This is a genomic window from Pseudomonas sp. FP1742 (genome assembly GCF_030687145.1).
Taxonomy (GTDB): Bacteria; Pseudomonadota; Gammaproteobacteria; order Pseudomonadales; family Pseudomonadaceae; genus Aquipseudomonas; species Aquipseudomonas frederiksbergensis_D.
In genome coordinates this window covers 1896541-1953083 of record NZ_CP117460.1, presented here as the reverse complement: position 1 = coordinate 1953083, position 56543 = coordinate 1896541, and the positions used below count along the sequence as shown (strand labels likewise).

Here is a 56543-nt window from a genome sequence, read left to right as displayed (position 1 = left end):
ACATAACGCGAAGGAATGCCCAGGCTGCGGGCGCAGGCGAGAAACGCATGGGTATGGTCCTGGCAGACGCCGGAGCGCCCGGCGAAAGCTTGCGCTGCGCTGGTGTCCACTTCAGTGGAACCCGGGGTGTAAGTCATGTGCTGGTTCAGGCCATGCATCAAATCGATCAGCGCCGTGCGATCCCGCCGTTGCTTGCACGCCTTCTCGGCAAACGCGCGCAGGGCTTCATCGGCTTCAGTCAGCCGGGTGAAACGCAGGAACGGCAGCGCCGACTGGCTTTCATGCTCGGCTTCGCGCAGCTCGTCGATGTCGACCTGGCCACGGGCGCCGATGATGATCGCTTCATGCGGCTCATCCAGGGTCAACACATGCAGGATGTTGCCGAACGGATCGAGTTGCGCGCGCACCGGGCGCGGCAGGTCGAGTTGCCAGCTCAGCACGTGCTGGCGCTCGCTGTCGTGGGGTGTCAGTCGCAGGTACTGGATGCTCGCCCGCACCTGATCTTCGTAGTGATAGGCGGTCTCGTGGCTAATGGAAAGTCTCATGCAGCCTCCAGATAGGAACTGTGTATGGCGTTGCCCAACTGGCGCACCAGCGGGATGAACTCGGTCAGCCAGGCGTGCAGGCCTTCGTCGAGGATTTCGTTGATACCGGTGTAGCGCAGGCGCGCGTCCATTTCTGCCGCCAGACGCTGGGCAGGACGACCGTTGGCCCCCGACAATTGGGCGAGGATCTGGTCGATTTCTTCGGTGCAGGCGCGCAGGGATCGCGGCACGTCGGCGCGCAACAGCAATAGTTCAGCCACATGCCGGGCGCCGGGGGCGTCGCGATAGATTTCGGTGTAAGCCTCGAACGACGACAAGGCCCGCAGCAAAGCGCTCCACTGGTAATAGGCGTGGGCCGTGCCGTCGCTGATCGCTTCGGCCTGATCGCCAGCCATTTCGTAACGGGCGTCGAGCAGGCGCAAGGTGTTGTCGGCCCTTTCGATAAAGGTGCCCAGACGAATGAAGCGGAACGCGTCGTTACGCATGATCGTGCCGTAGCAAGCGCCGCGGAACAGATGGGAACGTTCCTTGATCCACTCGCAGAAACGGCTCATGCCGTAGCGACTCAAGCCCTGCTCGGCGATCCCGCGAATTTCCAGCCAGGTGGCGTTGATGTTTTCCCACATGTCAGCGGTGATTCGCCCACGCACCGCATGGGCGCTGGCTCGTGCGGCACCGAGGCAGCTGTAGATGCTCGCCGGGTTGGCCGCGTCCAGGGCGAAAAAATGCAGCAGCCGTTCGGCATGCAGATCGCCGTGGCGCGCCAGGTAATCGTCCAGGGTGCCGGTGATCAGCAACGGCATGGCCAGTTCGTGCAAGCCGTCGCCACGACCGTCCTGGGGCATCAGCGACAGCGAATAACTGATGTCGAGCATCCGCGCGAGGTTTTCCGCCCGCTCCAGGTAACGCGACATCCAATACAGATCCGAGGCAGTTCTACTTAACATGGCAAGCTTCCTTCAATCCTCGACCACCCAGGTGTCCTTGGTGCCGCCGCCCTGGGACGAGTTCACCACCAGGGAACCTTCACGCAAGGCGACACGGGTCAAACCGCCGGGCACAACCCGGGTTTCGCGGCCAGACAATACAAACGGACGCAGGTCGATGTGGCGCGGAGCAATGCCGTTTTCGACAAAGGTCGGACAGGTCGACAGCGACAATGTCGGTTGCGCGATATACGCATGGGGCTTGGCTTTGATCCGCTCGCGGAAAGACTCGATCTCCGCCGCCGTCGCCGCCGGCCCCACCAGCATTCCGTAACCGCCGGAGCCTTGGGTTTCCTTGACCACCAGCTCCGGAAGGTTGGCCAGCACGTGGGACAGTTCCGAGGGGTTACGACACTGCCACGTCGGCACGTTCTTCAGGATCGGTTCTTCATCCAGATAGAAACGAATCATGTCCGTGACGAAGGGGTACACCGACTTGTCGTCCGCAACCCCGGTGCCGATGGCATTCGCCAGCACCACGTTGCCGGAGCGGTAGGACGACAGCAGCCCTGGAACACCGAGCATCGAATCCGGGTTGAACGCCAGCGGATCGAGGAAGGCATCGTCGAGGCGACGGTAGATCACGTCGACCGCTTTCGGCCCGTCCGTGGTGCGCATGAACACCTTGTCATCACGCACGAACAGGTCCGCGCCTTCCACCAGTTCAACACCCATTTCCCGCGCCAGAAACGCATGCTCGAAAAACGCGCTGTTGAAACGCCCCGGCGTCAGCACCACCACGCTCGGGTTGTCGAGCGGGCTGGAGCTTTTCAGGGTGTCGAGCAACAGGTTCGGATAGTGGTCGATCGGTGCGATGCGCTGGGCCGCGAACAACTCGGGGAACAGGCGCATCATCATTTTGCGGTCTTCGAGCATGTAGCTCACGCCGCTGGGGGTACGCAGGTTGTCTTCGAGCACGTAATACGTGCCGTCGCCATCGCGCACCAGGTCGACGCCGGAAATGTGCGAATAGATATCGCGGTGCAGATCCAGCCCTTGCATCGCCAACTGGTATTGCTCGTTGGCCAGCACTTGTTCGGCCGGGATGATGCCGGCCTTGATGATGCGCTGCTCGTGATAGAGGTCGGCCAGGAACATGTTCAATGCCTTGACCCGCTGAATACAGCCGCGCTCGACGACCCGCCATTCACTGGCGGGAATGCTGCGGGGAATGGTGTCGAAGGGAATCAGGCGCTCTGTCCCCTGCTCATCACCATAGAGCGTGAAGGTAATCCCGGCGCGATGAAATAACAGATCGGCCTCGCGTCGCCGTTGTGCCAGAAGCTCGTCAGGCGTTTCGGCCAGCCAACGGGCAAACTCCCGATAATGCGGACGGACCTGGCCGCCGGCATCGTACATCTCATCAAAATAGGTGCGGATCATGCCGTACTCCTTGTCACCCGGACGTCCAGACCTTCGCAAGGCCCGTGCCATCGGCATAAACGCTTTGATATCAATCAGTTGGATAATGCTGCCGCACGCACCGCACCAATCCTGTGCGATAAATGCCCCAACCTGAACGCCCCCGCTTCATGGCGAGGCCATGTTGTCGCCTATCAGCAGCATAGTCAGAGTTGATTTCACTGCTCGGGAGGGAGAGGCGGATAATTCGCGCATTCGTTGCAAAACTTGTCGCTCTTCCCTTTTAGCCGCCTGTTCAGGCGGCTTTTTTTGCATTTTTGAAACGTTATGAATCGAAAACACAATCTTCGGCCTTTTCAAACCACGAAAACGAAAACGGCCAACCCGAAGGTCAGCCGTTGCTGAGTGTTGTCGCTGTTCATAAGGTTATGCGAGTAGCCCTCGTACCTCCTGCTTGACGCCCCATCCCTCGATAATGCCGCCCAGAGGCTCGACCACCGCCTCGAAGTCCTGCTCGAAGTCGCCGATCCCGTCGTAGGTGGCGTACATCACTTTGCTCAGTTCCAGAGACCATGCGCCGTCATCACGCACGCTGATCTGGGCATTCAAGGATTCACCACAAAAATGACCTGCCGCCCTGCGTGCCCGCTCCTCGTCCGGGAAAATGGCGTAGAACTCGATGGGATGGAATCGTGAAAAGTCGAAACCGCCTTCTTTCATGCGGCGCAGCACGCTGCTGCTGATGTCTTCTTGATAGGCTGTGCTCATGAAACGTCCCCCTCAGACTGATGGATAGACTTTCCGTATTCCCTGCACTTTCAACCGATTGGTGAGAGCGATACGGCAACAGAGGTTGCCGCCGGGAAACAAGCATGTAGCTGACAAGACCAGACCTTAGCGAGTCATTCGCTGATCTCGCTTGCAGAGTAGCCCTTAGATAGAGCTGCTGCCAAGGTCTGGTAGTGAATGTGACAAGAGGTGTATCAAATCGGGGTAATGCCGAGGATTTCAATGCTGTACTGGGATTTCAGGCTTTTGACGGTCGGATCATCGGTGCGACCCTCCAGATCATTGAGATCAAGTTCAGCAGCGACCGGCAGGCGCCGGGCGCGAATGAGTTTGGCGGCCTGCTCGCTATTCGGGCATTCCTCGCACTCGAAGAGTTCGTCGACTGTTTCACCGTGATCATCCACGAAAGTGATTTTCCACTTTTGCATCGGTGCCTCCTCGATAAAACCCTTGGATGGGCTTACATCTATCTGGACTTTTGCCTTGAGTGATCGTTCAAACGGATTACACCGCGCCAGCCTGTAAAAAACAAAACCTGTGGGAGCGGGCTTGCTCGCGAAAGCGGTGTGTCAGTCGACATCTCTATCGACTGAAAGACTGCCTTCGCGAGCAAGCCCGCTCCCACAAGGGGTGTGGATAACTTTAGTCGTTGCTGGGTTTGTTCACCGCTTGCAGCACGTACTGCGGCAAGGCGAAGGCGCCGATGTGGATTTCCGGATTGTAGTAGCGGGTGATGATGCCGCTGCCGGCGAAGCGCTGTTGCAGGGTTTCGCGGGACAATTTGCGATAGGCGGTATCGGTCGCGCCCCAGGCGAAGGTCATCGCGCCGCCGATGTAGGTCGGCACCGCCGCTTGATAGAAGTGCCAGTCCGGGAACAGGCTGCGCAGGCGGCCGGCGGTGGTTTTGACTTCTTCGATTTGCATGAACGGGGTGCCGTTCTGGGTCACCAGAATGCCACCTTCGTTCAGGCAGCGATGGCATGCCTGGTAGAAGTTTTCGGAAAACAGCACTTCGCCCGGACCGATCGGGTCGGTAGAGTCGGAAATGATCACGTCGAACTTTTCGGTGGTGGTGGCGACGAAACGCATACCGTCGTCGATCACCAGGTTCAGGCGTGGATCATCGAACGCACCCTTGGAGTGGTTCGGCAGGAATTCCTTGCACATGTCGACCACGGTGCCGTCGATTTCGACCATGGTGATGTGCTCGACACTGCGGTGCTTGGCCACTTCACGCAGCATGCCGCCGTCGCCACCGCCGATGATCAGCACGCGCTTGGCGGTGCCATGGGCGAGGATCGGCACATGGGTGAGCATCTCGTGGTAGATGAATTCGTCGGCTTCGGTGGTCTGGATTACACCGTCCAGCGCCATCACCCGGCCCATGCGCGGGTTTTCGAAGATCACCAGGTGCTGGTGTTCGGTGCGCACTTCGTGCAGCAGTTTTTCCATGCGAAAACGCTGGCCATAGCCTTCGTAGAGGGTTTCCAGGTAGTCGCTGGTTGGGGTATTGCTCATGGGAAGTGCTCCGATGAATGCGGGTGGCAACGGACGGTTACCCGCCCATGATGGCCAATCGATCACCTCGATTGACCGGGAAAGGCGCGCATTCTACGTCGCGGAACATGACAGGTCGAACCTTCGTCAGACAGAAGACATTTTGAACGCTCAGGAGGTCCCCTTGTGGGAGCGGGCTTGCTCGCGAAGGCGGCTGATCATTCAACATTGATGTCGACTGAAAGTCCGTTTTCGCGAGCAAGCCCGCTCCCACAGGGAAAATGTGTTGGCCTGGGAGCGGCATCAGATCCGCACATCGCCTCTTGGCCCGGCGATGGCCCAGATGATCAGGCCCAGGACCGGCAGCAGCAGGATCAACAGCACCCAAAGGACTTTCATCCCGGTTTCGGCGCCACTTTTAAGCACGTTGATGATGGCCCAGATGTCCAGGGCAAAAATAATCAGGCCGATCAGGGTGTTGAACGTGGAACCCATGGTGTCGCTCCAAAAAAATGGTAGGCACTCTTAGGATAGTCGGGTCTTGCAAGGGTTCCGTTTTATTACCGTTGTAGACGGCTTCAGACGTGGATGGCCACTTTCAGGGCTTCCAGGGAGGGCGCGGCGGCGATGCCGACTTCGGCGCACAATTCCAGCACCCGTGGCACGTCGTTGCCGTAGACCAGTACCACTTGCAGTTCATCGTCGAGCAACTGGCTGAAGTTCATCAAGGTGTAGCCACCGTTTTCCTTGTTCAGGCTGCTCATCTGCACCTGAATGCGGTTGAGTGCCGTGAGGGCTTCGGTTTTGGCCAGTTGCTTGGGTTTGATGTTGAACGCAACGCCGGGGCCGAACGAGGCGACGATCTGCGCGAACAGGTCCATGTAGGTGTCGGCCTGGAACAGCACGGTTTCCGGCAGACTGCCGACGACAACCCACTCGCCCAACGGGATCGGAAAGGTGTCGTCGTAGTTGATGTCTGGATTGGCCGCCAGAAAAGCCTCGGGATCGGCGTAGGCCTGAGCCGCTTCGTCAGCGATTTTCAGGATTTCGTCCTCGCCCATGCACCCGGAGCTGATTTTGCTGATGAGTTCGACGAGTGCGGCTTTCATGAAGTGGATCCTGTAGCGAGGGAATTTTGAGGGCGCGAAGGATAACGCATTCGGAAACGGATTGCGGGACCTGGCAGGAACCTGTGGCGAGGGGGCTTGCCCCCGTTCGGCTGCGAAGCAGTCGTAAAACCAGAGAACTGGGTTTGACTGAGATACCAAAGGGGACCGCTTCGCGGTCCAACGGGGGCAAGCCCCCTCGCCACAGAGCTCCCTCGCCACAAAAGCCCCGCGACACTACAGAGGTCAGGCCAGGAGTTTTTGCAGCTGCGCCGTAGTATCCGCCGCCCCCATGGTCTTGGCCGCGTCCAGCGCGGACACCCCATTGGCATCCTTGGCTGCCGGATCGGCGCCCTTGCTGATCAGGTAGTCGATGATTTCGACGCGGTTGAACATCGCCGCCATCATCAGCGCAGTGCGACCGTCGAAGGACGAACCTTCCACTTCAGCGCCACCTTCAACCAATGCCTTGACCACTGCCAGATCCCCCTTGAACGCCGCGCCGGCAATCGGGCTCTGGCCGTTGTCGTTGCGAATCTCGGGATCGGCCTTGTGTTCGAGCAGGACTTTTACCGTGTCGACATGGCCGTGGTACGCGGCGAGCATCAGCAAGGTGTCGCCCTTGTGGTTGCGCAGGTTCGGCGGCAGGCCCTTGGTCAGCAGCGCAGCCATCATGGCCGCATCACCCTCGCGCGCTTTGTTGAACACCTGTTCGGCAAATTCGGCAGCCTCTTCGGGGGTCATCTGGCGGCTTTTGTCTGACATTGGGGACTCCACATTCGGTCAATCGGAAAGCCGATAGTTTCCCGAGCAGCCCGGAACCTGTCACTTGTTTTTTCTCATGGACGGTCATAGCCAGATTCAATAGCGATACCTGCCACCGCGAATATCCGCCGACACCTGCTCGGTGACTTGCACATAAGTCTCGGTGCCCGGCAGCCAGGCGTAGACCGGGTCCTCGCCAGACTTGTTCGGGTCGAAGGCTTCGTCCTTGAGCCGGGCCTTCTGGTATTTGAAGGTTCCGGTGGTCTCCATTTTCACCTTCACCCGCAGAAACAATGGCACCGCATAGGCCGGCATTTGTTGCCGGGCGAAAGCCAGCAATTCGCTGAAATCCAGAGTCGCCAGGGATTCGGCTGGGGTAATCGCGGCCATCCCCGCTCGCCCGTTGGTGTTGTGGATTTCCACGCCATAGGCCACGGCTTCGGCAATATGCGGATGTTGCAACAGGATGTTTTCGACCTCGGTGGTGGAGACGTTTTCGCCCTTCCAGCGGTAGGTGTCGCCCAGGCGATCGACAAATTGCGCATGACCAAAACCGATGTTGCGCAGCAGATCACCGGTATTGAAGTAACGGTCGCCCTTCACGAACACGTCGTGGAGCACCACTTTTGCGGTCTTCTGCGGATCGGTGTAGCCGTCCAGCGGCGCCTTGTCGTCAATTCTCGCCAGCAATAAACCCTGCTCGCCCTTGGCCACTTTGCGCATGAAGCCGTTGGCATCCCGCGTGGGGGCGCCGCTGTCGTGGTCGTACGCCACCAGCTCCCAGGCCATCAGGGAAAAGCCAATGGTGTTGTCGAAGTTGAGGATATTGGTGAAACCGATATTGCCGTCGCTGGCGGCGTATAGCTCGCAGATATGGTCGACGGCAAACCGCGTCTTGAACTCGCGCCACGCTCCAGGGCGCAGACCATTGCCAATCATCTTCGTCACGCCGTGCCGACTGTCGTCGACGCTGCGCGGTTGATCCACCAGATAGCGGCACAATTCGCCGACATAACCGAGGGTGGTCGCCCGGTACTTGCGCACGTCGCTCCAGAACTGGCTGGCGCTGAACTTGCGGCGGATGGCAAACCCCGACGCCCCGCTGATCGCCGAGCCCCAGCACACGCAAAGCCCGGTGGCGTGGTACAGCGGCAAGGTGCAATAAACGACGTCCTGCGGCTGCATGTCCAGGGCGATCAGCCCGAAACTGGCACAGCTGCGCATCCAGCGGCCATGCTTGAATACCCCGGCCTTGGGCAACCCGGTGGTGCCCGAGGTGTAGATATAGAAGCAAGGGTCGTCGAAAAAAACCCGTCGGCTGCTGGCGGGATTGTCGCTGGACGCCTCGCAGCTGGCCGTCATCAGATTGGTGAAGCCATCGGGCGAATTGCCCGGGTCGCTGAAGGTGTCTTGATCGGCGACAAACCAGGTACGCGCCACATCGATGGCCACCCGCTCGCGCACCGCATTAAAGGCCGGAACCAGCTCTTCTCCGACCACGATCGCTACGGGCATCACCAGGTTCAGGCTGTGAGCCAGGGTGTCGCGGGTCTGGGAAGTATTGAGTAAGGCACTGATCGCGCCGACCTTGGCCACCGCCAATATCGTCACCAGCAACTCCACACGATTCTCGATGAAGATCGCCACCACATCGCCCTTGCCAATGCCTTGAGCGATCAGATGATGGGCGATGCGATTGGCCCACTGATTGATCTGTGCATAAGTGAGCGTCACGTCGCCCTGCATCAATGCCGGGCCATCGGGGTTGCGCAGCGTCGCCTGTTCGAAACTCCAGCCCAGACCACACGGTTGGGTCGGATCCTTGACGTTGGCCACTTTCATGCCCTTGACCACGCGGGGGATGGCTTTGGCAATGGAAGGCAGTTTGCGGAGCATCATGCCCCAGGTAATCGTGTCGTTCTGCGTGCGGCTCATGGTTGCTCCCGTTCGATCTTTTTATTGTCGGGTGGCGTTGATTGAGGCCGAAAATACGTCAGGGCTTCTTGGGCTGTACACGCGGTTTTTGCAATGTTTTGTATCCACGGCCGCCGCATTCGAAAAGCGCAACCCCGGCGATTGCGATTGGTTCCATCCAATTGTCGCCAACCTCGCAAAATGCAGGATGCACGATGGCCATTCATGCAAATTGCACGATACCCTGAAAATCATGAATATATAACTTGTTGATTTATATGAAATTTTAAAAATAACGACACTGGCACAATCACTGCAACTACCTCTCCATGTTGCCCTTCAAGCACAAAATGGAGCTGATAGACATGAGCCTGATCCAGGAAAAATTTTCGTCGCTGTTCTCCAACTTCGAAGTCATCACCCAGCCACGGCCTGACGGCGGCATTCTGCTGACCCTGCGCAGTCAGGAAGGCAAAGTCTTCAAACGTTCGATTTCCTACCAGCAGTTACACGCCGGCGATCAACTGTCATGGGTGATCAGCGCGATTCGCCGTGACATCGCCGAACAGGCCAGCGAACTGCCACAGATCTCCATGCTGCAAAGCCAGCAACGGTTCGCCCTGCCGACTTATCACTCGGTTTAAACCTGCGGTTGTATAAATAAACGCGCTACAAACAAACAGGCCGTGAGAGCTTTCGCTTCACGGCCTGAGTTGTTTCTACGGCTGATGTTTAAAAGGTAGAAGGAGTGATCCCGGCAAAACTGTCCACCGTCGCATGCCCCGCCAACTCCCCGCCTTCACGTGCCAGGCCACAGGTGGCCATGCCGGCCGTGCGCGCCGCGTCCAGTTCCTGAACGATATCGGACAGAAACAGAATCTGCGAAGCCTCGACGCCAATCGCCCGGGTGATGCGCTCGTACGACTGCGCTTCGCGCTTGGGGCCCGAAGTGGTGTCGAAATAGCCGCTGAACAACGGCGACAAATCCCCCGCCTCCGAGCAACCGAAAATCAGCTTTTGTGCCTGAATCGAACCCGAGGAATAAACAAACAGTTGATAGCCTTCCTGATGCCAGCGCTTCAGCGCGTCAACGGCGTCCGGATAAACGTGGCCTTTCAACTGCCCGGCCTTATACCCCTGCTCCCAGACCATGCCCTGCAACGCCTTGAGCGGCGTGGCCTTGCGGTCTTCGGCGATCCAGCCCAGAAGGATGTCGATGACCCGCTCGACGTCGGCTTGCGGTTCACCGCTGTCACGCCGAACAGCGGCGAGCTGTTCGGCGACGTCAGCGCGTTCGGCATTTTGCCGAACGAAGTCCGGCAGGTGTTTGGCCGCGTAGGGAAACAATACGTCGAACACAAAACTCACCGCGCTGGTGGTGCCTTCGATGTCGGTGAGAATCGCTTTGATCGGCATCGGCTCAGTCCTCAAGACGCGGGAAATGGCTGGCAATGTCATCACCGGTGAAGTTGGCCACCCAACCTTCGGGGTTGTTGAACAGGCGGATCGCGACGAAGTGCGGGTTTTCGCCCATGTCGAACCAGTGCGGCGTACCCGCCGGTACCGAGATCAGGTCGTTTTTCTCGCAGAGCACGGCGTACACGTAATCATCGATGTGCAGGGTGAACAGGCCACGGCCGGCGACGAAAAATCGCACTTCGTCTTCGCCATGGCGGTGTTCATCGAGGAACTTGGCGCGCAGCTCGGCTTTTTGCGGGTGATCGCTGTTCAGGCTGACCACGTCGACGGTGATGTAACCGCGCTCGGTCATCAGCTTGTCGATTTGCTCCTGGTACGCGGCGATCACTTCTTCCTGGCTGGCGCCGGGCTGGATTTTCGCCGCGGCTTGCCAACGGTCGAAGCGTACGCCCTGCTCGGCCAGGGTCGAGGCGATGTCTTCAAAGTGGGTCAGCACCTTGTTCGGAATGTCAGGGCTGGAGACGTGATAAACGGACAGGCTGCTCATGGGCAACTCCTTAACGGTTCATGCATTACGGTTAAAGAGCGAGCGCGCCTTCAGCTCGCACTCGAACAAAAATTCAAAGGCTTCGATCTGCCGCAGTGCGTCGCTCATGCGCGCGCCCCACGTATAGAGACCATGGCCGCGAATCAGGTAGCCGACGCAATCAGGGTGGGCGTCGAGCCAAGGCTGCACCTTGGCGGCCAGCCGCGCAATGTCCTGATCGTTGTCGAAAATCGGCACGCGCACCCGGGACTCGTGGGTCGAAACGCCGCTGAAGGCTTTTTGCAGTTCGTAGTCTTCGAACTCGATGAAGTCTTCCGGCGTCAGGCGCGACAGCACCGTGGCATTCACCGAATGGGTGTGCAGCACCGCACCGATCTCCGGGCGCCAGCTATAGAGCTGGGTGTGCAACAGGGTTTCGGCGGACGGCTTCTTGCCTGGCTCCAGGCTGTTGCCCGACAGGTCGGTGGCCAACACATCATCAAGCCCCAGCTGACCTTTGTGCTTGCCGGACACGGTCAGCAAGGCTTCGGTCGGCGACAGGCGGGTCGAGTAATTGCTGCTGGTGGCCGGCGACCAGCCGCGGCCATACAGAAAGCGCCCGGCGTCGATGATTTCCTGGGCGAGGTGTTCACGGGTAAGGCTCATGGCCTGTCCTCTTGCATACGTGTGGCAATGATAACGGCAGCGGCGAAGGCTGCGAGACTGGCGATACTAAAGGTCAATGTGGCGCCCAAGGCATTCCAGCTGTAGCCGGAATACAACGCCCCCAGTGCGCCGCCGGTGCCGGCCAGCGCGGCATACAACGCCTGGCCCTGGCCTTGCTGGCGCGCGCCGAAGCTACGTTGCACGAACTGGATGGCAGCGGCGTGAAAGCTGCCGAAGGTGGCGGCGTGCAGCACCTGGGCGAACAACAGCACCCAGAGGAATTCGGCAAACGAACCGAGCAATAACCAACGCAAAGCCGCCAACAGGAAGCTCGCCAGCAGCACCCGACGCACCGAGAAGCGCGCGAGAATCTTGCTCATGAACAGAAACATCAAGACTTCGGCGACCACGCCGACCGCCCAGAGCATGCCGATCAGCCCGCGACTGTAGCCAAGTCGCTCAAGGTGCAGGGTCAGAAAGGTGTAATACGGCCCGTGACTCATCTGCATCAGCGCCACGCACGCGTAAAACGCCAATACTCCGGGGTTGCGCAATTGCTGGAGAAATCCCTCCCCCGCCAACCGTTCACTCTGAACCGGTTGCGCGTTGGGCACCCACAAGCTGCTGACCACGATCCCGGCCATGATCAGCACCAGTGCCACCGGGTAAATGTCGAGACTCAGCCATTCGAACAATCGGCCCAGCGCCACCACGGTGATGATGAAACCGATGGAACCCCACAGGCGGATCTGACTGTAACGCGAGGTCTGTCCCTGCAAGTGCGCCAGGGTGATGACTTCGAACTGCGGCAACACCGCATGCCAGAAGAACGCGTGCAAGGCCATGACCATCGCCAGCCAGGCGTAGCTTTTGCTGACGAATATCAGCGAGAAGGTCAGCAAGGTGCAGGCGGCGCCGAAACGCACGATGGCCAGGCGTCGCCCGGTGTAGTCACCGAGCCAGCCCCAGATATTCGGCGCCACGCAGCGCATCAGCATCGGAATCGCCACCAGTTCGCCAATGCGTGCGGCGCTGAAGCCCAGATGATCGAAGTACAGCGCCAGAAACGGCGCCGTCGAACCGAGCAAGGCGAAATAGAACAGGTAGAAACTGGAGAGCCGCCAGTACGGGAGCGCCGCCGCTGCCATCAGACTGCAGCGGCTATCAGATCAACCATTAAAGCTGCCCCAACACCGGAGTGCTCACCCGCACATCGGCGTTCTGCCCGCGGTGACGCAGCAAGTGGTCCATCAGCACGATGGCCATCATCGCTTCGGCGATTGGCGTGGCGCGGATGCCGACGCACGGGTCGTGACGGCCCTTGGTGACGACCTCCACCGGGTTGCCATGGATGTCGATGGAACGGCCCGGCGTGGTGATGCTCGATGTAGGCTTGAGCGCCAGGTGCGCAACGATCGGCTGACCCGACGAAATGCCACCGAGAATGCCGCCGGCGTTGTTGCTGAGGAAACCTTCCGGGGTCATTTCGTCGCGGTGCTCGGTGCCGCGCTGGGCGATGCTGGCAAAACCGGCGCCGATTTCCACGCCCTTGACCGCGTTGATGCTCATCAGCGCATGGGCCAGTTCGGCGTCGAGGCGGTCGAAGATCGGCTCGCCGAGGCCCGGCATCACGCCTTCAGCGACCACGGTGATCTTCGCGCCGACCGAATCCTGGTCGCGACGCAATTGGTCCATATAGGCTTCCAGCTCCGGCACTTTGTCCGGGTCGGGGCTGAAGAAGGCGTTCTCTTCCACCGAATCCCAGGTCTTGAACGGGATTTCGATCGGGCCGAGCTGGCTCATGTAGCCACGAATGACGATGCCCTGGGTGGCCAGGTATTTCTTGGCAATCGCGCCAGCGGCTACGCGCATGGCGGTTTCACGGGCCGAACTGCGACCGCCGCCGCGGTAATCGCGCTCGCCGTATTTGTGGTGGTAGGTGTAGTCGGCGTGGGCCGGACGGAAGAGATCCTTGATCGCCGAGTAGTCCTTGGACTTCTGGTCAGTGTTGCGGATCAACAGACCAATGGCGCAACCGGTGGTGCGGCCTTCGAACACGCCGGAAAGGATTTCGACTTCGTCGGCTTCCTGACGCTGGGTGGTGTGGCGGCTGGTGCCGGGCTTGCGGCGGTCCAGGTCGCGCTGCAGGTCCTCAATAGAGATCTCCAGGCCCGGCGGGCAGCCATCGACAATGGCGACCAACGCCGGACCATGGCTTTCGCCCGCGGTGGTGACAGTGAACAGCTTGCCGTAGGTATTGCCGGACATGCAGGACGCTCCGTGAAATCGAACCTAAAATACGTAATGCGCGCCAGTATACGCAGGCTACCCAAGTAGTTCATCCTCGAACCTTATGGGTGCCTGCGAGTCCAACCGGCACCTTGTTGATGATGGCGTGATGATGCTGCGAGTTCTTGCCTTGAGCCTTACCCTGTTTACCGGTTTTGTACAGGCCTCCGTCCTGCAACGCCCGATCACCCTGGACACCGGCAGTGGCGAGCTTTTCGGCTCGCTGTTGCTGCCCAAGTCCGACACGCCGGTACCGGTTGTCCTGATCATTTCCGGCTCCGGTCCTACGGACCGTGACGGAAACAACCCCGACGGCGGGCGCAACGACAGCCTGAAACGGCTGGCCTGGGTGCTGGCCAAACACAACATCGCCAGTGTGCGTTATGACAAGCGCGGCGTGGCGGCGAGCCTTGCGGCCACGCCGGATGAACGCAATCTGTCGGTGGAAGCCTATGTGGCCGATGCCGTGGCCTGGGGGCAGAAGCTCAAGGCCGATCCGCGTCTGGGCAAACTGATTTTGCTGGGCCACAGCGAAGGTGCGTTGATTGCCAGCCTGGCGGCGCCCAGTGTCGATGCCGCGGCGGTGATTTCCCTGTCCGGCAGCGCCCGGCCGATCGATCAAGTGCTGCGCCAGCAGTTGAGCAATCGCCTGCCGCCAGCCTTGATGCTGCGCAGCAATGAACTGCTCGACAGCCTCAAGGCCGGCCACACTGACGACAACGTGCCGCCGCAGTTGCAGGTGATTTTCCGCCCCAGCGTGCAGCCGTACCTGATTTCGCTGTTCCGCCAGGACCCGGCGGCAGCCTTTGCCAAACTGAAGATGCCGGCACTGATCATTCAGGGCAGCAACGACATCCAGGTCGGCGTGGGTGACGCCAGGGCGCTCAAAGCCGCCAAACCGGACGCCGAACTGGCACTGATCGAAGGCATGAACCACGTCATGCGCATCGTGCCCAACGACGTGAAGCGGCAATTGGCCTCCTATAAAGATCCGCAATTGCCCCTGGCGGCGGAACTCGGCGCACGAATCCTCGGATTTATTGACGGACTTCGCCCCAGTTAAGCGCTGTTTGTCCTCCAGTCCTGAAAAAAACGGCCGATAAGCCTTTGTCGCCAGCGCTATGACTGGCGGCAACAGAGCTTGGACAGGATCTCGCCGTTATGACTGATACCCAGACTTCACCCGACTCCACCGCTGAAAAAGACACACCGCCAGCGGTCGAGCTGCCGTGGGCGGACGTCCACGTCGAGCACCACAAAATGCTCCGCCTGGCGCCGTTGCAAACCGACCGTAACACCGGCGGCCGACCGCTGCGCTTTGTCGAATTCGGTTACGCCGAACGCAACAGCAAGGAACACAGCCTGCTGCGCATGGCCATCAAACTGCCAGGCCAACGGGTACGCAAAGAACAGAATCATCTGGACGTATGGGTCGATCACGCCGCCAAACGCGTGCATTTCGCTCCGGAAAGCGGCTTGCAGATAGAGCCGATGAACCGTGGCATCGGGCGCTATATGGCGGCTCAAGGCATCACTTGGGCGAAGAAACGATGGCCCGCCTACACCGTCGACGGCACCGACCTGAACAACAAGGATGCGTTGAACGAAGACACGCGCCTGCGCCGTGACCACTTTCTGCGGGTGCACGGTTTTGACGTGGTCTACGCCGATGCCCAGCATTTGAAGGGCAATGTCAAAGAGGTGCAGGTCGGGGATTTGCTGGGCGACTGGAACAGCGAAAAACTGCAGCAGGTGGAAATCCTCGAAGCCGCGCAGATGCTCCAGCAAGCCGAGCAGAACCTGGCGGAACAGGAAGTCAAACTCAAGAAGCACGAAGAAAAGGTCAGCAAGTACAAGCGTGAAGACGCCGGGTTGCGCTTTACCATTACGTGTCTGGTGGCGTTTGCGGTGTTTCAGGCGGGGTTGTTGATCTGGATTGCCACGCATCGCTGAAGGCTTGAGACCCCGGCGCGGCCATTCGCGAGCAAGCCCGCTCCCACACTGAATCTGTGTCTGACTACATATTTGTGATCGACAACGATCCCCTGTGGGAGCGGGCTTGCCCGCGAAAGCTTTCTGCGGTCAGACGCGGGAAGCGAACAGCGCCTGATGATCGCGGCACTGCTCCGCGGTCAGCATGAACACACCATGCCCACCGCGCTCGAATTCCAGCCAGGCGAAATCGACTTCCGGGTACAGCGCCTCGACATGAACCTGGCTGTTACCCACCTCGACGATCAACAACCCCTTCTCGGTCAGATGATCCGCCGCTTCGGCAAGCATGCGGCGCACCAGGTTCAAACCATCGTCGCCACAGGCCAGGCCCAGCTCCGGTTCGTGCTGGTATTCGTCCGGCATGTCGGCGAAGTCTTCCGCATCGACGTAAGGCGGGTTCGATACGATCAGGTCGAAACGTTGCCCCGGCAAGCCATCGAAACCATCGCCCTGAACGGTAAATACGCGCTCGTCGACCCCGTGACGCTCGATGTTCTGGTTAGCCACTTCCAGGGCTTCGAATGACAGATCGGCCAGCACCACTTCGGCGTTCTGGAATTCGTAGGCACAGGCGATGCCGATGCAACCGGAACCGGTGCACAGGTCAAGAATGCGCGCAGGTTCGGCACCCAGCCACGGCTCGAAACGTTTTTCGATCAGCTCACCAATCGGCGAGCGCGGGATCAGTACGCGTTCGTCAACAATGAACGACAAGCCACAGAACCAGGCTTCGCCCAACAGGTAAGCAGTCGGTATGCGCTCTTCGATACGGCGCTTGAGCAAGCGTTGCAGATTGACCAGCTCATCGTCTTCCAGACGGCAGTCCAGGTAGCTGTCGGCGATTTCCCACGGCAGGTGCAGTGCCCCCAACACCAGTTGACGGGCTTCGTCCCAGGCGTTATCGGTCCCATGGCCGAAAAACAGATCCTCCCCATGGAAGCGGCTGACGGCCCAACGGATATGGTCGCGCAGGGTACGAAGTCGGGAAGTGATCACGGGGTAAACTCCAGAAAAAACGACTGATGATTCTAACAGCCAAAAGGCGCCGCGACGACGCAGGAAAAACACCGGATCAGATGTAGGACTCTTCTATTTTTCCAGCCAGCTATTGAACAGAACGAGTATCTTGACAAGGCTGCGAGCCAACAACGACGGTGCCTGCGATGGTAGCGATTCACAGAAGCGCTCAGCCAGAGGACAATGTCGCAAAAGCCCCACCCGAAGGAGCCCCAGAATGTCCGTTCCAAAAACGATGTTTCAACTCAGCGGCCGTGGTTACGCAGCGGCCAACCTGGGTCATGCGACCCTTGTCATCATCGATGCCCAGAAAGAATACCTCAGTGGTCCTCTGGCCCTGAGCGGCATGGATGCTGCCGTCGCGAACATCAAACAACTGCTGGCCGCTGCCCGTGCAGCCGGTCGGCCGATCGTGCATGTGCGCCACCTCGGCACTGTCGGTGGGCTGTTCGACCCTCAGGGCGAACGCGGTGAGTTCATTCCGGGCCTGGAGCCACAGGGCGACGAAACTGTCATCGGCAAATTGCTGCCAAGCGCGTTTCACGGCACCGAGTTGTACGATCGCTTGCAACAACTGGGCTCGCTCGACCTGATCGTCTGTGGCTTCATGAGTCACTCCAGCGTCAGCACCACCGTGCGCGCGGCGAAGAACCTGGGCTTTCGCTGCACCCTGGTGGAAGATGCCTGCGCGACGCGGGATTTGCCTTGCAAGGGCGGAATCCTCAGCGCCGAACACGTTCAGCAGACCGAAATGGCGATCATGGCGGACAACTTCGCCACCCTCGCCCTGACCCGCGATCTGATCTGATCGACCTTTGATGAGCGGTCCATCCCGCCGCTCATCCGCAAAAATTTCTCATTTGCTGTAATTGCCCTAGCCTCAGGAACATCCCGGTCAACTCCCGGTCGAAGGGCCGATACCCATTGAGGAAGGTCGGAATGAAGTTATCCGATGGTTTTGATGCACGCCGCTTGCGGCCCAAAGGCCAACGCAACTGGCGGTTTCGCTTCGGCGCAGCATTCGCGGCCCTGTTGGCGATGTGCGGCGTGTTACTGGCGATGGCCGGCGCGGCCAGCCTGCTGGGGCGCCCACCTGCGTTGGGCGAGTTGAACGCCAGCCCGCTGGGCTCGGCAATCATTTTGGCAGTGGGGCTGTTCGTGCTGTACCTCGGCATATTGCTATGGCGCCGCTGCCGTCGCCGTTCGCGCCAGTCGCGAGAGCTGAACATGGCCCCGCACCTGATGAAAAAACACGACTGAATCAAAGGCCCGGCGTTTTGACGGGCCTCAATTGTTATGGATAGCGCTCCGACTTGGGTAAACTGCCCCCCCTTCGCGGAGGCTGACATGCAAGACGACGATTTTTCCCTGTTCAAAAGTGCGATCCAAGGCGTCAAGCCGATCAAGCATGATCGCGCCGAAACCGGCAAACCCAAGGCCGACCGCGCGCAAATCGCCAAGCTGCGCCAGGCCGCCACCGTGCGTACCGACGCCACCACCGTTGATGGGCTGTCCGATCAGTTTGTGATTGATGTCGGCCCGGAAGACGAGCTGATGTGGGCGCGCGATGGTGTTCAGGAAAGCCAGATACGCAAGCTCAAGATCGGACAGATACCGTTCGAAGGCAGCCTCGACTTGCATGGCATGAACGTGGAAAAGGCCCGTGAAACCCTCTGGGCATTTCTGGCTGAAGCAACCAAATTCGAAATCCGCTGCGTACGCGTCACCCACGGCAAAGCCGTGCGTCTGGACGGCAAGCGGCCGATGATCAAGAGTCACGTCAACACCTGGCTGCGTCAGCATCCCCAGGTGCTCGGCTTCACCTCGTGCCAGCCGAAACACGGCGGTGCCGGAGCCGTTTACGTGATGCTCAAACGCACCATGATGGAAGGTCGCGACGAGTAAAGCTGTCGCTTCACGCTTGCAGCGCCGTGTTTGCCACCGTACCCTTGCCCTTTGCGTAAAATCCCACAGGTAGTTTCATGTCCCTGGAACAGAATTACACCGAGATTCTCGGCCAATTGGGCGAGGATGCCTCCCGCGAGGGCCTGCTCGACACGCCAAAACGTGCCGCCAAAGCCATGCAGTACCTCTGCCGCGGTTATGAACAGACGCTGGAAGAGGTCACCAACGGTGCCTTGTTCAGCTCCGACAACAGCGAGATGGTGCTGGTCAAGGACATCGAGCTCTACTCGTTGTGCGAGCATCACCTGCTGCCGTTCATCGGCAAGGCGCACGTTGCCTATATTCCGAGCGGCAAGGTACTGGGACTGTCGAAAGTCGCGCGGATCGTCGATATGTACGCCCGCCGCCTGCAGATCCAGGAAAACCTCAGCCGCCAGATCGCCGATGCGGTCCAGCAAGTCACCGGCGCCCTGGGCGTGGCGGTGGTGATCGAGGCCAAGCACATGTGCATGATGATGCGCGGTGTGGAGAAACAGAATTCGACGATGATCACCTCGGTGATGCTCGGCGAGTTCCGCGAAAACGCGGCCACTCGCAGCGAGTTTCTCAGCCTGATCAAGTAATTCGCAGTACGAAGAAAACCGGCACTGATCGCCGGTTTTTTTTCGCCTGCGAAAAATCAGGTAAGCTGCGCGCCTTCTGTTTGCCCTGAGAGACTTATACCGTGTTCGTAAAAGCGCTTCGTGTCGGCCTCGGCCAACTGATCATCTTCATCGACTTCATCACCCGTCCTGGCAAGAAGCAGCGCCCCGCCGCCGCTCAGGCTCAGGTCGAAGCGGCCGCCAAGGACCTGACCCTGTATCAGTTCCATGCCTGCCCGTTCTGCGTGAAAACCCGCCGCACCCTGCGTCGCCTGAACGTTCCGGTGGCCTTGCGCGATGCCAAGAACAGCGAACAGGATCGCCAGGCCCTGCTGGAGCAAGGCGGCAAGATCAAGGTGCCGTGCCTGCGCATCGAAGAGAATGGCCAGACCACCTGGATGTATGAGTCCAAGGTGATCATTGATTATCTGGATAAGCGATTTGCTGCGGTCTGAGGTTTTGTGGTGCTTTGACTGACGCCTTCGCGGGCAAGCCCGCTCCCACAGGGATTTGTAAGGTAGATGGAATCTGTGTTTGAAACAGGTCCACTGTGGGAGCGGGCTTGCCCGCGATGAGGCCGGTACAAACACCGCAAATCCCAGACAAAAATAAACCGGCCAATTGGCCGGTTTATTGTTTTATACCCTCCTCTCAGGCCGCTTCTGCCGCCTGTGCCTGACGCACCACCGCCGCCAATCGCTTGAGCCCTTCGTCCAGCCGCGTCGGGTCGATGTGGCTGAAATTCAGCCGCAGATGACCGTGATTGTTGTCCGGCTCAGGAAAAAATGGTTCGCCCGGCATGAACGCCACATCCGCCGCCAGCGCCGCTTTGAGCAGCGTGCGGGTATCCAGCGGCCGCTTGAGCGTCAGCCAGAAAAACAGCCCACCCTGCGGCACGTTCCAATCCGCCAGATCGGAAAAGTGCCTTTCAAGTGCCGACTGGAACGCATCCCGCCGCCCCCGGTAGAAGTCCCGCAACTCGCCCAAGTGCTGCTGGTATTTTTCAGTGCCGATCCATTGCAACGCTTGCCACTGCCCGATGCGGTTGGTGTGCAGATCGGCCGATTGCTTGAGCCGCAGCAAATGCGGAAACAGGTCCGGGCTGGCGATCAGATAACCAACCCGCAGCCCTGGCAGCAGGGTTTTCGACACGGTGCCGGTGTAGATCCAACTGGCCTTGGTCAAGCGGCTGACGATCGGTGTGGCACTGCCGCCATCGAAGGTCAGTTCGCGATAGGGTTCGTCTTCGATCAGGGTCACGCCGAATTCGTCGAGCAACGCCGCCACCGCGTCGCGCTTGGCTTCGCTGTAGCGCACCGCCGACGGGTTCTGAAACGTCGGAATCAGGTAGATAAACGCAGGTCGGTGTTGTTCCAGGCGGCTGCGCAGTTGTGCCAGGTTCGGGCCATCGGCTTCCTGTGGGACGGTGATGCAGTCAGCACCGAACAGCTGAAATATCTGCAATGCCGCCAGGTAGGTCGGCGCTTCGAGCAGGATCTTGGTGCCTTTGTCGATATAGAGCTTGGCCGCCAGATCGAGGGTTTGCTGCGAACCGCTGACCACCAACACTTGGCTCGCCTCGCACGGCACACCCAATGCGCGGGCTTCGGCCGCCAGTGCCTCACGCAGCGCCGGCTCGCCTTCGCTCATGCCGTATTGCCCCATGGCCAGCGGCATGTCCGCCCACTCGACTTTCGGCAGCATGGCTTCGGCCGGCAACCCGCCGGCGAACGACATCACTTCCGGACGCTGGGCGGCGGCGAGGATTTCACGGATCAAAGAACTTTTAAGGCGCGAGACACGTTCGGAAAAAGCCATGGGGGTCACCGGTAGCGAGGCCTGAGGAAAATGAGTCAAACTGGTTGACCGAAATTACGACAGACCGAGCGGATACGTCAACATGCTTGACCTTAAAAACCCCAGCACTCAACAACAGGCCATGGAAGCGTTTTTCTTCGGCTACCAGGCCTTCACCGCCAAGGCTGATGAAATGCTCGAGCGGCGCGGCTTGAGCCGGGTGCATCAACGCATCGTGTTTTTCATCGCCCGTTACCCTGCCCTCAGCGTCAAGGAACTGCTGGCGTTGCTCGGTGTGAGCAAGCAGGCGTTGAACATTCCACTGCGTCAGTTGGTGGAAATGCACCTGGTGAACAGCGTGGCGTCCGAGACCGACAAGCGTAAGCGGCTGCTGGAACTGACCGCGGAAGGCGCGCGGTTCGAGCAGTCGTTGCGGCGCGAGCAGGTGAAATTGCTCGAGCGGGTGTTTTCCGAGGCTGGGGAGACGGCGGTGAATGGGTGGTTGGCGGTGAATCTGGCGCTGGGGAAAAGCCAGTTGGCTACTGATTAAGCATTTTATCTGCTGGGTTTGTATTAGCCGATCCAGCGCCTTCGCGAGCAAGCCCGCTCCCACATCCGACCGAGTCCTTACAGGGGAATGCGATCGAATGTGGGAGCGGGCTTGCTCGCGAAGGGGTCAGAGTAGGCGATATATCACTATTGCCAAACTTTTCGTCTACAAAATCAAAAACATTATTTGCTTTATTTGTATACAAAAGCATAATTCGCTTCGTGCGAGTTCCTGACCATCAGGTCAACAAATTCGCAAGCACCTCAAAGGGTCGCTGCCACCCTCATGGGTCCGGCCCTGGAAATAACAATAAAACTCTTGAGGAGTACTCGCTGTGGAAAGCCGCAAATCCGAAGCCTCGACGCTGGAACTCTCGCCGCCGTTACGCAATGGCTGGCTGGAGCGCATCTTCAAACTCAGCTTGCACGGCACCACGGTGAAGACCGAGCTGATCGCCGGTCTGACAACCTTCATCACCATGGCCTACATCATCTTCGTCAACCCCAACATCATGGCCGACGCCGGGATCGATCACGGTGCCGCGTTCGTGGCCACCTGCATCGCCGCCGCGCTGGGCTGCCTGTTGATGGGTCTGTACGCCAACTGGCCGGTGGGCTTGGCGCCGGGCATGGGCCTGAACGCATTCTTCACCTACACCGTGGTCGGCACTATGGGCTACAACTGGGAAACCGCTCTCGGCGCGGTGTTCGTGTCCGGTGTGTTGTTCATGTTCCTGACCTTTTCCCGGATTCGTGAATGGCTGCTCAATAGCATTCCGGTGAGCCTGCGCTTTGCCATGGGCGCGGGTGTGGGCCTGTTTCTGGGGCTGATCGGCCTGAAAACCTCGGGCATCGTCGTCGATAGCCCGGCCACCCTGATCAAGCTCGGCTCCCTGCGCGAGCCCGGCCCGCTGCTGGCTGCCATCTGCTTCCTGATGATCGCCGTGCTCAGCTACCACAAAGTGTTCGGCGCGATCCTCATCAGCATCATCACCGTGACCCTCGCCGGCTGGGGCCTGGGCCTGGTGCACTACGAGGGCATCATGTCGGCCCCGCCGAGCCTGGCACCGACCTGGATGGCCATGAACATCGCCGGCGTGTTCAACGTCAGCATGATCAGCGTGGTGCTGGCCTTCCTCTTTGTGCACATGTTCGACACCGCCGGCACCTTGATGGGCGTCGCTCAGCGCGCCAACCTGGTGAACGCTGACGGCCGGATCGAAAACCTGTCCCGTGCCATGAAAGCCGACAGTGCCTCCAGCGTTTTCGGGGCGGTGGTGGGTGTTCCGCCGGTCACCAGTTACGTGGAAAGTGCCGCTGGCGTAGCGGCGGGTGGTCGGACTGGTCTTACCGCCGTGACCGTAGGTGTGCTATTTATTGCCGCAATGTTTTTCGCACCGCTGGCTGGCATGATCCCCGCTTATGCAACCGCCGGTGCGCTGATTTATGTAGCGATGCTGATGATGGGCGGCATGGCGCACATCGAATGGGAAGAAGCGACCGACAGCATTCCGGCGATCGTCACCGCGATCATGATGCCGCTGACCTTCTCGGTCGCCGACGGCATCGCGCTGGGCTTCATCACTTACGTGGTGCTAAAGGCCGGCACCGGTAAGTACAAGGAAATATCCGTCAGCCTGTGGGTGCTCTGCGCGATCTTCATCGCCAAGTTCATCTTCTTATAAGCGTCACGCGGTACGCGTTTCAAACCAGCCTCACCCCGTCGGGTGGGGCTTTTGTGCATAGGGAGGAAAGTGATGAGTCTGGAAACCTGGCTGCTGTTCAGCGGCGCTGCACTGGTGGTGATCCTGATACCGGGGCCACTGTCTTTGCTGATGATCAGTAACAGTCTGAATTACGGTTTGCGCCGTTCTTACCCGGCCTTTCTCGGGGGCGTGTTTGCCTCGATCTGTCTGCTCAGTGCTTCGGCGCTTGGCCTGGGCGCATTGTTGCTGGCGTCGGAACAGCTGTTCAGCGCCCTGAAAATCGTCGGCGCGCTGTACCTGTTCTACCTCGCCTGGCAGAGCTGGCAGCAATCGCGCCAACCCTCCCTGGGCGCCGAAGTGCCCCAGGCTGCGCCGGTGCCACGCTTTCGTGCACTGTTCGGGCGCGCGTTCATGCTCGGCGCCAGCAACCCGAAAGACATTTTATTCTTTGCCGCGTTCCTGCCGCAGTTTTTGAGTGCCGAACAACCGTTCCTGCCGCAGTTGCTGGTGATGATTGCCACCTGGACCGTGCTGGATCTGCTGTGCAAGCTGGCTTATGGGCTGGGGGCTCATGGCGCGGCGCGGTATCTGCGCAGTGGCAAGGGGCAGAGCTGGTTTAACCGGGTCAGTGCCGGGTTGTTCAGTGGTGCGGGCGCGGCCTCATTGTTGAGCCGCTAAGGGCAAAAGATCGCAGCCTCGTTGCACTCGACAGCTCCTACAGGGGGAATGCGTTTCCATGTAGGAGCTGCCGAAGGCTGCGATCTTTTGACTTTCCACCAGGCAAAAAAAAGCCCGCAGTGTGAGCGGGCAAAAGACCAAAGAAGCTATATGCGCAGGATTTTTTTGGGGGGGAAAGTCCTAGCTTCCTCTATAGGTCGAATAGCTATACGGCGAAATCAGCAAAGGCACATGGTAGTGATCCTGTTCGGCAGAGATGCCGAACCGCAGCACCACCACGTCGAGGAACGCAGGCTCAGGCAACTGAACGCCACGGGCGCGGTAGTAATCGCCCGCATGAAATTGCAGCTGATAGACCCCGGTACGGTAGTCATCGCCTTGCAGCAACGGCGCATCGACCCGGCCGTCGCTGTTGGTGAGCGCCGTGGCGACCAGCTCCAGCTGCGAGCCTTCGACGCGGTACAGCTCGACCTTGATCGAACTGCCCGGGCAACCGTGTGCAGCGTCCAAAACGTGTGTAGTCAAACGTCCCATTGATTCTGCGCGCCTGCCTGCGTGGAGCAGTCAGACCTCGCGCCTCCCGAAGTCAGGTGAAAAGGAGACCGCACCGTTCCGGAGCACGAAAAGTTGCGGCGAGCGACAGATTAAGACATTTTTCAAAAAAATTGTACACAATAAAAACGACATTTTTACGACCACCAACGGCATTCCTGGTTTGCAGGCGAATCTTGCGCCAAACCATAAGATCAATGGACCTTCCATCCATTAGCTGACCAGTCAGGCAGGTTTCTTGCAGTACCCTCCAATGAGAGCAGTCAGTGAAAAATGCAAAAAATCAGGCTTACAAAGTTAATATAAAGTTGTATACAATCACTCCATCGCTGTGACGCCAGCCTGCCCTCTCATCGCCAGGCCGCCACACACACCCTGACTTTGAACAAGTCAACACGAACAAGAAGGAAGACTGCAGTGAGCGCTGACTACCCACGCGACCTGATCGGTTACGGCAGTAACCCTCCTCACCCACACTGGCCGGGCAATGCCCGCATCGCCCTGTCCTTCGTGCTCAACTACGAGGAAGGTGGCGAGCGCAATATCCTTCACGGCGATAAAGAGTCCGAAGCCTTCCTCTCGGAAATGGTCTCGGCGCAGCCGCTGCAAGGCGAGCGCAACATGAGCATGGAATCCCTTTACGAGTATGGCAGCCGTGCCGGCGTCTGGCGGATTCTGAAACTGTTCAAGGAATTCGACATCCCGCTGACCATCTTCGCCGTGGCCATGGCCGCCCAGCGTCACCCGGACGTGATCCGCGCGATGGTCGAGGCCGGCCACGAAATCTGCAGCCACGGCTATCGCTGGATCGACTACCAGTACATGGACGAAGCGCAGGAACGCGAGCACATGCTCGAAGCGATCCGCATCCTCACCGAAATCACCGGCGAGCGCCCACTGGGCTGGTACACCGGCCGCACCGGTCCGAATACCCGTCGGCTGGTGATGGAGGAAGGCGGTTTCCTTTACGACTGCGACACCTACGACGACGACCTGCCCTACTGGGAACCGAACAACCCGACCGGCAAGCCGCACCTGGTGATCCCGTACACCCTGGACACCAACGACATGCGCTTCACCCAGGTCCAGGGTTTCAACAAGGGCGACGACTTCTTCGAATACCTCAAAGACGCTTTCGACGTGCTGTATGCCGAAGGCGCCGAAGCCCCGAAAATGTTGTCGATCGGCCTGCACTGCCGGCTGATCGGCCGCCCGGCGCGCCTGGCCTCGCTCAAACGCTTTATCGAATACGCTAAAAGCCATGAACAGGTGTGGTTCAGCCGGCGCGTCGACATCGCTCGCCACTGGCAGCAAACCCACCCGTACCAAGGGGCCGCCAAATGAGCCACTTCCAGACACTGAAGCCATCGACCTTGAGCCGCGACGCGTTTGTCGAAGCCTTCGCCGATATCTACGAACACTCGCCATGGGTGGCCGAGAAGGCCTTCGATCTGGGCCAGGACGCTTCAATCGACGAGATCGAAACCCTGCACCAGCGCATGAGCGACATCCTGTTGAGCGCCGATCACGCCAGCCAACTGGCCCTGATCAACGCTCACCCGGACCTGGCCGGCAAAGCCGCCGTCCAGGGCCAACTGACCGAAGCCAGCACCAATGAACAGGCTGGCGCCGGTATTCACCAATGCTCGAGCGATGAGTTTGAACGCTTCACCGAGCTGAATGACGCCTACAAGGCCAAGTTCAAGTTTCCCTTCATCATGGCGGTAAAAGGCAGCGACCGGCACCAGATCCTCGCGGCGTTCGAAACGCGCATTCACAATTCGGTCGACACCGAATTCAAATGCGCGCTGGCGCAGATCAACAAGATCGCGTTGTTCCGATTACTGACCCTATAGCGAGCTTTGCCCGAGTGTTCTCAAACGCAAACAGCACCCAGGGCACTGCAAGCATCCCAAGCCAACTTATTAAAGGCAGACAAGAAGAATGAAAGCTTACGCCGTACCTTTCGAGAAGTTCGTCAACCTGGCCGACGCCCGTCTGGGCACCAAAATCATCTCGGTCACCGATGACTGGTTCGCAGACGCCAACCGTCTGTTCCAGCCGACTCCGGCCGTGTGGAAGGAGGGCGTGTTCGATGACAACGGCAAGTGGATGGACGGCTGGGAGTCGCGCCGCAAGCGCTTCGAAGGCTACGACAGCGCAGTGATCCGCCTGGGCGTGCCGGGTTCGATCAAAGGCGTGGACATCGACACTTCATTCTTCACCGGCAACTACCCGCCATCGGCCTCCCTGGAAGCCTGCTTCCTGGCCTCGGGCGAGCCGGACGAGAATACCCAGTGGACTGAAGTGCTGTCGGCCGTCGAGCTGCAAGGCAACAGCCACCACTACCACGAAATCAATAACGACCAAGCCTTCAGCCACCTGCGCTTCAACATCTATCCGGATGGCGGCGTGGCCCGCCTGCGTGTGTATGGCATTCCATTCCGCGACTGGTCGGCGGTCGGCGACAACGAACAGGTCGACCTGGCTGCGGCCCTGAACGGCGGTCGCGCCCTCGCCTGCTCCGACGAACACTTCGGCCGCATGAGCAACATCCTCAACCCGGGCCGCGGCATCAACATGGGCGACGGCTGGGAAACCGCCCGCCGTCGCACGCCGGGCAATGACTGGGTGATCGTCGCGCTGGGCCATGCCGGTGAAGTCGAGAAAGTCATCGTCGACACCCTGCACTTCAAGGGCAACTACCCGGACAGCTGCTCGATCCAGGGCGCATTCGTGAAGGGCGGCACCGACAGCCAGATCGAAACCCAATCGCTGTTCTGGCGCGAACTGCTGCCAAGCCAGAAGCTGGAAATGCACGCCGAACACACCTTCGCCGAGCAGATCAAGGCACTGGGCCCGATCACCCACATCCGCCTGAACGTGTTCCCGGATGGTGGTGTGAGCCGCCTGCGGGTATTGGGCAAGGTCGCCAAGTAAGCGGTGAGGCCATTCGCGAGCAAGCCCGCTCCCACATTTGAAATGCATTCCCCTGTGGGAGCGGGCTTGCTCGCGAAGACGCCAGAACAGACAACACAGAACTTAACGAAAAGAAGACCAGCATGCGCACATTGACGATTGAACCGCTGACCAAAGAAGCCTTCGCCCCTTTCGGTGACGTGATCGAAACCGACGGCAGCGATCACTTCATGATCAACAACGGTTCGACCATGCGCTTCCACAAACTGGCGACGGTGGAAACCGCCACGCCAGAGGACAAGGCGATCATCAGCATCTTCCGCGCCGACGCGCAGGACATGCCGCTGACCGTGCGCATGCTGGAGCGCCATCCGCTGGGCAGTCAGGCGTTCATTCCGCTGCTCGGCAACCCCTTTCTGATCGTGGTCGCGCCACTTGGCGATGCACCTGTATCAGGCTTGGTCCGCGCCTTCGTCACCAACGGCAGGCAGGGCATTAATTACCATCGCGGCGTCTGGCACCACCCGGTGCTGACGATCGAAAAGCGGGATGACTTCCTGGTGGTTGATCGCAGTGGCACAGGCAACAACTGCGATGAGCATTTTTTCAAAGAGGATGAGTGTTTGATCCTCGCCCCCCACCAATAAGAGAAGAGTCCGATCACTCGACAACAGAGTGACGGGCGAGAGGTAAAGACTGTGGAAGCACATCTGTTGGAATGGCTGAACCTGAGCGTGCGCTGGGTTCACATGATTACTGGCGTGGCCTGGATCGGCGCGTCGTTCTATTTCGTCTGGCTGGAAAACAACCTCAATCGGGTCAACCCGAAAAACGGCCTGGCGGGCGATTTGTGGGCGATCCATGGCGGCGGTATCTACCACCTGGAAAAATACAAACTGGCTCCACCGACCATGCCGGACAACCTGCACTGGTTCAAATGGGAAGCCTATTTCACCTGGCTGTCGGGGATCGCGCTGCTGTGCGTGGTGTTCTACTCCAACCCGACGCTGTACCTGCTGGCTCCGGGCAGCACCCTGAGCGGCCCTGAAGGCGTGGCCATCGGCCTCGGCTCGTTGTTCATCGGCTGGTTCATCTACTCCTTCCTCTGCGACTCGGCCCTGGGCAAACGCCCTGCCCTGCTAGGCGCAATCCTGTTCGTGCTGATCATCGGCGCCGCCTACGGCTTCAGCAAAGTGTTCAGCGGTCGTGGCGCGTACCTGCACGTCGGCGCGATCATCGGCACCATCATGGTCGGCAACGTGTTCCGCATCATCATGCCGGCCCAGCGCGCCCTGGTGGCGGCGATCGCCGAAAACCGCACGCCCGATCCGGCGCTGCCGGCCAAAGGTTTGCTGCGTTCGCGGCACAACAACTACTTCACCTTGCCGGTGCTGTTCATCATGATCAGCAACCACTTCCCGAGCACCTACGGCAGCCAGTACAACTGGTTGATCCTGGCCGGGATCGCGGTGCTGGCGGTGTTGGTGCGTCACTACTTCAACACCCGTCACGACAGCCACAAATTCGCCTGGACCCTGCCCGTTGCGGCGGTCGGCATGATTTGCCTGGCATACGTGACTGGCCCGGCGCCGATGTCCAGCGCACCTGAAGTGGCCAAGGCACCCGGGACCATCGAGTACCAGCCGCTGCCGGAAACCGCCTTGGGCGGTGGTGCCAAACCTGAAGCGGCGCAACCTGATGCGCCTGCCGCTGCACCGGCCCAAGCCTCGAATCAGGGCCCGACGTTCGACAAGGTTCACAGCGTGATTCAGGAACGTTGCGCGGTCTGTCACTCGGCCAAACCCACCAGCCCGCTGTTCAGTGCCGCACCCGCCGGCGTGATGTTCGACACGCCAGAACAGATCCGCCAAAACGCCGCTCGCATCCAGGCCCAGGCCGTCACCAGCCAGATCATGCCACTGGGCAATATCACCCAGATGACCCAGCAGGAACGTGACCTGATCGGCGCGTGGATTGTTCAGGGAGCGCCGACCAAGTAAGTAAAAACTTGATGGAGACAGGGCTTGTGTGGCGAGGGGGCTTGCCCCCGTTCGACCGCGAAGCGGTCGTAAAACCGGCGGATGCGGTCCTCTAGATAGAACGCGATTGCTGGGATTGGGGCTGCTTTGCAGCCCAACGGGGGCAAGCCCCCTCGCCACAGCAAGCTCCCTCGCCACAGGTCTGCCTGATACAAAAATCACAAGAATAAAAAAGATCCGAGGTGTTGCATGTCCGAGCTATCCGAAGCGCGCATCCCCGACGCACCCGCCATTGCCCGTTTACCCCTTGTGCAACTGATCCTGGTCGGTCTGCAACACGTTCTGTTGATGTACGGCGGCGCCATTGCAGTGCCGCTGATCATCGGGCAGGCCGCCGGCCTGAACCGTGAAGAAATCGCCTTTCTGATCAACGCCGACCTGCTGGTGGCCGGTATCGCCACCATCGTCCAGTCGCTGGGCATCGGCCCGATGGGCATTCGCATGCCGGTGATGATGGGCGCCAGTTTCGCCGCGGTCGGCAGCATGGTGGCCATGGCCGGGATGCCCGGCATCGGCCTGCAAGGGATCTTCGGCGCGACCATCGCCGCCGGTTTTTTCGGCATGCTCATCGCTCCCTTCATGTCCAAGGTCGTGCGCTTCTTCCCGCCGCTGGTGACCGGCACCGTCATTACCTCGATCGGTTTGTCGCTGTTCCCCGTGGCCGTGAACTGGGCCGGTGGCGGTGCTGGCGCGGCTCAATTCGGTTCGCCTGTCTACCTGGCCATCGCTGCACTGGTGCTGGCTACCATTCTGCTGGTCCACCGCTTCATGCGCGATTTCTGGGTCAACATCTCGGTGCTGATCGGCATGTGCCTGGGTTACGCGATTTGCGGCGTGATCGGCATGGTCGACCTCAGCGGGATGGACCAGGCGCCGTGGCTGCAAATCGTCACCCCGCTGCATTTCGGCATGCCGAAATTCGAGCTCGCACCGATTCTGTCGATGTGCCTGGTGGTGGTGATCATCTTCGTCGAGTCCACCGGAATGTTCCTGGCGCTGGGCAAAATCACCGGCCAGGACGTCACGCCACGGATGCTGCGGCGCGGCTTGCTGTGCGATGCCGGCGCTTCGTTTTTCGCCGGTTTCTTCAACACCTTCACCCACTCCTCTTTCGCCCAGAACATCGGCCTGGTGCAGATGACCGGCGTACGTTGCCGCTCGGTAACCATCGTCGCCGGTGGCTTGCTGGTGGTGCTGAGCCTGCTGCCGAAAGCCGCGTTCCTGGTGGCGTCGATTCCGCCGGCGGTCTTGGGCGGTGCGGCAATCGCGATGTTCGGCATGGTCGCCGCCACCGGGATCAAGATTCTCCAGGAGGCCGACATCGGTGACCGGCGCAACCAGTTGCTGGTGGCGGTGAGCATCGGCATGGGACTGATCCCGGTCGTGCGTCCGGAATTCTTCGCCCACCTGCCGATGTGGATGAGCCCGATCACCCACAGCGGCATCGCCATGGCCACGCTTAGCGCCCTGGCATTGAACCTGTTGTTCAACATTCTCGGCGGTCACGAACGCGCAGCCGTTAACGACTGCCACGCCCACCCACACTGACCCAGTACAAAGCACACACCCTGTGGCGAGTTCCCACAGGGGTGGCTGCCTGCACCTCAAACAATAAAAACAAGAGGGAGCAACAGATGATTCGTACCCAGACAAGTCTGTCGTTCAGCAATGCCCCACACCTGTCGCCAGTGCTCTGTTGCGGGGCACTTGAGACCTGGCCAAGGAGTCAGTATTCTCCGCGGCCGCCCGAATCCGGTCCAAAAAAAAGCGCGGATTTAATTCCTGACCAGAAAGCCAACTTACCCCGGCTCTGGACAGTACCAAGGCTTCCCGAAAAGACGCTCAATCGACTGTTTTAGAACAGCCGAACGGGCATTTTTTGGCTTTTTGAAAGCCTTGGCTCAGCTCTTGCTAACAGCACCAAAGCTGACCGAATGGATGATTTTTTACAGCAGCAAGAAAAGGCGCCACACCAGAGCGCCGACCTTAGAAAAATAACGTGGAACCACCTACTTTTTGGGAGCAACCGAATGAAACGTACGTGCACCAGCCTGATGCTCGCGGGATCCTTGCTGGCCGGGGGCCAGGCCATGGCCGGCGACTTGCTGCAATGGCAGAACAACAGCCTGACCTACCTCTATGGCAAGGACTTCCAGGTCAACCCGCGCATTCAGCAAACCGTCACTTTCGAGCACGCCGATGCCTGGAAATACGGCGACAACTTCGTGTTCGTCGACAAGATTTTCTACAACGGCAAGGACGACCCCGGCGTCGGTTCGAACACCTACTACGGCGAAATCAGCCCACGCTTGTCGTTTGGCAAGATTTTCGATCAGAAACTGGAGTTCGGCCCGGTCAAGGACGTGCTGCTGGCCATGACGTACGAGTTCGGTGAGGGCGATACCGAGTCCTACCTGATCGGTCCGGGTTTCGACCTGGCGATTCCCGGCTTCGATTACTTCCAGCTGAACTTCTACCAGCGTCACACCGAAGGCAGCCGTCCCGGTGACAACGTGTGGCAGATCACACCGGTCTGGTCCTACACCATTCCGGTGGGCGATTCGAACATCCTGATCGATGGCTTCATGGACTGGGTGGTCGACAACGACAAGAACAGCAAAGGCACCTACCACGCCAACCTGCACTTCAACCCGCAGATCAAATACGACTTGGGCAAGGCGCTGAACATTGGCGAGAAGCAGTTGTATGTGGGTGTCGAGTACGACTACTGGTCGGACAAGTACGGGATCAGGGACAGTCAGTACTTCAAGACCGATCAGAGCAACACGAGCTTGCTGGTGAAGTTCCACTTCTGATCTTTGCTTTATGCGGCGTCTGGAAGGGCGCCTTCGCGAGCAAGCCCCCTCCCACAGTTGATTCAGTGGTGATCACAAATAATGTGTTCACCGGAGATCCCATGTGGGAGCGGGCTTGCTCGCGAAGGCCGCGCCGCCAATCTCAAGCCGGAACCGCAGGCTCCACCAACCCCAGAAACCGGCACAGCTCATCCCGTTTGGCCAACGCATCGCGCCGCCCCAGGTCAATCAATTCGCTGCAATACCCCGCCTCGAACAGCAGATAACTCAGCACCCCCGCCCCGCTGGTCTTGGTCGCCCCCGGCCCGCGCAAAAACAGGCGCAAGGCCGCCGGCAGTTCCTGGCGATGCCGCGCCGCAATCTCATCGATCGGCTGACTCGGTGAAATCACCAACACATCCACTGGCGCCGCCCCCAATGCACGACTCGAGATGCCATCGGGCAGCAGATGGCTGAACTGGTTCAGACGCTGCAACAACTCGATGTCACTTTCCAGGCTGTCAATGAACGTACTGTTGAGCAGGTGCCCACCGACTTGCGCCAGGGTCGGCTGCTGACCGGTGTAGGCGCGTTGCAGCGGCTGTTGCGGATCGACCCCGCGCGGGTTGCCGCTGACGCCCACCACCAGCACGCGACTGGCGCCCAGGTGCAGGGCCGGGCTGATCGGTGCCGATTGACGCACCGCGCCATCGCCGAAATATTCTTCGCCGATTTTTACCGGTGCGAATAGCAATGGAATCGCGGAACTGGCGAGCAGATGGTCGACAGTCAGCTGGGTCGGCACGCCGATTCGCCGATGGCGCAACCAGGATTCGATGGTCCCGCCGCCCTGATAAAACGTGACCGCCTGACCGGACTCGTAGCCGAACGCTGTAACCGCTACGGCCCGCAATTGCTTTTGCGCAATCGCTTCGGCAATCCCGGGCATGTGCAATCTGTGATTGAGTAAGCGGCGCAGCGGCGAGCTGTTGAGCAGGGCCACCGGCACCGGCGAGCCGATGCCCATCAGGTTGTGACTGACAAAACGGGTGGCTTGATGAATCACCCCGGGCCAATCGCTGCGTAATACCAGATGGCTGCGAAAACCTTGCCAGAAGGCCGTCAGACGCTCGATCGCGCCACGAAAATCCGTCGCCCCACTGGCCAGGCTGACCGCATTGATTGCCCCGGCCGAGGTGCCGACGATCACCGGAAACGGATTCGCCGCGCCCATTGGCAACAGCTCGGCAATCGCCGCCAGCACGCCCACTTGATAGGCCGCCCGAGCCCCACCGCCGGAAAGAATCAACCCTGTAACCGGTTCAGCAGAACTCATTGCAACACTCCATGGTGCTTGAAGGGATCGGTGATTCAACCGCGTTTGGCGTACAGTTTCGGCTCGCCCGGTGGACGGCTCTTGAAGCGGCGATGCGCCCAAAGGTATTGCTCCGGACATTCACGCAAAGCACTTTCGACCCACTGGTTGATCCGAATGCAATCGGCCTCTTCCGTCTCGCCGGGAAAACCCTCGAGCGGCGCATGAATCACCAGTCGGTAACCGCTGCCGTCAGCCAGGCGCTGCTGAGTGAACGGCACCACCAGCGCCTTGCCCAACCGTGAAAATTTGCTGGTGGCGGTGACGGTCGCCGCCTGAATTCCGAACAGCGGCACGAAGATACTTTGCTTGGCGCCGTAGTCCTGATCCGGTGCGTACCAGATCGCCCGCCCCGCCCGCAGCAGTTTAAGCATACCGCGCACGTCGTCGCGCTCCACCGCCAGCGAGTCAAGGTTGTGCCGCTCGCGGCCACGACGCTGGATGTAGTCGAACAACGCATTCTTGTGTTCGCGGTACATGCCATCAATGGTGTGCTGCTGACCGAGCAACGCCGCGCCAATCTCCAGCGTGGTGAAGTGCACGGCCATCAGAATCACGCCCTTGCCCTCGGCCTGGGCCTGTTTCAAATGCTCCAGGCCTTCGACATGGGCCAGTTTCGCCAGACGCTTGCGCGACCACCACCAGCTCATGGCCATCTCGAAGAAGGCGATGCCGGTGGAGGCGAAGTTTTCCTTGAGCAGGCGCTTGCGCTCGGCAGCGGATTTTTCAGGGAAACACAGCTCAAGATTGCGCTTGGCAATGCGCCGTCGGTCGCCGGCCACTCGGTACATCAATGCACCCAGGGCGCGACCGATCGCCAGCAACGCCGGATACGGCAACTGCACAATCAGCCACAACAGCCCCAGGCCACACCACAGCGGCCAGAAACGCGGAGAAAGAAATGCTGTTCGAAATCGCGGGCGTTCCATTAAAGCTTCCGGAAAGACAATGGCCGCGCATTCTACATCGTTCGACCCGGCTTGCGGCCCGCGGGCGTTCTCGTTATAAGTCTCGGCACTTTTAGTGACAAGCCGTTGTATGCCGACCATGAGCCAAACCGAACCGCTAGACCAAGATCCCGTGTTCCAGTTGAAGGGCAGCATGCTCGCCATTACGGTGCTGGAACTGGCCCGTAACGACCTCGAGAACCTTGATCGCCAATTGGCCGCCAAGGTCGCCCAGGCGCCCAACTTCTTCAGCAACGCGCCGCTGGTACTGGCCCTGGACAAACTCCCGGCCAGCGAAGGCTCGGTCGACCTGCCGGGGCTGATGCGCATCTGCCGCCAGCATGGCCTGCGCACCCTGGCGATCCGTGCCAGCCGCATCGAAGACATCGCAGCGGCCATTGCGGTCGATCTGCCGGTGCTGCCGCCCTCCGGCGCGCGGGAACGCCCGCTCGACCCGCTCGAAGGCGTCGTTGCGAAAAAACCGGAAAAACCACCGGAGCCGACGATCAAACCCACGAAAATCATTACCTCGCCAGTACGGGGTGGCCAGCAGATTTATGCCCAGGGCAGCGATCTGGTGGTGATTTCGTCGGTCAGCCCGGGGGCGGAACTTCTCGCCGACGGGAACATCCATGTATACGGCCCGATGCGCGGTCGTGTCCTGGCCGGCGTCAAAGGCGACACGAAAGCCAGGATTTTCTGTCAGCAAATGACCGCTGAACTGGTCTCCATCGCAGGCCACTACAAGGTTTCCGAGGACCTGCGACGCGATCCATTGTGGGGCGCGGGCGTACAAGTCAGCCTGTCGGGTGACGTGTTGAACATCATTCGGCTTTAACGGATACTGCCGCATTTTCCAAGCATCTCTAAAACGTAGCGAAAACGGCTCAAACGAAGTAGGAAAAAGGCCAAAAGCAGTGTTTACCGGGGGTAAACGCCGCTCAGAACCGGATTCCAGCCAAGGCTGTCCGACTGCAGTAGTTTTTCAAGAGATGTTTTTCAGGGGCTAAACGTCCTTTTTCCTTAGGGGTAAAACACCTTGGCCAAGATTCTCGTGGTTACATCCGGCAAGGGTGGTGTGGGTAAGACCACCACCAGCGCCGCTATCGGTACCGGCCTCGCTCTGCGTGGTCACAAAACAGTTATCGTCGACTTCGACGTCGGTTTGCGTAACCTCGACCTGATCATGGGTTGCGAGCGTCGCGTGGTGTATGACTTCGTCAACGTGGTGAACGGCGAAGCCAACCTGCAACAGGCCCTGATCAAAGACAAGCGCCTGGAAAACCTCTACGTGCTGGCCGCCAGTCAGACCCGCGACAAAGACGCGCTGACCCAGGAAGGCGTAGAAAAAGTCCTGATGCAGTTGAAAGAAGACTTTGAATTCGTGGTCTGCGACTCCCCGGCCGGTATCGAGAAAGGTGCCCACCTGGCCATGTACTTCGCTGACGAAGCGATCGTCGTGACCAACCCGGAAGTCTCCTCCGTACGTGACTCGGACCGCATGCTGGGCCTGCTGGCCAGCAAGTCCCGTCGCGCCGAAAACGGCGAAGACCCGATCAAGGAACACCTGTTGCTGACCCGCTACAACCCTACGCGCGTCGTCAACGGCGAAATGCTCGGCGTCGAAGACGTCAAGGAAATCCTCGCGGTGACCCTGCTGGGCGTGATTCCAGAATCGCAAGCCGTCCTCAAGGCCTCCAACCAGGGCGTGCCGGTGATTCTCGACGACCAGAGCGACGCCGGCCAAGCGTACAGCGATGCCGTCGATCGTCTGTTGGGCAAGATCGTGGACCATCGTTTCCTCGATGTCGAGAAGAAGGGATTCTTCGAGCGACTTTTTGGAGGTAGGTAATGAACCTTTTTGACTTCTTTCGTGCCAACAAAAAGCCCAGTACCGCCTCGGTAGCGAAAGAGCGTCTACAGATCATCGTGGCGCATGAACGCGGCCAACGCAGTACGCCGGACTACTTGCCAGCCTTGCAGAAAGAACTGGTGGAAGTGATCCGCAAGTACGTCAATATCGGGTCCGATGACGTGCACGTCGCTCTGGAAAACCAGGGCAGCTGCTCGATTCTGGAACTCAATATCACCCTGCCAGATCGCTGAGTCGATCCGGCGGGAGCCACGGCGGCTCAGGGCCCTTCCATGACTGGAGGGGGCCTGAGTCGCCGTTGGCGTTTGTTACGAGGCTGTTTTAATGCCGTTGTCCAACATCCGCATCATCCATCAGGACGCCGCCGTACTGGTGGTGGACAAACCGACCCTGTTGCTCTCCGTCCCCGGACGGGCCGATGACAACAAGGACTGCCTGATTACGCGCCTGCAAGAAAACGGCTACCCGGAAGCGCGAATTGTCCATCGGCTGGACTGGGAAACCTCCGGCATCATTCTGTTGGCCCGTGACCCGGACACTCATCGCGAGCTGTCTCGGCAATTTCACGACCGCGAAACCGAAAAGGCCTACACCGCCCTGTGCTGGGGACAACCGGAACTGGACAGTGGCAGCATCGACTTGCCCCTGCGCTACGATCCGCCGACCAAGCCACGTCACGTGGTGGACCACGAATTCGGCAAGCACGCCCTGACCTTCTGGCGCGTACTGGAGCGTTGTGGCGACTGGTGCCGCGTCGAGCTGACGCCGATCACCGGCCGTTCCCACCAGTTGCGCGTGCATATGCTCTCCATCGGCCACCCGTTGCTGGGTGACGGTCTCTACGCCCATGAGCAAGCCCTGGCCGCCTGGCCACGCCTGTGCCTGCACGCGAGCATGCTGAGCTTCACTCATCCGCAAAGCGGCGAACGCCTGCGCTTTGAGTGCCCGGCACCGTTTTAAGCGCAAGAAAAAAACCTGTGGGAGCGGGCTTGCCCGCGATGGCGGTGCATCAGCCAACATTAATGTTGAATGTCAGTCCGCTTTCGCGGGTAAGCCCGCTCTCACAGGGATCACCTGCAGACGCAACACCGTCAGCCCGCCGCCAATTTTTTGGCCAATACGTTAAACTGGCGCCACTGCTGTCTGGAGCTTCTTATGCGCGAAGAGTTGAACCAAGGCCTGATCGACTTTCTCAAGGCCTCCCCTACCCCGTTCCATGCCACCGCCAGCCTTGTCCAGCGTCTGGAAGCGGCCGGTTTTGTGCGCCTCGACGAGCGTGAGCCGTGGACCACCGAAGCCAATGGTCGTTACTACATCACCCGTAACGACTCTTCGATCGTTGCAATCAAAATGGGCCGCCATTCGCCCCTGCACGGTGGTATTCGCCTGGTCGGCGCGCACACCGACAGCCCGTGCCTGCGAGTCAAGCCTCAGCCGGAACTGCAGCGCCAGGGGTTCTGGCAACTGGGCGTCGAAGTCTATGGCGGTGCATTGCTGGCGCCATGGTTCGACCGTGATCTGTCCCTGGCCGGCCGCGTGACCTTCCGCCGTGATGGCAAGGTCGAGAGCCAGTTGATTGATTTCAAGGCGCCGATCGCGACCATTCCGAACCTGGCCATTCACCTCAACCGTGAAGCCAATATGGGCTGGGCGATCAATGCCCAGACCGAATTGCCGCCGATTCTCGCGCAGTTCGCCGGTGACGAGCGCGTGGACTTCCGCGCCGTGCTCACCGATCAGCTGGCCCGCGAACATGGCCTGAACGCCGACGTGGTGCTCGATTACGAGCTGAGCTTCTACGACACCCAAAGCGCGGCGATCATCGGCCTGCATGGCGATTTCATCGCTGGTGCGCGTCTGGACAACCTGTTGTCGTGCTACGCCGGCCTCCAGGCCTTGCTGACGACCGAAACCGACGAAACCTGCGTCCTGGTCTGCAACGATCACGAAGAAGTCGGCTCCTGCTCGGCCTGTGGCGCCGACGGTCCGATGCTTGAGCAAACCCTGCGTCGCCTGTTGCCCGAAGGGGATGAGTTCGTCCGGACCATTCAGAAATCCCTGCTGGTCTCGGCCGACAACGCCCACGGCGTGCACCCGAACTACGCCGACAAACACGATGCCAATCACGGCCCGAAACTCAACGCCGGCCCGGTGATCAAGGTCAACAGCAACCAGCGTTACGCCACCAACAGCGAAACCGCCGGGTTCTTCCGTCATTTGTGCATGGCCGAAGAAGTACCGGTGCAGAGCTTCGTGGTGCGCAGCGACATGGGCTGTGGCTCGACCATCGGCCCGATCACCGCCAGCCACCTGGGGGTGCGCACCGTGGACATCGGCCTGCCGACGTTCGCCATGCACTCGATCCGCGAGCTGTGCGGCAGCCATGACCTGGCGCACCTGGTCAAAGTGCTGAGCGCGTTTTACGCCTGCCAGGAATTACCGTAATCCCATGTGGGAGCGGGCTTGCTCGCGAAGGCGGTGTGTCAGGCAGCATTAATGTCGACTGACACTCCCTCTTCGCGAGCAAGCCCGCTCCCACATGGATTGCGCTGCTTCTGACTCACATCACCAACGCCCGCCCGAAAGCCACCTAGACTTGCAGTAACCCCTCCGACAAGGCTGTCACCATGATTTCGATGTCTTCGTTTCATGCCATGCTGATCCCGATTCTTTCCGGGATGATCATGCTGGCCATCGGCTTCAACTTCCGCGACAAGAACGCCGGTGTGTTCGCGATGTGGGTCGGCATGTTGATGATCCTCGCCACCGTGATCTACAAAATCCTCGCCAAACTCAACGAATAAATCCTTACGCCCGGCTCGCATTGATTTTGACGGGCTCGTACACTCGGCCGATTCGCCCATCCGAGGTTGACTGCCTAGTGTTCGCTCGTCTTTTTGCCCTGCCCTGTCTGTTCCTTGTCTGCCTGATGACACTGCTGCCGATGGCCCCTGCCCAGGCGGTCGGTTTGCCAAGCCTGCTCAGCTCGACTAAAGCCCAGCCAGAAGCGCAAGAGCCGTTGGGGCAATCGCTGGACGAAGTCATCAAGTCGCTGGAAAACGATCAGCAGCGGACCAAACTCCTGGCGGACCTGAAGAAGCTGCGCGACGTCACCAAAAAAGCCCAGCCGACCACCGAACAAGGCGTTTTGGGCCTGATCGGCGGCACCCTGGCCGGTTTCGAAAAGCAATTTTCCGGTGCCGACAGCCCCCTCACGCGCTGGTCCGAAGAGGTCGATCTGGCCAAGGATGAGCTGGAGGCGCTGATGCTGCCGGCCAACGAATGGCTACCGATCATCTTTGCCTTCGCCATGATCCTAATGGTCTGGAGCCTGCTGGCCGCCGCCCTGATCTGGCTCGGCCACCGGGTGCGCATGCGCTTCGGCCTCACCGAAGAACTGCCGCAACACCCCAAGGCCCTGGACATGTTGCGCTTTGCCTTGCGCAAACTCGGGCCGTGGATGATCGCCTTGGTCATGACCGTCTACATGACCTACGCCCTGCCCTCGTCATTGGGCAAAAGCCTGGCCATGGTGCTGGCTTATGCGCTGGTGGTCGGCACCTGTTTCTCGGCGATCTGCGTCATCGCATTTTCCGTGCTCGATGGCCCGCATCGTCACCGCGCCTTGTATATCCTGCGGCATCAGGCTTTCCGCCCGTTATGGTTGATCGGCAGTTTCGCCGCTTTCGGAGAAGCCCTGAACGACCCGCGCCTGATCGCCAGCCTCGGCAGCCACCTGGCCCATACGGCGGCAACGTTGGCCAATGTGCTGGCGGCGATCTTCACCGGGCTTTTCATTCTGCGTTTCCGGCGGCCCATCGCACACCTGATCCGCAACCAACCGTTATCCCGGCGTCTGACCCGCCGCGCCCTGAGCGACACGATCGAGATCCTCGGGACCTTCTGGTATCTGCCGGCGCTGGTGCTGGTGGGCATCTCGCTGTTCGCCACCTTCGTCTCCGCCGGCGACACCAGCACCGCGTTGCGTCAGTCGCTGATCTGCACCGTGCTGCTGGTGCTGTGCATGGTCATCAACGGGCTGGTGCGCCGCCATTCACTCAAGCCCCAACGCGGCCCCAAACGCCATGCGTTGTATTCGGATCGCCTGAAAAGCTTCTTCTACACCCTCGCCCATCTCGTGGTATGGCTGGCGTTCATCGAACTCGGCCTGCGGGTCTGGGGCATGTCGCTGATCCGCTTCACCGAAGGCGAAGGCCATGAAGTCAGCGTCAAACTGTTCAGCCTCGGTGGCACGCTGATTTTTGCCTGGCTGATCTGGATTCTCAGCGACACCGCCGTGCACCACGCCCTCACCCGCTCGCGCAAAGGCCTGGCCAATGCCCGGGCGCAGACGATGATGCCGCTGATCCGCAACGTGCTGTTCGTGGCGATTTTCATCATTGCTCTGATCGTCGCCCTGGCGAACATGGGCATGAACGTCACGCCGCTGCTGGCTGGTGCCGGTGTCATCGGCCTGGCCATCGGTTTCGGCGCGCAATCGCTGGTGGCCGACCTGATCACCGGGCTGTTCATCATCATCGAAGACTCCCTGGCCATCGACGATTACGTGGACGTCGGCGGCCACCTGGGCACGGTCGAAGGCCTGACCATCCGCACCGTGCGCCTGCGGGACATCGACGGCATCGTTCACACCATCCCGTTCAGCGAAATCAAAAGCATCAAGAACTACTCCCGGGAATTCGGCTACGCGATCTTCCGGGTGGCGGTGCCCTCGAACATGGACATCGACGAGGCAATCAAACTGATGCGCGACGTCGGCCAGAAAATGCGCACCGACCCGCTGCAACGGCGCAACATCTGGTCGCCGCTGGAGATCCAGGGGGTCGAAAGTTTCGAGTCAGGCAATGCGATTCTTCGCGCGCGCTTCAAGACTGCGCCGATCAAGCAGTGGGAAGTGTCCCGGGCGTTCAACCTGTCGCTCAAGCGGCATCTGGATGAGGCCGGATTGGATCTGGCGACACCGCGCATGAGCATTCAGGTGATCACCCCCGGTGGCGAACAATCTGCGTAGACGGGAAATATCGTGTGGGCAGGCGCAGCACGGGTTCAGACCACATCCACCCCGACATGAATCGCATCATGGCGCCAAAACTCCAGGTCACAATCGATCAGCCGCTGGTGCTGATCGTAGTTGACCCGGGCAATCCGCAACCCCGGGCTGCCCACCGACACCCGTAAAGCCGCCGCCGCGTCCACCGACAGCGCTGTCGGCACAATCTCGAAGCGCACCCGCCCATAGTGCAAGTCGTAATGCCGCGCATACAGTTCGGTCATCGACTGATTCAGATCGAAATCCAGAATCCCCGGAAAATACTGCGGGTTCAGGTAGTGCTCCACGTACAACACCAATCGCCCGTCAATCCGTCGCGAGCGGCAGATCTGGATCACGCTCGACAGCGCCGGCAACTGCAGCCAGGCACATACCGCCGCTGACGCCGGCTGCAAACGCGCGGAAATCACCTCGGTGGACGGCACCCGCCCCTGGGCGCTGACCATCGCGTGAAAGTGACTGCGCTGCATCAAGTTATAAGCCAATCGCGGCGGCGACACGAACCAGCCGCGCCGCTCTTCGCGATAAATCTGGCCCTGGGCCTCCAACTGCAACAACGCCTCACGCACGGTAATCCGCGTGGTACCGAACAACTCACTGAGCTTGCGCTCGGCCGGTAACTTGCTCCCGGGCGCCAACAGGCCGTGGTCGAGCTGTTCTTGCAGAACCTGCCCGATCGCTGTCACCGCTTTGGTTGTCTCGATGCGCATTAACGTTACCTATCTGGACTAGACCAGCACTGATTCAGGGCAGAACCGCGATCGAAACCGGGCTCCATCAATTGCCTGCAAGCCTAGGCACTGCAGATGACTGACAGATGACAAAGCCGCCGAACGGTTGCTTCTGACACCTGCAATTTTATGGCCAAGTCCCTTTCATATCAGCCCTTTAGCCATGGTCTACGCTTATCTCGCACCCCGCGTATCCGAGCACAGGAAATTCAGGCCGACCGGTCGTCGACATCAAAATGTCATCCAGGACGCCTAAATTGGCTCAGGTATTGCTGACCTAGACCAACACAACCGCAATCGCAGCGTTGAAAACGCCCAAAGGAGCTTCGGATGAAACAGTTTTTCCTGGCATCACTGTTAGGCTCGACCATTGCCCTGTGCACTGCCGCCATGGCGGCGGATACCGATCTGAAAACACTCGAAGCCGCTGCGAAAGCGGAAGGCGCCGTCAACAGCGTCGGCATGCCCGATGACTGGGCCAACTGGAAAGGCACCTGGGAAGACCTGGCCAAGAAATACGGCCTGAAACACATCGACACCGACATGAGCTCGGCCCAGGAAATCGCCAAGTTCGCCGCCGAAAAAGACAACGCCACAGCCGACATCGGCGACGTCGGAGCCGCCTTCGGCCCGATCGCGGTCAAGCAGGGCGTGGTGCAACCTTACAAGCCGAGTACTTGGGCACAGGTTCCGGAATGGGCCAAGGACAAGGACGGTAACTGGGCACTGGCCTACACCGGCTCCATCGCGTTCATCATCAATAAAAAGCTGCTGCACGGTTCCGAAGCACCGACCAAATGGGCCGACCTCAAGAGCGGCAAGTACAAAGTCTCCATCGGTGACGTAAGCACCGCAGCCCAGGCTGCCAACGGCGTACTGGCCGCCGCCCTCGCCAACGGTGGTGACGAGAAAAACATTCAGCCGGCCCTGTTGCTGTTCGCCGACATCGCCAAGCAAGGCCGCCTGTCCATGGCCAACCCGACGATCGCCACCATGGAAAAAGGTGAAATCGAAGTCGGTGTGGTCTGGGACTTCAACGGCCTGAGCTACAAGGCCAAGATGGCCAATCCGGATGACTACACCGTGTTGATTCCGTCCGATGGCTCGGTGATTTCCGGCTACACCACCATCATCAACAAATACGCCAAGCACCCGAACGCCGCCAAACTGGCCCGCGAATACATCTTCAGCGACGCTGGCCAGATCAACCTGGCAAAAGGCAACGCCCGTCCAATTCGCGCCGAGCACTTGACTCTGCCGGAAGAGGTCAAGGCCAAGCTGCTGCCTAACGAGCAGTACAAAAAAGTCACGCCGATCAAAGACGCGGATGCGTGGGAAAAGACCTCCAAGTCGCTGCCGCAGAAGTGGCAGGAAGAAGTCATCATCAATATGCCGTAAGGCAATAGATCCCCATTGGGGGATCTGATGGAGATCCATGTGGGAGCGGGCTTGCTCGCGAAGGCGGACTGACATTCAACACATTTGTTGACTGACACGCCGCTTTCGCGAGCAAGCCCGCTCCCACACTGGATCGAGTGAAGCCTGAGCCTTTTCGAACACCTGTTTTTGCGGAGTCCCAACCCCCATGAAGCACAACGTCATCCTTGTCGTGCTCGACGGCCTCAACTACGAAGTCGCGCGCCACGCCATGGGGCATCTGCAGGCTTACGTTGGCGTAGGACGCGCGGCGCTCTACAAACTGGAGTGCGAACTGCCGGCCCTGTCCCGACCGCTTTACGAATGCATTCTGACCGGCGTTACGCCGATCGACAGCGGCATCGTTCACAACAACGTCTCGCGCCTGTCCAATCAGCGCAGCATCTACCATTACGCCACCGACGCCGGCCTGAAAACCGCCGCCGCGGCCTATCACTGGGTCAGCGAGTTGTATAACCGTTCGCCGTTCGTGGCCGCCCGGGACCGTCACACCGACGACCCCACACTGCCGATCCAGCACGGTCACTTCTACTGGAACGACCACTACCCGGATTCGCACCTGTTCGCCGACGCGGAAAGCCTGCGCCTGCGCCACGCGCCGAACTTTCTGTTGGTCCACCCCATGAACATCGACGACGCCGGGCACAAGCACGGCCTCGACACCCCGCAATACCGCAACAGCGCCCGCTCGGCGGACGTCATCCTCGCCGACTACCTGCAAGGCTGGCTCGACGGCGGATACCAGGTGCTGGTGACCGCCGACCACGGCATGAACAACGACCGCTCGCACAACGGCCTGTTGCCAGAGGAACGGGAAGTGCCGCTGTTCGTCCTCGGCGACGCCTTCAGCTTCAGCCAAAGCGCAGCACCGAAACAAACCGAACTGTGCGGCACCGTCTGCGAACTGCTGGGCGTGCCCCACGACAAACCTGTGTGCCAGGAGTTGCTCAAGTGAATGCCATGACCCGCGGTAAATGGCTGGCCGCTCTGTGCCTGGTGCCCTTCGCGATTTTCTTCTTCGTGTTCGAGATCGCCCCGCTGCTCTGGGTGATGATCAACAGCCTGCAATCGGAAGAGTTCGGTTGGGGCCTGGCCAACTTCAGCAAAATCTTCAACTCGAAGTTCTATTTGCAGGCGATCCAGTACAGCCTCGAGATCAGTTTCTGGTCCAGCGTATTCGGCATCGTCATTGCCGTGCTCGGCGCCTACTCCCTGCGCCGGGTCGACTCGAAACTGCGCAACTTCGTGAATGCGTTCGCCAACATGACCAGCAACTTCGCCGGTGTGCCCCTGGCCTTCGCGTTCATCATTTTGCTGGGGTTCAACGGCACCTTCACCATCATGCTGAAACAGGCCGGAATCATTCAGGATTTCAACCTGTACTCGAAAACCGGGCTGATCATTCTCTACACCTACTTCCAGATTCCCCTGGGCGTGCTGCTGCTCTACCCGGCGTTCGATGCACTGCGCGAAGACTGGCGTGAGTCTGCCGCACTGCTCGGCGCCAACGGCTGGCAATTCTGGCGGCACATCGGTCTGCCGGTGCTGACTCCAGCACTGCTGGGCACGTTCGTGATTCTGCTGGCCAACGCCCTCGGCGCCTACGCCACGGTCTACGCCCTGACCACCGGCAACTTCAACGTGTTGCCGATCCGCATCGCCGCGATGGTGTCCGGCGACATTTCCCTCGACCCGAACCTCGCCAGCGCCTTGGCCGTGGTGCTGGTGGCGTTGATGACCCTGGTGACCATCGTGCATCAGCTGCTGTTGAAGAGGAGCTACCATGTCTCGCGCTGAACTGGGGCCCGTCGGTGTCTACCACCGGGTCATCGTGTATTTGCTGTTTGCCATTCTGTTATTGCCGCTGCTCGGAACCTTGATCTACTCGATCGCCAGCAGTTGGTCGGCGACGATTATGCCCAGCGGCTTTACCTTCAAGTGGTACATCCAGCTGTGGAGCGATCCGCGCTTTCTCGACGCGTTCGGCCAGTCGCTGCTGGTGTGTATCGGCTCGCTGATTCTGTCGGTGGTGCTGATCCTGCCGCTGCTGTTCGTGGTGCATTACCACTTCCCTAAGCTCGACGCGCTGATGAACATCCTGATCCTGCTGCCCTTCGCGGTGCCGCCGGTGGTGTCGTCGGTGGGGCTGTTGCAGCTCTACGGTTCCGGGCCGTTCGCGATGGTGGGTACGCCGTGGATTCTGATCGGTTGCTACTTCACCGTGGCGCTGCCGTTCATGTATCGGGCCATTACCAACAACCTGCAAGCCATCAACCTGCGCGACCTGATGGACGCCGCACAATTGCTCGGCGCCAGCACTTTTCAAGCAGCTTTCCTGGTGGTGCTGCCGAACCTGCGCAAGGGTCTGATGGTGGCGTTGCTACTGTCGTTCTCGTTCCTGTTCGGTGAGTTCGTGTTCGCCAACATCCTCGTCGGCACCCGCTATGAAACCTTGCAGGTCTACCTCAACAATATGCGTAACAGCAGCGGTCACTTCACCAGCGCGCTGGTGATTTCCTACTTCTTCTTTGTGCTGGTTCTGACCTGGGCGGCCAATATCTTGAACAAGGACAAAAGCGAATGAGCTATGTCAGCGTCCAACATCTGCAAAAGAATTACTCAGGCACCACCGTCTTCAGCGACATCAACTGTGAAATCAGGAAAGGCGAATTCGTCACCCTGCTCGGCCCGTCCGGCTGCGGCAAGTCCACGCTGCTGCGCTGCATCGCCGGCCTGACTTCGGTGGACGGCGGCCAGATTCTGCTGGAAGGTCACGACCTCGTCCCGCTGAGCCCGCAAAAACGCGGAATCGGCATGGTGTTCCAGAGTTACGCGCTGTTCCCGAACATGACCGTGGAGCAGAACGTCGCCTTCGGTTTGCGCATGCAGAAGGTCAACGCCGACGACAGCCACAAGCGCGTCGCCGAGGTGTTGAGCCTGGTGGAGCTGAACGACTTCGCCGCCCGTTACCCGCATCAACTGTCCGGCGGCCAGTGCCAGCGTGTTGCGTTGGCTCGCTCGTTGGTGACCCGGCCTCGGCTGTTGTTGCTGGATGAACCGCTGTCGGCGCTGGATGCGCGGATTCGCAAGCACTTGCGCGAACAGATCCGTCAGATCCAGCGCGAACTCGGCCTGACCACGATCTTCGTCACGCACGATCAGGAAGAAGCCCTGACCATGTCTGACCGAATTTTCCTGATGAATCAGGGAAAGATCGTACAGAGCGGCGATGCCGAAACCCTCTACACCGCGCCAGTCGATGTGTTTGCCGCAGGCTTCATCGGCAACTACAACCTGCTGGACGCCGCCAGCGCCAGCAAACTGTTGCAACGGCCGATCACCCACCGCATCGCCATTCGTCCGGAGGCCATCGAACTGAGCCTCAACGGCGAACTCGACGCGCAGGTGCGCAGCCACAGCCTGTTGGGCAACGTGATTCGCTATCGGGTGGAAGCTCGGGGGGTGGAATTGGTGGTGGATGTGCTGAACCGCTCGGCGTCCGACCTGCATCCCGATGGTCAGCGCCTGGCACTTTCCATCGATCCGACAGCCCTGTGTGAGGTAGCCTGATGGCCTTGCTGATGTTGAAGAGAGAACTGCACTGATGGCCCTGGCAATTTTTGATCTGGACGAAACCCTGATCCACGGCGACTGCGCCTCGCTTTGGAGCGAGCAGATGGCCCGCCTCGGCTGGGTCGATGGCGAATCCTTCCTGCGTCGCGACAAGGAATTGATGGACGCGTACGGCAGGGGCCACCTGGCCATGGAAGACTACATGGCCTTCAGCCTGGAGCCGCTGATCGGTCGCACGCCGCAAGAGCTCGAGCACTTGGTGGCGCCCTGGGTGGAAGACTTCATCGAGCCGATCATCTTCAGCGATGCCACCAAAGCCATCGCCGCCCACCGCAAGGCCGGCGACCGGATCCTGGTGATCTCGGCCTCGGGCACGCATTTGGTCAAGCCGATTGCCGAACGTCTGGGCATCGACGAAATTCTCGGCATCGAACTGGAAGTGACGCACGGGGTGTACAGCGGCAACACCGTCGGCACCCTGACCTACCGCGAAGGCAAGATCACCCGCTTGCTGGAATGGCTGGACGCCGAAGAGGAAAACCTTGAAGGCGCGAGTTTCTATTCCGATTCACGCAACGATTTACCGCTGTTGCTGACGGTGGATTTCCCGCATGTGGTGAATCCGGATCCGGTGTTGCTCGAACACGCCGAAAAAGCCGGCTGGCCGATCCATATCTGGAAGTAACCAAAAACCAATGTGGGAGCGGGCTTGCTCGCGAAGGCAGTGTGTCATTTAACATTGATGTCGACTGACACACCGTCTTCGCGAGCAAGCCCACTCCCACAGGTTAAGTGTCGTCAGGTCAGGCTTTCGTCGATCACCAGCACCAACTTGCCCGACACCTGATTGGTCGCCAGCTCCGCAAACGCCGCTTCGGCATCCTTGATCGCAAATGTCTTGGCCAGTTGCGGGCTCAAACGCCCTTCGGCAAACAGCGGCCAGACATGCTGGCCGAGATCGCTGAACAAATCGGCCTTGAACTGCTCGTCGCGATTGCGCAGGGTCGAACCCAGCAGCTGCACACGCTTGGCCAGCACCTGCGCCAGGTCCAGCTGCGCCTCACGCCCCCCCATCAAACCGATCAACACCCAGCGACCATCGCGGGCCAGCAGCTTGAGGTTCAACGCCGCGTAGCTGCCTCCCACTGGATCCAGGATCACATCGAACGGCCCAAGATCGTTCAGGCGCTCCAGATCCTTATTGCGCACCACTCCACCCTGGGCACCCAGTGCTTCACAGTAGGCCAGGCGATCCTCGGAGCCGACGCTGACCCAGCACGGATTACCAAACGCCTTGCACAGCTGAATGGCAGCTGAACCGATTCCACTTGCTCCGGCGTGCAGAAGAACTTTCTCACCCGGTTTGAGCGAAGCCAGTTGAAACACATTCAGCCAAACGGTCGCATACACTTCCGGCAACGCCGCGGCCTCGGCCAGGGACAAACCTTCGGGAACCGGCAACACATGCCGTCCGTCGACAACTACCTCTTCGGCCATCCCACCCCCGGCCAGCAAGGCGCAAACCCGATCGCCGACCTGCCAGGACGAGCCCGGACCGACCTCGCTGATCACCCCCGAACACTCAAGACCCAGTGCTTGACTGGCTCCCGGCGGTGGCGGATAAAGGCCTGCTTTCTGTAACAAATCGGCTCGATTGAGCCCCGCTGCCGCCACTCGGATACGAACTTGTCCTACATCGCATGTAGGACTCGGCTCTTCAACCCACTCCACTCGCCCCTCAACGCCTTGCAATGCTTTCACAGTGCCTCCATAGTGAGTCTGGACTGAGCCCGAAGCTATAGCGCCGGGCTTTCTTGCATTATGCGACCGGCCCTTGTGGGAACCGGCGACTTCAAAGACGGCCTAATATGCGTGATCAATTGTCCCCGCGTCGAATCAGCATGAAGCATTTTTTCCCCAGCACCGCCCTCGCTCTTGTCATTGGTCTCGGTCTTTTGCCGATGTCGAGCAATTCGTTCGCAGCCAACAGCTGGGACAAGCTTCAGCCCGATCGCGACGAAGTCATCGCCAGTCTGAACGTCGTCGAATTGCTCAAGCGTCACCATTACAGCAAGCCGCCGCTCGACGATGCGCGCTCGATGATCATCTACGACAGCTACCTCAAGCTGCTGGATCCATCACGCAGCTACTTCATGGCCAGTGACATCGCCGAATTCGACAAATGGAAAACCCAGTTTGACGACTTCCTCAAGAGCGGCGACCTGAACGCCGGGTTCACCATCTACAAGCGCTACCTGGACCGCGTCAAGGCGCGTCTGGACTTTGCCCTTGCCGAGCTGAACAAGGGCGTCGACAAGATCGACTTCACCACCAAGGAAACCTTGCTGGTCGACCGCAAGGATGCCCCTTGGCTCAAGACCACCGCCGAACTGGACGACCTGTGGCGCAAACGCGTCAAGGACGAAGTGTTGCGGATGAAGATCTCCGGCAAAGAGCCGAAGCAGATCCAGGAAACCCTGACCAAGCGTTACAAGAATCAGCTGGCGCGTCTGGACCAGACCCGCGCGGAAGATATCTTCCAGGCGTACATCAACACCTTCGCCATGTCCTACGACCCGCACACCAACTATCTGTCGCCGGATAACGCGGAGAACTTCGACATCAACATGAGCCTGTCCCTGGAGGGCATCGGCGCCGTGTTGCAGAGCGATAACGATCAAGTCAAAGTCGTGCGCCTGGTGCCTGCCGGCCCGGCCGACAAGACCAAGCAAGTGGCACCGGCCGACAAGATCATCGGCGTGGCCCAGGGCAACAAAGAGATGGTCGACGTGGTCGGCTGGCGCCTGGACGAAGTGGTCAAACTGATTCGTGGGCCGAAAGGCACCGTGGTGCGCCTGGAAGTGATCCCGGCCAGCAATGCGCCGAACGACCAGACCACCAAGATCGTGCCGATCACCCGCGAAGCGGTGAAGCTTGAAGATCAGGCGGTGAAGAAGTCGATCCTCAGCCTCAAGCAGGATGGCAAGGACTACAAGCTCGGCGTCATCGAGATCCCGGCCTTCTACCTGGACTTCAAGGCCTTCCGTGCCGGCGATCCGGACTACAAGAGCACCACCCGCGACGTCAAGAAGCTGCTGACCGAGCTGCAGAAAGACAAGGTCGACGGCGTGGTCATCGACCTGCGCAACAACGGCGGTGGTTCCTTGCAGGAAGCCACCGAGCTGACCAGCCTGTTCATCGACAAAGGTCCGACCGTGCTGGTGCGTAATGCCGACGGCCGGGTCGATGTACTGGAAGATGAAAACCCGGGTGCGTTCTACAAAGGCCCGATGGCGTTGCTGGTCAACCGTTTGTCCGCCTCGGCTTCGGAGATCTTCGCCGGCGCCATGCAGGACTACCACCGTGCACTGATCATCGGCGGCCAGACCTTCGGCAAAGGCACCGTGCAAACCATTCAGCCGCTGAACCATGGCGAACTGAAACTGACCCTGGCCAAGTTCTACCGGGTTTCCGGTCAGAGCACCCAGCATCAGGGCGTACTGCCGGACATCGATTACCCGTCGATCATCGACACCAAGGAAATCGGTGAAAGCGCCCTGCCGGAAGCCATGCCGTGGGACACCATCCGTGCGGCCATCAAGCCGGCGGTTGACCCGTTCAAACCGTTCATCACAGCGCTTAAGTCCGAGCATGACGTGCGCACGGCCAAAGACGCGGAGTTCGTGTTCATCCGCGACAAACTGGCCCTGGCCCAGAAGCTGATGGCCGAAAAAACCGTCAGCCTCAATGAAGCCGACCGTCGTGCACAACACGCCGATATCGAAGCCAAGCAACTGGCCATGGAGAACATCCGTCGCAAGGCCAAGGGTGAAGAGCCGCTCAAAGAGCTGAAGAAAGAAGACGAAGATGCCATCGCGGCCGAGCCGGACAAGACCAAGCCAGAAGACGACGCCTACCTGAGCGAAACCGGGCGGATTCTGCTGGATTACTTGAAACTCAACACCGCGGTCGCCAAGCACTAAGTGGTGACAATCAGGATGATGGCAATTTAATGCTGACGCTCCCCGGAGTGTCATCAAACAGACATCATTCTGTCGTGAAATAAAGGACTGGGAGCTTTACGCTCCCGGTCCTTTTTTTATCGCCAGAGATCGCCATGACCACAACCGAACAGCCGAGTGCCTTGAGCTCAATACTGACTCAAAGCGGTTTGCACAGCCTGTTCCAGCCAATCATTTCCCTCTCTGAACGACGTATCATCGGCTACGAAGCCCTCAGCCGTGGCCCCTCCAACAGCCCGCTGCACTCCCCCATCGCCCTGTTCGCGGTCGCCCGCCAGGCCGGTCGCCTCAGCGAACTGGAGATCGCTTGCCGGCAAAGCGCTTGCCGACGTTTCAATGAACAGCAACTGCCCGGCAAACTGTTCCTCAACGTCTCCCCGGAATCCCTGCTCGAAGCCGCCCACCAACCCGGACGCACCCTGCAACTGTTGCAGGATTTCGGCATACCGCCGAGTCAGGTGGTGATCGAACTCACCGAACAGACCCCGACCGACGATTTCCAGTTGCTGCAAACCGCCCTGCATCACTATCGGGCAATGGGCTTTTCCATTGCCCTGGATGATCTGGGCGCGGGTTATTCAAGCTTGCGGCTGTGGTCTGAATTGCGCCCGGATTACGTCAAGATCGATCGACACTTTATCGACGGCATTCATCAGGACGCGCTCAAGCGTGAATTCGTCGGCTCGATCCTGCAGATCGCCAAGGCTTCGCGGGCAAAAGTGATCGCCGAAGGCATCGAATTGGCAGAAGAACTCGCCGTGCTGACCGAAATGGGCGTCGATCTTGTGCAAGGCTATCTGCTCTGCCGGCCCCAGGAGCATCCGCCCCGCGATGCCCGAACCTTGATGCCCAAACCAACCAGCGCCGCAGCGATGCTGAACGAGGACGCCAGTGACCTCAGCGCCCTGCTCAACGACCAACCGGCGGTGACCAGCGACACCCCGACCGCCACCGTACTGGAAGCCTTCCGCCGCCAGGCCAACCTGAACTCCCTGGCGGTGCTCGACAAGCAGGGCCAGCCGTGCGGCATCGTCCATCGTCATTCGCTCTCGGACGCCCTGCTCAAGCCCTTTGCCACCGACCTGTTCGCCCGCAAACCTATCAGCCGCCTGATGAGCGACGACTTCCTCGCCGTGGAGCTGAGCCAGTCGCTGCAACAGGTCAGCCGCTTGATCACCAGCCGCGCCCGCCAGCGCATCGAAGAAGACTTCATCATCACCCTCAACGGCGGCTATCTGGGCCTGGGTCGAGTGATCGACGTACTCAAACTGATTACCGAACTGAAAATCCAGCAAGCCCGCTACGCCAACCCGCTGACCCTGCTGCCAGGCAACGTGCCGATCCAGCAATGCCTGACACGCCTGCTGCAACAGGAACGGGAATCGGTGATCTGCTACGTGGACATCGACAGCTTCAAACCCTTCAACGACATCTACGGCTACGGTCGCGGGGACGAAGTCCTACTGTGTTTGGCGCAATGCCTGAACGACCGCATCGACCCATCCCGCGACTTCGTCGGCCATATCGGCGGCGACGACTTCCTGCTGGTGCTCGGCCCGGAAGACTGGCGCAAACGCCTGAACCAACTGCTGGACGACTTCCACAGCCAATGCCGACGCTTCTACCGCAGCGAACACCTGGAAGCCGGCTGCTTCATCGCCCCCAACCGCCAGGGCGTAAGACAGGAGTTCCCGCTGCTGTCCCTGTCCATCGGCGTGGTGCATCTGCATCCACAGGCCTGCGGACAGCTCGACGCGAGCCAGCTAGCGGAAATGGCCTCGCAGGCCAAACACCACGCGAAGAATGTGCCGGGGTATAGCGTGCATGTGATTGATAGTTTGGCGGTGCCTGGGCGAGAAGATGAGTTGCTTGTAGGGCAGCGGTGATTGATGGGTCACATTCGCGAGCAAGCCCGCTCCCACATTGGTTCTGCTGGAAGCACACAATCTGTGTACCTCAACATACCCCCTGTGGGAGCGGGCTTGCTCGCGAAGACGCCCGCTCAAACAATACAACTCTTGAGCTCTGATACTCGGCTAACCAGCATCCAAAGGTCGAGCCCGCAACCGCCGCCCAATCACATCCAGCACATCACAGCCATCGCGCAGCGGAATGGCACAGAGCAAGGCAAAGTCACTGAGAATCATCGAATCGCACTCGACCGAGCCACGCATGGACAGGTTCTCAAGCACTTGGGTGACGGCGCGAATTCGATAGCTGGCGGCTTCGGTCAGAATGTCCAGCGGCGCGTGGGTGTCGACAAACAGGGTGGGCATGTCGGTGCAGTTGCTGGTCAACGCCATGAAGCGGCTTTTGGGGTGGGGGATTGGTTTTTCGTAGGGTGGATCAGGATGAAGTGTTGGCATTTGAGACCTTCCGATGAAAATGGGAGCTGCCAAAAGCCTTCCTACAGGCTTGGGTGGCAGCTATACGCGGGGTAGGAATACCGAGCATCGGAAACTCGACCACGCCAAAGCGTGCCCGCGCATAGCCGCCGCGACAGATATTACGGACGCACATTGACGGCCGCAAATCCGACTTCGATTGCTAACGCATTACCGATGCTTAAAGGGTTCCTACACCCCCTCACTGATATTCAGTGACCACCAAAGCCTATCGATTGAACTCAATGCGCACCAGTTCACGAAAACCGCCACAACTTGAAGGAAACTTCCGAAGACCTTGCCCAGAAATTTCGCTCAGAAAAGGCAAACGTGGCGGGGGCTTCGCTGGAGCCTGGATTGATTTCTCCACCGTGGGTTAACCGCTTTCGACCTATAGCTGCCGGTGGCGACAGGCAGAAATCCACAGCCAATAGTGGTCAGTCGACTGATCAGGTGGAGACGGCTAAAAGCGGATTAGCCTGCTAACCGTCCATAGCAGCCTTGAAAACTGGAATAATTCGGATCACGACCTCAAGAATCCCCGCACGTTGGCGAACCAGCGTCTGCAAGTATTCAGTCGCGGATTGTGGGCAATTATTTAGTAAGTGGAGTTCTGCTGTCAGCGCAGTGGCGAAGGGATTTGGAGGAAAATTGTTCAAAGCGAGGTAATGCGGATAACCAAACGAATGTGGCATCATAAGGCCATCAATCATACACCGAGACTGAAGATGGAACTGATAAGTCAAGAAAAGATAATGCAAGTCCTTGACTGGGCCTACGAGAGATCTGTGAATGGATTCTCCGGTCTTGATTCCGCCGAGGAGCTCGCAGCCAGCTACGCCAAGGAAGAAAGCCCTGCCTACGATCAAGCTAATTCCCTGATTCGCTGGCAGAACACCAAATCGGCCACCTCAGGCTTCATTACCGGCCTGGGTGGATTAATCACACTGCCCGTCGCGTTGCCCGCCAACATCACAAGTGTGCTTTTCGTACAAATTCGCATGATCGCCGCCATCGCCCACCTAGGTGGCTACGACGTCAAGGATGACAAGGTAAAGACCCTCGTTTTCGCCTGCCTCACAGCCAACTCCGCCAAGGAAGTGCTGAAAGACATCGGCATTGCCGTCGGCAACAAGCTGGCGATGAACGCCGTGAAGTCGATTTCCGGTAAGACTCTGATAGAGATAAACAAAAAGGTAGGCTTCAAGCTGTTCACCAAATTTGGTGAAAAAGGCGTGATCAATCTCGGCAAAGCCGTGCCCCTGCTGGGAGGCTTGATTGGCGGAAGTTTCGATGCCTACACGACCAACACCATCGGTAACGTAGCGCGCGATACATTTACACCAAAAGAAGTGACGACTGCATAACGGCCCGTCTTAGTGATAGCTGGATTTCCCTGTGGCCAGGGAAATACACAGGGAAATGGGGACGGATATATTCTTTCACTGTAATAAATAGATCCGACCACATTACTCGAAGACGTGGTCGATTCATTCGTCCGCTGCAACTACGGGCTCTAGACGCTTCTTTCTACCTTCATCCAGATCCACAGCACTTGTTAAGGACCGTTTGTGACTTCCGAAAATTATTACCCCTTCGCTCTTTTCTTCGCAGCAGTGGGGATCATCATAGCGATCAAAGCTTTCAAAGCTAACCGTAAGTCCGCGGCCAATTCGGGCCGATCTGCAGACCAAGTAGAAAAGGCGCACACGACAAAATATGAGATTTCGCTAGAGGCCGATTTCCGGCTTTGCGATGCGACGTCTGAGGGATACCGAAGTGAGGTTGACGTGAGGAACGGCGGCGAGATTCCCGTTACCATCGCTGTTGACTATAAGGGACACATTGATCTTTTCCCAGACTGCACCAATAGAGCCGGTATCTGGAGTTCCCTTGAGCGTGCGACAATCAAGCCGGGCGAAACGGCGACGTTGGAAATTGAATTATTGACTGCAGGAGCGGCAGGCCGTGCCAAGTTTGATATTCAGTGTGTGGCTACGAATTCTGGCCATCGTGAAGGCAAAAAATTAACTTTGGCCACGGTGGACGAGATTCTGCGCAAGCATCACTGAGTCAATAGAAGAAGCTCAAAGGTGTTCCAGGAAATTCGAGGTAATTCAGTTTGTAATCTATGCGCCTGGTGGTTCCCCACCTCCCCATTCGCTCCCAGTTGCGGCCTTGAACGCTTGAATCAAAAAGGGGACTGATTTATTTCCTTCAAAATAAATCAGTCCCCTTTTCCACAGTCGAACGGGGGCAAGCCCCCTCGCCACAAAAACCACTCGGCTCTAGTCCGAAGACCGAGCCCGCAACCGCCGCCCAATCACATCCAGCACATCACAGCCATCGCGCAGCGGAATGGCACAGAGCAAGGCAAAATCACTGAGGATCATCGAATCGCACTCGACTGAACCGCGCATGGACAGGTTCTCAAGCACTTGGGTGACGGCGCGGATTCGATAGCTGGCGGCTTCGGTCAGAATATCCAGCGGCGCGTGGGTGTCGACAAACAGGGTGGGCATGTCGGTGCAGTTGCTGGTCAACGCCATGAAGCGGTTTTTGGGGTGGGGAATTGGTTTTTCGTAGGGTGGATCAGGATGAAGTGTTGGCATTTTTAGAACTCCAGGAAAAATAGGAGCTGCCATTTGCCTTCCTACAGGCATGGGTGGCAGC

Annotated in this window: 59 protein-coding genes (1 of these 59 running past the window's edge); 35 read left to right on the top strand and 24 right to left on the bottom strand. The window is 59.4% G+C overall.

From position 1 onward, the window contains the following. From PSH64_RS08845 to PSH64_RS08795, 10 genes are all read right to left on the bottom strand, one after another. Positions 1 to 545, bottom strand: partial view of a transglutaminase family protein gene (locus PSH64_RS08845; protein ID WP_305480468.1) — the 5' portion only. It extends 259 nt beyond the left edge of the window; the window shows 545 of its 804 coding nt (coding positions 1-545); it begins with the start codon at positions 543 to 545; its stop codon lies off the left edge, out of view. Beyond that, on the bottom strand, positions 542 to 1492 hold the full coding sequence (locus PSH64_RS08840) for an alpha-E domain-containing protein (protein WP_105339689.1): 951 nt from the start codon (positions 1490 to 1492) through the stop codon (positions 542 to 544). Before PSH64_RS08840 ends, PSH64_RS08845 begins: the two co-directional genes overlap by 4 nt. Before the next feature lie 12 nt (positions 1493 to 1504). Then, the gene (locus tag PSH64_RS08835) at positions 1505 to 2914 is read right to left on the bottom strand and encodes a circularly permuted type 2 ATP-grasp protein (protein WP_105339690.1); all 1410 of its coding nucleotides are present in this window, start codon (positions 2912 to 2914) and stop codon (positions 1505 to 1507) included. A gap of 405 nt (positions 2915 to 3319) precedes the next feature. After that, on the bottom strand, positions 3320 to 3661 hold the full coding sequence (locus PSH64_RS08830) for a ribonuclease E inhibitor RraB (protein ID WP_105339691.1): 342 nt from the start codon (positions 3659 to 3661) through the stop codon (positions 3320 to 3322). 215 nt (positions 3662 to 3876) lie between these two features. Further along, positions 3877 to 4110, bottom strand: a complete 234-nt coding sequence (locus PSH64_RS08825) for a hypothetical protein (RefSeq protein WP_105339692.1) — start codon at positions 4108 to 4110, stop codon at positions 3877 to 3879. Positions 4111 to 4324: 214 nt separating this feature from the next. After that, positions 4325 to 5200 carry a polyamine aminopropyltransferase gene (gene speE, locus PSH64_RS08820; protein WP_105339693.1) on the bottom strand — a complete coding sequence of 292 codons (876 nt, stop codon included), beginning with the start codon at positions 5198 to 5200 and terminating at the stop codon, positions 4325 to 4327. 282 nt (positions 5201 to 5482) lie between these two features. Further along, the gene (locus PSH64_RS08810; protein WP_007940802.1) at positions 5483 to 5674 is read right to left on the bottom strand and encodes a PLDc N-terminal domain-containing protein; all 192 of its coding nucleotides are present in this window, start codon (positions 5672 to 5674) and stop codon (positions 5483 to 5485) included. 83 nt (positions 5675 to 5757) lie between these two features. Then, on the bottom strand, positions 5758 to 6288 hold the full coding sequence (locus PSH64_RS08805) for a hypothetical protein (RefSeq protein WP_305480467.1): 531 nt from the start codon (positions 6286 to 6288) through the stop codon (positions 5758 to 5760). 243 nt (positions 6289 to 6531) lie between these two features. After that, complete coding sequence (locus tag PSH64_RS08800) at positions 6532 to 7050, bottom strand: ankyrin repeat domain-containing protein (protein WP_105339695.1); 519 nt, start codon at positions 7048 to 7050, stop codon at positions 6532 to 6534. Between the two features lie 96 nt (positions 7051 to 7146). After that, positions 7147 to 8985, bottom strand: coding sequence for a long-chain-acyl-CoA synthetase (locus tag PSH64_RS08795; RefSeq protein WP_305480466.1), 1839 nt, complete (start codon positions 8983 to 8985; stop codon positions 7147 to 7149). Between the two features lie 344 nt (positions 8986 to 9329). On the opposite strand from PSH64_RS08795, the gene PSH64_RS08790 reads away from it, so the two are divergent. Continuing rightward, the gene (locus tag PSH64_RS08790) at positions 9330 to 9608 is read left to right on the top strand and encodes a DUF3509 domain-containing protein (protein ID WP_105339697.1); all 279 of its coding nucleotides are present in this window, start codon (positions 9330 to 9332) and stop codon (positions 9606 to 9608) included. Positions 9609 to 9696: 88 nt separating this feature from the next. Here PSH64_RS08790 and mtnC read toward each other — a convergent pair whose 3' ends face one another. Genes mtnC through aroC form a run of 5 tightly spaced genes read right to left on the bottom strand, consistent with a single transcriptional unit; the run spans position 9697 to position 13843 of the window. Next, positions 9697 to 10380, bottom strand: coding sequence for an acireductone synthase (gene mtnC, locus PSH64_RS08785; protein WP_305480465.1), 684 nt, complete (start codon positions 10378 to 10380; stop codon positions 9697 to 9699). Positions 10381 to 10384: 4 nt separating this feature from the next. Beyond that, positions 10385 to 10930, bottom strand: coding sequence for an acireductone dioxygenase (locus PSH64_RS08780; RefSeq protein ID WP_105339699.1), 546 nt, complete (start codon positions 10928 to 10930; stop codon positions 10385 to 10387). Between the two features lie 18 nt (positions 10931 to 10948). After that, positions 10949 to 11575, bottom strand: coding sequence for a methylthioribulose 1-phosphate dehydratase (locus tag PSH64_RS08775; RefSeq protein WP_105339700.1), 627 nt, complete (start codon positions 11573 to 11575; stop codon positions 10949 to 10951). Further along, entirely contained in the window at positions 11572 to 12723 is a 1152-nt protein-coding gene (locus PSH64_RS08770) for an MFS transporter (protein WP_105339701.1), read from the bottom strand. Before PSH64_RS08770 ends, PSH64_RS08775 begins: the two co-directional genes overlap by 4 nt. Positions 12724 to 12751: 28 nt before the next feature. Further along, positions 12752 to 13843: a chorismate synthase gene (gene aroC / locus PSH64_RS08765; RefSeq protein ID WP_305480464.1), complete on the bottom strand. Its 1092-nt coding sequence runs from the start codon at positions 13841 to 13843 to the stop codon at positions 12752 to 12754. A gap of 85 nt (positions 13844 to 13928) precedes the next feature. Here aroC and PSH64_RS08760 point away from each other — a divergent pair, with 85 nt between their 5' ends. Together PSH64_RS08760 and PSH64_RS08755 are read left to right on the top strand one after the other, a co-directional pair. Continuing rightward, positions 13929 to 14927, top strand: coding sequence for an alpha/beta hydrolase (locus tag PSH64_RS08760; RefSeq protein ID WP_019579707.1), 999 nt, complete (start codon positions 13929 to 13931; stop codon positions 14925 to 14927). A 98-nt stretch (positions 14928 to 15025) separates the two neighbouring features. Continuing rightward, positions 15026 to 15817, top strand: coding sequence for a hypothetical protein (locus PSH64_RS08755; RefSeq protein WP_305480463.1), 792 nt, complete (start codon positions 15026 to 15028; stop codon positions 15815 to 15817). A 129-nt stretch (positions 15818 to 15946) separates the two neighbouring features. Here PSH64_RS08755 and prmB read toward each other — a convergent pair whose 3' ends face one another. After that, positions 15947 to 16855, bottom strand: a complete 909-nt coding sequence (prmB, locus tag PSH64_RS08750) for a 50S ribosomal protein L3 N(5)-glutamine methyltransferase (protein ID WP_028941057.1) — start codon at positions 16853 to 16855, stop codon at positions 15947 to 15949. 238 nt (positions 16856 to 17093) lie between these two features. Here prmB and PSH64_RS08745 point away from each other — a divergent pair, with 238 nt between their 5' ends. From PSH64_RS08745 to PSH64_RS08725, 5 genes are all read left to right on the top strand, one after another. Beyond that, a complete protein-coding gene (locus PSH64_RS08745; RefSeq protein ID WP_105339704.1) occupies positions 17094 to 17684 on the top strand; it encodes a cysteine hydrolase family protein in 591 nt (196 codons plus the stop codon). 131 nt (positions 17685 to 17815) lie between these two features. Then, entirely contained in the window at positions 17816 to 18136 is a 321-nt protein-coding gene (locus PSH64_RS08740) for a hypothetical protein (RefSeq protein ID WP_105339705.1), read from the top strand. Between the two features lie 87 nt (positions 18137 to 18223). After that, positions 18224 to 18781, top strand: coding sequence for a Smr/MutS family protein (locus PSH64_RS08735; protein WP_105339706.1), 558 nt, complete (start codon positions 18224 to 18226; stop codon positions 18779 to 18781). Positions 18782 to 18858: 77 nt separating this feature from the next. After that, entirely contained in the window at positions 18859 to 19404 is a 546-nt protein-coding gene (gene folE / locus PSH64_RS08730) for a GTP cyclohydrolase I FolE (protein WP_007940820.1), read from the top strand. 101 nt (positions 19405 to 19505) lie between these two features. Next, positions 19506 to 19877, top strand: coding sequence for a glutathione S-transferase N-terminal domain-containing protein (locus PSH64_RS08725; RefSeq protein ID WP_105339707.1), 372 nt, complete (start codon positions 19506 to 19508; stop codon positions 19875 to 19877). Between the two features lie 196 nt (positions 19878 to 20073). Here PSH64_RS08725 and PSH64_RS08720 read toward each other — a convergent pair whose 3' ends face one another. Then, entirely contained in the window at positions 20074 to 21240 is a 1167-nt protein-coding gene (locus PSH64_RS08720) for a PLP-dependent aminotransferase family protein (protein WP_305480462.1), read from the bottom strand. A gap of 82 nt (positions 21241 to 21322) precedes the next feature. Between PSH64_RS08720 and PSH64_RS08715 the strand changes: the two genes are divergently transcribed. The 3 genes from PSH64_RS08715 to PSH64_RS08705 all read left to right on the top strand — a co-directional run bounded on the left by PSH64_RS08715 (position 21323) and on the right by PSH64_RS08705 (position 24152). Continuing rightward, positions 21323 to 21769, top strand: a complete 447-nt coding sequence (locus tag PSH64_RS08715; RefSeq protein ID WP_305480461.1) for a MarR family winged helix-turn-helix transcriptional regulator — start codon at positions 21323 to 21325, stop codon at positions 21767 to 21769. A gap of 334 nt (positions 21770 to 22103) precedes the next feature. Next, entirely contained in the window at positions 22104 to 23453 is a 1350-nt protein-coding gene (locus PSH64_RS08710; protein ID WP_064619262.1) for an NCS2 family permease, read from the top strand. 72 nt (positions 23454 to 23525) lie between these two features. Then, positions 23526 to 24152, top strand: a complete 627-nt coding sequence (locus tag PSH64_RS08705; RefSeq protein WP_096479757.1) for a LysE family translocator — start codon at positions 23526 to 23528, stop codon at positions 24150 to 24152. A 180-nt stretch (positions 24153 to 24332) separates the two neighbouring features. On the opposite strand, the gene uraH is transcribed toward PSH64_RS08705, so the two are convergent. Then, positions 24333 to 24686, bottom strand: coding sequence for a hydroxyisourate hydrolase (gene uraH / locus PSH64_RS08700; RefSeq protein WP_007940831.1), 354 nt, complete (start codon positions 24684 to 24686; stop codon positions 24333 to 24335). A 435-nt stretch (positions 24687 to 25121) separates the two neighbouring features. On the opposite strand from uraH, the gene puuE reads away from it, so the two are divergent. From puuE to PSH64_RS08665, 7 genes are all read left to right on the top strand, one after another. Further along, positions 25122 to 26048: an allantoinase PuuE gene (puuE, locus tag PSH64_RS08695; RefSeq protein WP_007940832.1), complete on the top strand. Its 927-nt coding sequence runs from the start codon at positions 25122 to 25124 to the stop codon at positions 26046 to 26048. Further along, entirely contained in the window at positions 26045 to 26560 is a 516-nt protein-coding gene (gene uraD, locus PSH64_RS08690) for a 2-oxo-4-hydroxy-4-carboxy-5-ureidoimidazoline decarboxylase (RefSeq protein ID WP_305480460.1), read from the top strand. The genes puuE and uraD overlap by 4 nt, the downstream gene beginning before the upstream one ends. Positions 26561 to 26648: 88 nt before the next feature. After that, on the top strand, positions 26649 to 27644 hold the full coding sequence (gene alc, locus PSH64_RS08685; RefSeq protein ID WP_007940834.1) for an allantoicase: 996 nt from the start codon (positions 26649 to 26651) through the stop codon (positions 27642 to 27644). 122 nt (positions 27645 to 27766) lie between these two features. Further along, entirely contained in the window at positions 27767 to 28270 is a 504-nt protein-coding gene (locus PSH64_RS08680) for an ureidoglycolate lyase (protein ID WP_305480459.1), read from the top strand. 51 nt (positions 28271 to 28321) lie between these two features. Next, positions 28322 to 29623 carry a urate hydroxylase PuuD gene (locus tag PSH64_RS08675; protein ID WP_305480458.1) on the top strand — a complete coding sequence of 434 codons (1302 nt, stop codon included), beginning with the start codon at positions 28322 to 28324 and terminating at the stop codon, positions 29621 to 29623. Between the two features lie 228 nt (positions 29624 to 29851). After that, positions 29852 to 31210, top strand: a complete 1359-nt coding sequence (locus PSH64_RS08670; protein WP_305480457.1) for a nucleobase:cation symporter-2 family protein — start codon at positions 29852 to 29854, stop codon at positions 31208 to 31210. A 482-nt stretch (positions 31211 to 31692) separates the two neighbouring features. Beyond that, positions 31693 to 32478 (top strand): outer membrane protein OmpK, encoded by a 786-nt coding sequence (locus PSH64_RS08665; RefSeq protein WP_096479755.1) that lies wholly within the window; start codon positions 31693 to 31695, stop codon positions 32476 to 32478. A 142-nt stretch (positions 32479 to 32620) separates the two neighbouring features. Here PSH64_RS08665 and PSH64_RS08660 read toward each other — a convergent pair whose 3' ends face one another. Continuing rightward, entirely contained in the window at positions 32621 to 33793 is a 1173-nt protein-coding gene (locus PSH64_RS08660; protein WP_305480456.1) for a patatin-like phospholipase family protein, read from the bottom strand. Positions 33794 to 33828: 35 nt separating this feature from the next. Beyond that, positions 33829 to 34761 carry a lipid A biosynthesis lauroyl acyltransferase gene (locus tag PSH64_RS08655; protein ID WP_105339719.1) on the bottom strand — a complete coding sequence of 311 codons (933 nt, stop codon included), beginning with the start codon at positions 34759 to 34761 and terminating at the stop codon, positions 33829 to 33831. 118 nt (positions 34762 to 34879) lie between these two features. Between PSH64_RS08655 and minC the strand changes: the two genes are divergently transcribed. The 7 genes from minC to PSH64_RS08620 all read left to right on the top strand — a co-directional run bounded on the left by minC (position 34880) and on the right by PSH64_RS08620 (position 41684). Beyond that, complete coding sequence (minC, locus tag PSH64_RS08650) at positions 34880 to 35617, top strand: septum site-determining protein MinC (RefSeq protein WP_105339951.1); 738 nt, start codon at positions 34880 to 34882, stop codon at positions 35615 to 35617. Between the two features lie 201 nt (positions 35618 to 35818). Next, positions 35819 to 36631 carry a septum site-determining protein MinD gene (gene minD / locus PSH64_RS08645; protein ID WP_305480455.1) on the top strand — a complete coding sequence of 271 codons (813 nt, stop codon included), beginning with the start codon at positions 35819 to 35821 and terminating at the stop codon, positions 36629 to 36631. Further along, complete coding sequence (gene minE, locus PSH64_RS08640) at positions 36631 to 36885, top strand: cell division topological specificity factor MinE (RefSeq protein ID WP_007940845.1); 255 nt, start codon at positions 36631 to 36633, stop codon at positions 36883 to 36885. The genes minD and minE overlap by 1 nt, the downstream gene beginning before the upstream one ends. Positions 36886 to 36976: 91 nt before the next feature. Next, entirely contained in the window at positions 36977 to 37612 is a 636-nt protein-coding gene (locus tag PSH64_RS08635; RefSeq protein WP_028941050.1) for an RluA family pseudouridine synthase, read from the top strand. A gap of 195 nt (positions 37613 to 37807) precedes the next feature. After that, positions 37808 to 39097: a M18 family aminopeptidase gene (locus PSH64_RS08630; RefSeq protein WP_105339720.1), complete on the top strand. Its 1290-nt coding sequence runs from the start codon at positions 37808 to 37810 to the stop codon at positions 39095 to 39097. A gap of 182 nt (positions 39098 to 39279) precedes the next feature. Continuing rightward, on the top strand, positions 39280 to 39456 hold the full coding sequence (locus PSH64_RS08625; RefSeq protein WP_008005668.1) for a hypothetical protein: 177 nt from the start codon (positions 39280 to 39282) through the stop codon (positions 39454 to 39456). A gap of 77 nt (positions 39457 to 39533) precedes the next feature. After that, positions 39534 to 41684 (top strand): mechanosensitive ion channel domain-containing protein, encoded by a 2151-nt coding sequence (locus tag PSH64_RS08620; protein WP_105339721.1) that lies wholly within the window; start codon positions 39534 to 39536, stop codon positions 41682 to 41684. Positions 41685 to 41719: 35 nt separating this feature from the next. On the opposite strand, the gene PSH64_RS08615 is transcribed toward PSH64_RS08620, so the two are convergent. Then, a complete protein-coding gene (locus PSH64_RS08615; RefSeq protein ID WP_007940851.1) occupies positions 41720 to 42433 on the bottom strand; it encodes a UTRA domain-containing protein in 714 nt (237 codons plus the stop codon). Between the two features lie 351 nt (positions 42434 to 42784). Here PSH64_RS08615 and PSH64_RS08610 point away from each other — a divergent pair, with 351 nt between their 5' ends. The 6 genes from PSH64_RS08610 (at position 42785) to PSH64_RS08585 (ending at position 48149) form a co-directional block, all read left to right on the top strand. After that, positions 42785 to 43852 (top strand): ABC transporter substrate-binding protein, encoded by a 1068-nt coding sequence (locus tag PSH64_RS08610; protein WP_305480454.1) that lies wholly within the window; start codon positions 42785 to 42787, stop codon positions 43850 to 43852. Between the two features lie 187 nt (positions 43853 to 44039). After that, positions 44040 to 44846, top strand: a complete 807-nt coding sequence (locus PSH64_RS08605) for an alkaline phosphatase family protein (RefSeq protein WP_305480453.1) — start codon at positions 44040 to 44042, stop codon at positions 44844 to 44846. 5 nt (positions 44847 to 44851) lie between these two features. Further along, positions 44852 to 45688, top strand: a complete 837-nt coding sequence (locus tag PSH64_RS08600; protein WP_167331172.1) for an ABC transporter permease subunit — start codon at positions 44852 to 44854, stop codon at positions 45686 to 45688. After that, complete coding sequence (locus tag PSH64_RS08595; protein ID WP_253420496.1) at positions 45675 to 46475, top strand: ABC transporter permease; 801 nt, start codon at positions 45675 to 45677, stop codon at positions 46473 to 46475. Before PSH64_RS08600 ends, PSH64_RS08595 begins: the two co-directional genes overlap by 14 nt. Beyond that, entirely contained in the window at positions 46472 to 47461 is a 990-nt protein-coding gene (locus PSH64_RS08590; protein ID WP_305480452.1) for an ABC transporter ATP-binding protein, read from the top strand. Before PSH64_RS08595 ends, PSH64_RS08590 begins: the two co-directional genes overlap by 4 nt. A 34-nt stretch (positions 47462 to 47495) precedes the next feature. Beyond that, a complete protein-coding gene (locus PSH64_RS08585) occupies positions 47496 to 48149 on the top strand; it encodes an HAD family phosphatase (RefSeq protein ID WP_305480451.1) in 654 nt (217 codons plus the stop codon). Positions 48150 to 48262: 113 nt separating this feature from the next. Here PSH64_RS08585 and PSH64_RS08580 read toward each other — a convergent pair whose 3' ends face one another. Next, on the bottom strand, positions 48263 to 49225 hold the full coding sequence (locus PSH64_RS08580; protein ID WP_305480450.1) for a zinc-binding dehydrogenase: 963 nt from the start codon (positions 49223 to 49225) through the stop codon (positions 48263 to 48265). Between the two features lie 140 nt (positions 49226 to 49365). On the opposite strand from PSH64_RS08580, the gene PSH64_RS08575 reads away from it, so the two are divergent. Next, the gene (locus PSH64_RS08575) at positions 49366 to 51447 is read left to right on the top strand and encodes a carboxy terminal-processing peptidase (RefSeq protein WP_305480449.1); all 2082 of its coding nucleotides are present in this window, start codon (positions 49366 to 49368) and stop codon (positions 51445 to 51447) included. A 134-nt stretch (positions 51448 to 51581) separates the two neighbouring features. Further along, positions 51582 to 53372, top strand: coding sequence for a bifunctional diguanylate cyclase/phosphodiesterase (locus tag PSH64_RS08570; RefSeq protein WP_305480448.1), 1791 nt, complete (start codon positions 51582 to 51584; stop codon positions 53370 to 53372). Positions 53373 to 53522: 150 nt separating this feature from the next. Here the strand turns inward: PSH64_RS08570 and PSH64_RS08565 are convergent, their stop codons facing one another. After that, positions 53523 to 53852, bottom strand: coding sequence for a hypothetical protein (locus PSH64_RS08565; protein ID WP_305480447.1), 330 nt, complete (start codon positions 53850 to 53852; stop codon positions 53523 to 53525). Positions 53853 to 54598: 746 nt separating this feature from the next. Between PSH64_RS08565 and PSH64_RS08560 the strand changes: the two genes are divergently transcribed. Both PSH64_RS08560 and PSH64_RS08555 read left to right on the top strand, forming a co-directional pair. Beyond that, positions 54599 to 55237, top strand: a complete 639-nt coding sequence (locus PSH64_RS08560; RefSeq protein WP_305480446.1) for an EcsC family protein — start codon at positions 54599 to 54601, stop codon at positions 55235 to 55237. A gap of 204 nt (positions 55238 to 55441) precedes the next feature. Then, positions 55442 to 55942: a hypothetical protein gene (locus tag PSH64_RS08555; protein ID WP_305480445.1), complete on the top strand. Its 501-nt coding sequence runs from the start codon at positions 55442 to 55444 to the stop codon at positions 55940 to 55942. Between the two features lie 216 nt (positions 55943 to 56158). On the opposite strand, the gene PSH64_RS08550 is transcribed toward PSH64_RS08555, so the two are convergent. Then, entirely contained in the window at positions 56159 to 56482 is a 324-nt protein-coding gene (locus PSH64_RS08550; RefSeq protein WP_026286336.1) for a hypothetical protein, read from the bottom strand. Positions 56483 to 56543: the final 61 nt, after the last annotated feature.

Bases quoted from the DNA above. Each gene is read 5' to 3' on its own strand.
- PSH64_RS08715 (WP_305480461.1), top strand. From the start codon at position 21,323: ATGCTTGACCTTAAAAACCCCAGCACTCAACAACAGGCCATGGAAGCG.
- uraH (WP_007940831.1), bottom strand. From the start codon at position 24,686: ATGGGACGTTTGACTACACACGTTTTGGACGCTGCACACGGTTGCCCG.
- PSH64_RS08560 (WP_305480446.1), top strand. From the start codon at position 54,599: ATGGAACTGATAAGTCAAGAAAAGATAATGCAAGTCCTTGACTGGGCC.
- folE (WP_007940820.1), top strand. From the start codon at position 18,859: ATGTCCCTGGAACAGAATTACACCGAGATTCTCGGCCAATTGGGCGAG.
- PSH64_RS08680 (WP_305480459.1), top strand. From the start codon at position 27,767: ATGCGCACATTGACGATTGAACCGCTGACCAAAGAAGCCTTCGCCCCT.
- PSH64_RS08825 (WP_105339692.1), bottom strand. From the start codon at position 4,110: ATGCAAAAGTGGAAAATCACTTTCGTGGATGATCACGGTGAAACAGTC.
- PSH64_RS08610 (WP_305480454.1), top strand. From the start codon at position 42,785: ATGAAACAGTTTTTCCTGGCATCACTGTTAGGCTCGACCATTGCCCTG.
- PSH64_RS08655 (WP_105339719.1), bottom strand. From the start codon at position 34,761: ATGGAACGCCCGCGATTTCGAACAGCATTTCTTTCTCCGCGTTTCTGG.
- PSH64_RS08720 (WP_305480462.1), bottom strand. From the start codon at position 21,240: ATGGCTTTTTCCGAACGTGTCTCGCGCCTTAAAAGTTCTTTGATCCGT.
- mtnC (WP_305480465.1), bottom strand. From the start codon at position 10,380: ATGCCGATCAAAGCGATTCTCACCGACATCGAAGGCACCACCAGCGCG.
- PSH64_RS08805 (WP_305480467.1), bottom strand. From the start codon at position 6,288: ATGAAAGCCGCACTCGTCGAACTCATCAGCAAAATCAGCTCCGGGTGC.
- PSH64_RS08660 (WP_305480456.1), bottom strand. From the start codon at position 33,793: ATGAGTTCTGCTGAACCGGTTACAGGGTTGATTCTTTCCGGCGGTGGG.
- PSH64_RS08605 (WP_305480453.1), top strand. From the start codon at position 44,040: ATGAAGCACAACGTCATCCTTGTCGTGCTCGACGGCCTCAACTACGAA.
- PSH64_RS08760 (WP_019579707.1), top strand. From the start codon at position 13,929: ATGGGTGCCTGCGAGTCCAACCGGCACCTTGTTGATGATGGCGTGATG.
- PSH64_RS08745 (WP_105339704.1), top strand. From the start codon at position 17,094: ATGTCCGTTCCAAAAACGATGTTTCAACTCAGCGGCCGTGGTTACGCA.
- PSH64_RS08705 (WP_096479757.1), top strand. From the start codon at position 23,526: ATGAGTCTGGAAACCTGGCTGCTGTTCAGCGGCGCTGCACTGGTGGTG.
- PSH64_RS08810 (WP_007940802.1), bottom strand. From the start codon at position 5,674: ATGGGTTCCACGTTCAACACCCTGATCGGCCTGATTATTTTTGCCCTG.
- PSH64_RS08790 (WP_105339697.1), top strand. From the start codon at position 9,330: ATGAGCCTGATCCAGGAAAAATTTTCGTCGCTGTTCTCCAACTTCGAA.
- aroC (WP_305480464.1), bottom strand. From the start codon at position 13,843: ATGTCCGGCAATACCTACGGCAAGCTGTTCACTGTCACCACCGCGGGC.
- PSH64_RS08835 (WP_105339690.1), bottom strand. From the start codon at position 2,914: ATGATCCGCACCTATTTTGATGAGATGTACGATGCCGGCGGCCAGGTC.
- PSH64_RS08625 (WP_008005668.1), top strand. From the start codon at position 39,280: ATGATTTCGATGTCTTCGTTTCATGCCATGCTGATCCCGATTCTTTCC.
- alc (WP_007940834.1), top strand. From the start codon at position 26,649: ATGAAAGCTTACGCCGTACCTTTCGAGAAGTTCGTCAACCTGGCCGAC.
- PSH64_RS08800 (WP_105339695.1), bottom strand. From the start codon at position 7,050: ATGTCAGACAAAAGCCGCCAGATGACCCCCGAAGAGGCTGCCGAATTT.
- uraD (WP_305480460.1), top strand. From the start codon at position 26,045: ATGAGCCACTTCCAGACACTGAAGCCATCGACCTTGAGCCGCGACGCG.
- PSH64_RS08830 (WP_105339691.1), bottom strand. From the start codon at position 3,661: ATGAGCACAGCCTATCAAGAAGACATCAGCAGCAGCGTGCTGCGCCGC.
- PSH64_RS08615 (WP_007940851.1), bottom strand. From the start codon at position 42,433: ATGCGCATCGAGACAACCAAAGCGGTGACAGCGATCGGGCAGGTTCTG.
- minE (WP_007940845.1), top strand. From the start codon at position 36,631: ATGAACCTTTTTGACTTCTTTCGTGCCAACAAAAAGCCCAGTACCGCC.
- minC (WP_105339951.1), top strand. From the start codon at position 34,880: ATGAGCCAAACCGAACCGCTAGACCAAGATCCCGTGTTCCAGTTGAAG.
- speE (WP_105339693.1), bottom strand. From the start codon at position 5,200: ATGAGCAATACCCCAACCAGCGACTACCTGGAAACCCTCTACGAAGGC.
- PSH64_RS08590 (WP_305480452.1), top strand. From the start codon at position 46,472: ATGAGCTATGTCAGCGTCCAACATCTGCAAAAGAATTACTCAGGCACC.
- PSH64_RS08670 (WP_305480457.1), top strand. From the start codon at position 29,852: ATGTCCGAGCTATCCGAAGCGCGCATCCCCGACGCACCCGCCATTGCC.
- PSH64_RS08795 (WP_305480466.1), bottom strand. From the start codon at position 8,985: ATGAGCCGCACGCAGAACGACACGATTACCTGGGGCATGATGCTCCGC.
- PSH64_RS08600 (WP_167331172.1), top strand. From the start codon at position 44,852: ATGACCCGCGGTAAATGGCTGGCCGCTCTGTGCCTGGTGCCCTTCGCG.
- PSH64_RS08585 (WP_305480451.1), top strand. From the start codon at position 47,496: ATGGCCCTGGCAATTTTTGATCTGGACGAAACCCTGATCCACGGCGAC.
- PSH64_RS08755 (WP_305480463.1), top strand. From the start codon at position 15,026: ATGACTGATACCCAGACTTCACCCGACTCCACCGCTGAAAAAGACACA.
- PSH64_RS08780 (WP_105339699.1), bottom strand. From the start codon at position 10,930: ATGAGCAGCCTGTCCGTTTATCACGTCTCCAGCCCTGACATTCCGAAC.
- PSH64_RS08630 (WP_105339720.1), top strand. From the start codon at position 37,808: ATGCGCGAAGAGTTGAACCAAGGCCTGATCGACTTTCTCAAGGCCTCC.
- PSH64_RS08575 (WP_305480449.1), top strand. From the start codon at position 49,366: ATGAAGCATTTTTTCCCCAGCACCGCCCTCGCTCTTGTCATTGGTCTC.
- PSH64_RS08840 (WP_105339689.1), bottom strand. From the start codon at position 1,492: ATGTTAAGTAGAACTGCCTCGGATCTGTATTGGATGTCGCGTTACCTG.
- PSH64_RS08550 (WP_026286336.1), bottom strand. From the start codon at position 56,482: ATGCCAACACTTCATCCTGATCCACCCTACGAAAAACCAATTCCCCAC.
- PSH64_RS08770 (WP_105339701.1), bottom strand. From the start codon at position 12,723: ATGGCAGCGGCGGCGCTCCCGTACTGGCGGCTCTCCAGTTTCTACCTG.
- PSH64_RS08735 (WP_105339706.1), top strand. From the start codon at position 18,224: ATGCAAGACGACGATTTTTCCCTGTTCAAAAGTGCGATCCAAGGCGTC.
- PSH64_RS08565 (WP_305480447.1), bottom strand. From the start codon at position 53,852: ATGCCAACACTTCATCCTGATCCACCCTACGAAAAACCAATCCCCCAC.
- PSH64_RS08665 (WP_096479755.1), top strand. From the start codon at position 31,693: ATGAAACGTACGTGCACCAGCCTGATGCTCGCGGGATCCTTGCTGGCC.
- PSH64_RS08635 (WP_028941050.1), top strand. From the start codon at position 36,977: ATGCCGTTGTCCAACATCCGCATCATCCATCAGGACGCCGCCGTACTG.
- PSH64_RS08740 (WP_105339705.1), top strand. From the start codon at position 17,816: ATGAAGTTATCCGATGGTTTTGATGCACGCCGCTTGCGGCCCAAAGGC.
- PSH64_RS08595 (WP_253420496.1), top strand. From the start codon at position 45,675: ATGTCTCGCGCTGAACTGGGGCCCGTCGGTGTCTACCACCGGGTCATC.
- PSH64_RS08775 (WP_105339700.1), bottom strand. From the start codon at position 11,575: ATGAGCCTTACCCGTGAACACCTCGCCCAGGAAATCATCGACGCCGGG.
- PSH64_RS08570 (WP_305480448.1), top strand. From the start codon at position 51,582: ATGACCACAACCGAACAGCCGAGTGCCTTGAGCTCAATACTGACTCAA.